The following is a 57244-nucleotide window of genomic DNA, read 5'->3' on the forward strand; positions in this document are numbered from 1 at the left end:
CCAGCGTCTTCAGCACGCCGGAGCGCGGCGCGTGGATCTCGACCTGCATCGGCCGCTCGGCCGTGCCGAGCCGGGCCTCGTCCGCGCTCTCGGGGGTCGGCGGCTGCAATTCCTTGCCGATCTCCTCGGCCATGTCGAAGAAGCCGGAGAAGGTATCCGACAGCCCGCCGCGCTCGGCGGTTGCCGTGCGCAAGGCGGTGATCTTGTCGCGCAGGGTGATGGAGTAGCGCGGCAGGTCGGTGGCGAGCTGGGCCGCCTCGCGGGCGATCAGCCCGCCGACCGCGGCCAGGATGCCGAAGGCCAGCAGAACCACGACCAGCACGGCCGCCGCCCGCGGCACCCGGAGGCGCCGCAGGGCCCGCACCGCCGGCAGCAGAACGAAGCTGAGCAGGATGGCGAGCGCCACCGGCACGAGGATGTCGCGGCCGAGATAGAGGGAGCCGGCCAGCGTCACGACGAGGAGCAGCGAGGCGAGCGCCGTCACCACCGGCAGCGCCCGCCGCATCAGGCGCGCCGTGACCGGATCCTCGCTCATGACCGATGCCTCCCGGGCCCTGCGCCCGCGCTCAGGACGTCGCCCCGATCGCCGCGCCGATCTGGCTCAGCAGCTTGGGGAAATCGATCGGTTTCGGATGATAATCGTCGCAGCCGGCCTGGATCGCCTTGTCGCGGTCGCCCGACATGGCGTGCGCGGTGAGCGCGATGATCGGGATCGCGCGGGTGTCGCCACCGGCCTTCAGGGCACGGGCAGTCGACCAGCCGTCGAGCACCGGCAGGTTCATGTCGAGCAGGATCACGTCGGGCTGGGCCGCGCGGGCCTGCTGCACGCCGGCCTCGCCGTCATGGGCCAGCACCACCTCGTAGCCGCGGCGCTTGAGGCGCCGGGACAGGAAGTCCCAGATCTCCTCGTGGTCCTCGACCAGCAGAATCTTGCCCGACACGCCCGCCCATCCCCTCTCGCGCCGCCACGGCGCCCCGCATCAACGCACGGAACGCCCGCCGGGTCGCACAATCGCCGCGGTGCAAGCGTCTCGCCATCCGCCCCCGCCTGCCTGTATCGCTCAGGTCGGCGGTGCGAGGGGGGATATGGTGCGGGACGCGGCGGTGCAACATGGCGGGACGGAGGACGATCCGCGCGTCGCCGCCCTGCTGGCGCAGCTCGGCGCCGGGGCGGCGGTCCTCGACGGAGCGGGCCGGGGCGGGCTCGCCGGAATGCGCCTGGGGCGCGCCGCCCTCGCCCCGCGCATCGAGGCGAACGCCGCGCCCCGGTGGTGGACCGCCGAGACCGGCGGGCTCGATCTCGGCGGGGCCGACCTCGCGCAAGCAGACCTCGAAGAGACCGACCTGTCGGGCGCCAACCTCCGGCGGGCGCGGCTGCCCGGCGTGCTCGCCCGCTCGGCCGGCTTCGAGGGCGCCTGCCTGGAGGAGGCGGACTTTTCCGGCGCCGACCTCTCGGGCGCGCGCTTTCGCGGCGTCGCGGGGGGCCAAGCGGTCTTCGGCGAGGCGATGCTGGAGGATGCCGACTTCTCCGACGCCGTGATGCGCTTCGCGACATTCGGGAAAGCGCTGCTCGACGGCGCGCGCTTTCCCGGCGCCGACCTGTGGGGCACCGACTTCACCGGGGCCGATGCCGACGATTCCGTGTTCCGCGCCGCCCGGCTCGACGAGGCGAACCTGTCCGACTGCAACCTGACGGGGGCGGATTTCGAGGGGGCCAGCCTGAAGAAGGCGCGGCTCGTCGGCTCGCGCCTGCGGGGCGCCAACCTCGCCGGCTGCCGCCTCGACGGGGCCGACCTGTCGGAGGCGGATTTCTCGCGCACCAGCCTGGTGCGGCTCGATCTGACGACCTGCAAGCTCCACCATGCGCGCTTTGCGGGCGCGTGGCTGGAGGGCGTGCGGCTCTCGCACGAGCAACTCGGCGGCGCGGTCGGGGAGGAGGCCGCGGGCGAATACGAGGCGGCGCAGGCGAGCTACCTGACGCTGGAGCGCAACCTCCAGAGCATCGGCAGCCATGCCGGGGCGAGCTGGGCCTACAAGCGCGGGCGCCGGATGGGCCGCCGCCATGCCGGCCAGCAGGCCCGCAAGGCTTTGGCCCGGCGCGATCTGCGGGGAAGCCTCGCCCACGGCTATCGCTGGGTCGCCGACCGCTTCGTCGAGTGGCTGTGCGATTACGGCGAAAGCCTCTCGCGCATCGCCCGCGCCTTCGCCATCGGCATCGTCCTGTTCGCGGGCGCCTACGGGGCGACCGGAGGGCTGTCGCGGGAGGGCACGGGCGTGCCCACCTACAATCCCCTCGACCTCGTGAGCTACAGCGCCCTCAACATGCTCACCGCCAACCCGCCGGAGATCGGGGTGAAGCCGGAGGGGCGCATCACCAACCTGCTCGTCGGCGTGCAGGGCGCCGTCGGCATCGTGCTGATGGGCCTGTTCGGCTTCGTGCTCGGCAACCGGCTGCGGCGCTGAAGGGGACGGACGATGGAGGACCACACCATGAGCGCTCAGGACGCGAAGCCCTCCCCGCCGAGCGCGGCCGATTTCCGCAACCTCGCCGACGCGCTGCCCCAGCTCGCCTGGATCGCCGACGGGGCGGGCAACCTGTTCTGGTACAATCGCCGCTGGCACGACTATACCGGCACGACGCCCGCCGAAATGGCCGATCACGGCTGGCGCAAGCTGCACCACCCGGACCATCTGGAGCGGGCCGCCGCGCGCTTCTCCGCCTGCATCGCGGCGGGCGAATCCTGGCAGGACACCTTCCCCTTACGCGGGAAGGACGGGCGATACCGCTGGTTCCTGTCGCTCGCCGAGCCGGTGCGGGGGCCCGACGGCACGGTCGAGCGCTGGTACGGCACCAACACCGACGTGACCGAGACGCGCGAGGCGCAAGAGGCGCTGCGCCTCTCGGAAGAACGCTTCCGCGCGCTGATCGACGCCTCCGCGGCGGTGATCTGGAACACCAACGCGGAGGGCGAGCTCCTGCCGCCCCAGCCGCGCTGGGCCGCCTATACCGGCCAGAGCGAGGAGGCCTATCAGGGCTGGGGCTGGGTCGATGCGGTCCATCCCGAGGATCGGGCGCGGGCGGCGGAGGTCTGGGCCGAATGCGTCGAGCAGGTCCGCCCCTACGAGGTCGAGTATCGCCTGCGCCGCCACGACGGCGCATGGCGCGACACGGAGGTGCGCGGCGTGCCGGTGCTAGCCGAGGACGGCACGATCCGCGAATGGGTCGGGCTCAACATCGACATCACCGTGCGCAAGGAGGCCGAGGCCGAGGTCGAGCGCGCCCGCGCTTCCGCCGAGGCCGCCAACCTCGCCAAAAGCCAGTTCCTGGCCAACATGAGCCACGAGCTGCGTACGCCGCTCTCGGCGGTGATCGGCTATTCCGAGATGCTCGGCGAGGAACTGGAGGATCTGGGCCAGGCCGAGCTGCTGCCCGACCTGCGCAAGATCGAGTCCTCGGCCCGCCACCTGCTGGGGCTGATCAACGACGTGCTCGACATCTCGAAGATCGAGGCCGGGCGCATGACGCTCGCCGCCGAGACCTTCGAGGTCGCGAGCCTGATCGACGACGTGTCGGCGGCGACCCAAAGCCTGATCGCCAAGAAGCGCAACCGCTTCCGCCTCGACCTCGCCCCCGATCTCGGCGCGATGCATCAGGACCAGCTGAAGCTGCGCCAATCGCTGATCAACCTGATCGGCAACGCCGCCAAGTTCTCCGAGGATGGCGACATCGCCCTGAGCGTCCGCCGCAGCCGCGCGGACGGCGCCGACTGGCTGACGTTCGCCGTCTCCGACACCGGCATCGGGCTCACCGAGGAGCAGATGGGGCGGCTGTTCGAGCGGTTCTCCCAGGCCGACGAATCGACCACGCGCCAGTTCGGCGGAACGGGCCTCGGCCTCGCCATCACCCGCGCCTTCTGCGAGCGGATGGGCGGCGCGATCGAGGTCGCCAGCACCTACGGAAAGGGCGCGACCTTCACGATCCGGCTGCCCGCCGAACTGGCTTTGCACGAGGAGGAGGAGGCGGCCGAGAGCGTGGCGGCCCGCATCCACGAGATCACCGAGGGCGAGGCGCATCTGCACGACGTGGTGCTGCTCGTCGACGACGACCCCGCCGCCCGCGACCTGCTCCAGCGCTTCCTCGAGCGCGAGGGGTTCCGCGTGCGCACCGCCAATGACGGCCGGGCCGGGCTGACGCTGGCGCGCGCCCTGAAACCGCGGGCGATCCTGCTCGACATCGAGATGCCGCGCATGGACGGCTGGGCGGTGCTGCACGCGATCCGCACCGACCCGGACATCGCCGAGACCCCGGTGATCATCACCAGCGTCGTCAACGAGTTCAGCCTCGCCCACGTGCTCGGCGCCACCGACTACCTCGTCAAGCCGGTCGATTGGAGCGCCCTCAAGGAGGCGATGGAGCGCTATCGCCCGGCCGGGTGCGAGGGCAGCGTGCTCGTCATCGACGACGATGCCGATGCCCGCGAGCGGGTGCGCCGCACGCTCCAGCGCGACGGCTGGCAGGTGCGCGAGGCCGAGAACGGCGCCCAAGCGCTGGAGAGCCTGGATGCGGCGCGGCCGAGCCTGATCCTGCTCGACCTGATGATGCCGGTGATGGACGGCTTCGCCTTCCTCAGGGCGCTGCGCGGGCGGCCCGACGGCAACGTGCCGGTGGTGGTGCTGACCGCCAAGGAGATCACGCCCTCCGAGAAGGAGAGCCTCGGGCGACAGGCCGACCGGCTGATCGTGAAGGGCTCGATGAGTCTCGCCGAGATCGGCCGCCAGCTGCGCGACCTCTACGACCGCCACGACCGCGTGCCGCTGCCGGGCGAGATCCAGGGACTGATCGAGCGGCTGCCGTCGTGACGCCGGGAACGCGAGGAAGCCGGCTCAGGCCGCCGCCCGCGCCGCGACCCGCTCGGCCAGCAGGCACAGGATCTCGAACAGGAGGCCGGCGCCCGCCAGCGCCGTGACGCCGCCGGCGTCGAGCGGGGGCGCGACCTCGACGAGGTCGGCGCCGACGAGATCGAGTCCGCGCAACGCCCTGAGCAGGTGCAGCGCCTCCCGCGTGGTGAAGCCGCCGATCTCCGGCGTGCCGGTGCCGGGGGCGAAGGCGGGATCGAGGGCGTCGATGTCGAAGCTGAGATAGGCCGGCGCGTCACCCACCACGGCGCGGGCCTCGGCCGCCACCTCCGGCAGGCCGCGGGCGCAGACCTCCTCCATCTCGACGATGCGGATGCCCCGATCCTTGGCCCAGTCGCGCTCGTCCGCCGCATCCATGCTGCCGCGGATGCCGATCTGCACGCAGCGCCGGGGGTCGAGCACGCCCGCCTCCACGGCGCGGCGGAACGGGGTGCCGTGGGTCAGCCGCGAGCCGCCGTACTGGCTGTCGTCGGTGTCGCTGTGGGCGTCGATATGGATCAGCCCGAGCGGCCGCCCCGCCCCCAGCGCCCGCAGGATGGGAAAGCTGACGAAGTGGTCGCCGCCGACCGAGAGCGGCACGAGGCCGGCCTCGGCGAGGGGGCGGTAGAACGCCTCGATGCGCCGGTCGGTCTCGGCGGCGTCCACGGGATTGACCGGAACGTCGCCGAGATCGGCGCAGGCGGCCAGCGCGTAGGGCGCGATGCCGGTGGCGTGGTTGAGCGCCCGCGTGCCGGTGGAGGCCTCGCGCACCGCCCGCGGGCCGAGCCGGGCGCCGGGCCGGTTGGTGGTGGTACCGTCGAACGGGATGCCGATCAGCCCGATCTCGACCGCGCCCGGCGCCGCCTCGGGCGCCAGCACCGGCAGCCGCATGAAGCTGGCGAGGCCGGAGAAGCGCGGCGTCTCCATGCCCGAAGCCGGCCGGAACCGGGCCAGTCGCTCCCGTCGTGCGTCGTCCGCGTTCGCCGTCATGCCGCCTCTCCGGAAGGGTTTCGTCCGCACCGCCGAGGATACCCGCAAAGGCCGCCCCGCGCCGAGGGCGGCGCCTCCCTTTCGGCCATCACCGAATTGTGCTCTACGAAACCGCACGGAGCGCCGGCCTCGCTGCAGCAAATTGATCTACCAAAAAATTGGCGACGATCATGCTCAAGATAGCATCGTTGGGAACGTGCCTTTCCAGCCTACCGGCAGCATTGATGACAGAACTTGGCTGCACGCGACTTAATCACGTCAACGTCATTCGCAGCGACCACTTTCTTGAATATTTTATCGAGCAGCGAAGCAAGCTTCCGAACATCGAGGCTCTGAAGGAATTTTTTGCGTATCAGGATCATCCGAAAGCCGATTGGCTCCATGGCGAACTTGCGGAAAACTATAGGGAGTTATGCGGCCGGAATAACATGCCGCCGGAGACGAAACCCTTCCTGCACAATCTGATGCACGAGGAGTTCGACCTCCTGCTGATGGACAATCTGGGAGACGTCGGGCGCAAGCTGGTGCACTGCGTCAATCCCGAGCTGGGCACGTTCAAGGTGAACTCCGCCGTGGGGGAAAGTCCGAGACGCCAAGCGTTCTGGCCGCTGTGTCGCTACACTCCGCTCATCGAGACGGCGCAGTCGGTCGAATGCTGGAAAAAGATTATCGGTTATCTGAAAAAGCTGCAGCCCCGGGCACGGATTGTCTTCTTCTGCACGCATTACCACAATGCGGCGGACGATCCGGTGCGGCAGGAACGTGCGCGGGCGTTCTATCCTCTGTTCGCCGAGCGGATGGCCGGGTCCGGCGTCGCCGTGATTCCGCCGATCGAGCTGCCGTCCCTTCTCTACAAGCTGCCCGACAAGGACCATTTCGAGGGTCAGGTCTACCGGGCTCTGGCGGGGCACCTCTACCTCACCACCGTGGCGAAGTTCGATGGATTGCCGGCGAACCCGATCGGCTCCGTTCAGGCTCCGGCCTCGCCGGCCCCTCGCGAGGCGGACGGCATCTCCGTTCGCCCCGAGCCCTTGCCGCCGCCTCCGCAGGAGACGGTCGCGCGGGCTGCGGCCGAGCCCCCCGAGGCGAACACGATCCCGATGGGAATCCGCAGCTATGGGCGCGGCCCGGCCGCGGCCACGGTTCGAACCGTCGCGATCTCGCTGTCCGAGGCGGTCGCGGATTACCTCAAGGTCGCGCCGACGGTCGTCGACGAGGCGTCGGGCACGGATACCGTCGATGGCTGGGACAGTTTGAGCCAGCTCAACATCATGACGCATCTGGAAAAGGTATTCGGCATCCAGTTCGCCTTCGACGACATAACGGACGCCAAGACCGTCCAGACCATTCGCGAGGCGCTGCGCCATCTCGGCATCGTCGCGTCGGACGAACCTGACGGGGCGTCGATCACGGCCGCGATCACGCAGGATCCGCCGTCGGGGCCGGACGTCGCGCTCGAATCCCGAACGAAGCTTCCTCCGGCCGACCTGTTCCAGGTCCGCCTCCCCGACACCAACCTGTTCGCCGATTTCGTCGCTCGGGCCCTGCGGACGCCCGACACGCGCTTCGCGCTCTTCGTGAGCCGGGGCACCGAGCGGCCCCTGGATTGCGGCGGGATGCTCCGCCATGCGCTGGGCGCCGCCCGTCGCCTCGAACATCTGCCGCGCGGCTCGATCGTCGGCATCATGCTCCCGCATTGCGAGCACATCTACGGCACGTTCATCGGCTGCGTTCTGGCAGGGCTCATCCCGACGATCCTGCCGCCGCTCACGTCGAAGCAGGATCCGGAGGTGTTTCGGCGTTCGATGGACGTCCTGCTCCAGCGCGTCCGCCCGGGCGCCCTCTTCACGACGCGGGCACTGGAGGCCACCCTGCCGAGCTGGGTGCCCGTCCAGAGGATCGAGGACATCGAGCCGGTCTCCGCCGAGACGCTGGTGGCGGACGTGAACGCCCTGCCCGCGACCGATCCGGCCGCGACGGCCTTCCTTCAGCACAGCTCGGGCACGACGGGCCACAAGAAGGGGGTGATGCTGAGCCACGCGACCGTGCGGCGGCATGTGACGGCCTACGCCGCCAGCATCGGCTTGCGGCCGCGCGACGGGATCGCCTCCTGGCTGCCCCTCTCTCACGACATGGGCCTCATCACGAGCTTCCTGATGCCGACGATCATGGGCAACCCGATCGTCAGCCTGGATGCCATGGAATGGGTCGCGAACCCGACCCTGCTGCTTCACCACATCGAGCGGCAGCGCACGGCCTTCGTCTGGCTGCCGAACTTCGCGTTCCACCACATCGTCCGGGCGGATGACGGCGCACGGACGTTCGACCTGACCTCGCTGCGGGGGGTGATCAGCTGCTCGGAGCCGGCCCGCAGCGCGAGCTTCGATGCCTTCGCCGGGCGCTACGCCGCGATGGGCTGCGGCCCGGACAAGCTCGGCGTCAGCTATGCCATGGCGGAGAACGTCTTCGCCGTCACCCAGACCGGCCTCGGGGTGCCGACGGCGCGCGATCCCGCCTCGCCCTATCTCTCGTCCGGCACGCCGCTGCCCGGCGTCGAGATCGAGATCCGTGGAGAGGACGGAAAGCCCGCGGCGGAGGGCGAGGTCGGCGCGATCCATCTACGCGGCCCGTTCCTGTTCGAAGGCTATCACGCCCAGCCCGAGCTCACGGCCGAGCGTCTCCACGACGGCTGGTACGACACCCGCGACATCGGCCGGGTCAAGGACGGGCAGCTCACCGTCTACGGCCGCAACGACGACATGCTGATCGTCAACGGCCGCAACATCATCGCCCACGAGGTCGAGGACGAGGTCTCCCGCCTGCCCGGCGTCGCGCCCGGCCGCGTCCTGCTCTGCGCGCCCCACGATCAGGCGGTGGGCTCGGACCGGCTGTCGCTGCTGGCCGAGCCGAGCGACAATGCGGACGAGGCCGCCCTCAAGGCCAGCCTGCGCGACGCCGTCCTGGCGATCTGCGGCATCGCCCCGACCTACATCGCGGTGCTGCCGCGCGGCTTCCTGATCAAGTCGACGAGCGGGAAGATCGCGCGGGAGGAGAGCAAGCGGAAGTGGCTGGACAGCTCGTGGAAGCCCGACATGGCGGCCTGATCGCGAGCACCACCCCGGTTTCGGTTTCCGGGGCGATGCTCCGACGCCTGCCCGCGTCAGCCGCCCTGCTTGCGCAGGCCGCTCTCGTCCCCCGAGCCGTCCGTCATCCGGCCCGGCGCGCCGCTCGTGTTCGCTTCTTCCGCATCCGCGTCTCCTTGCCGGGCGCCGACATGGTCGTGGTACTGCTCGGTCTGGACGTTGCGGCTGTCGAGGCCGCGCTCGTCCGAGTGGCGGGACTTGTCGCGATTGCTCAGCACCGCGTTCTCGCCGAGCATGCCCTCGGGCAGCTCGGTCATGGCGCCGGTGCCGTCGCCCTTGCCCTGCGCGCCGGGCCCCATGCTGTGCCGGTCGGCCTTGGCCATGGTCTCGCTCCTGTTCGCTCACGGTATCGTGAGCGGGCGGAGGTGGGGGCCGGGCCGGCGGCCGCAAGGCCCCGGCGTCAGATTGCCCCGCCGAATCAGCCCCCTCATACCAAATCCGGTTGATCCCTTCGGGATGGCGGATTTGGGCTTCGCTCAAGGGCCGCGCGGGCTGCCGATACGGTCCCCGCTTGAATCAAGCGGGGACCGTATCAGGCGATCAGGCGCGGGGCCGGAGGGGCCTCGACCGCGCCCGCTTCGATCTCGTCGAGGCGCTGCAGCAGGGCGGTCATCCGCATGGGCCGGCCGATCAGGTAGCCCTGGACCGAGCGGCAGCCGAGGCGGCGCAGGATCGCGAGCTGGCCCTCGGTCTCGACGCCCTCGACGATGCAGGGCAGGTCCAGATTCCGGCAGAAATCCAGGATGGTGGCGACGATGCGCTCGCCGCGGGGCGCGTGCAGGTCGGCCATGAAGCTGCGGTCGATCTTCACCTTGTCCAGCGGCAGGCGGTGGACGTAGCTGAGGCTCGAATAGCCCGTTCCGAAATCGTCGAGCGCGATCTGGATGCCGAGCGCCCGCAGCAGGGTGATGGCGTCGCAGGCGCGCTCGAAGTCGCGCATCAGCGCCGTCTCGGTCAGTTCCAGGGTGAGGCGGCGCGGATCGAATCCGCTCGCCCGCACGATCTCCATGATCGAGATGACCGTCTCGGGGGAGGCGAGGTCGTGCGAGGAGAGGTTGAACGACAGGCCGATGCCCGGCGGCAGGCGGGCGGCGTCGGCAAGCGCCTTGCGCAGCAGCGTCGTCGTCAGCCGGTGGATCGCACCGCAGCGCTCGGCGGCCGCGATGAAGCGGTCGGGCGCGATCCGGCCCAGCGTCGGATGGGTCCAGCGCGCCAGCCCCTCGACCATGACGACGCGGTTCGTCCGCAGGTCGAGGATCGGCTGGACCTGCACCTCGATCTCCCGGACGAGGTCGGGGCTGTGGAGCGCCGCCTCGATGGCGCGCTCGGTGCGGATGGCGTTCTCGTGCTCCTGCGAGAACATCGTGGTGTGGCCGCGCTGGTTGAGCTTGGAATGGTACAGGGCATAGTCGGCCCGGTCGAACAGCGCCGCCGCATCGCGGCCGGCCGCGGGATAGAGGGCGAGGCCGGCCGAGCAGCCCGCCGTCACCCACGTCTCCCCGAGCCGGATCGGCGCCCGCAGCGCCTCGCAGATGCGGGCGCAGACCGCTGCCCCGTCGTCGCCCTCGGACGAGGGGCGGATGAGCGCGCCGAACTCGTCGCCGCCGAGCCGCGCCACGCTCACCCCACTCCCGGCGAAGCCGGCGAGGCGTCGTCCGGTCTCCTGCAGCACCCGGTCGCCGGCCTTGTGGCCGTAGGTGTCGTTGATCGGCTTGAAGCGGTCGAGGTCGAAGATCGCGAGCGCGAACGGGGGCTCGCCTTCGGTCAGGACTTCGAGTTCGCTGAAGAAGGCGCGGCGGTTGGGCAGGCCGGTCAGGCTGTCGCTGAGGGCGAGGCGCGCATTCTCCTCGGCGAGGCGCTGCGCCTCGAACTGCGCGCGCATGAGGGTAATGAAGGCCCGGAAGTTGTTGGCCAGGATGCGCACCATCACGACCGTCACGAAGGTCGTGTTGAGGGCGATGGCGATGAAGACGCCGTTGCGGCTCGTCAGGCAATGGATCAGGAACGCCACCGTCACGATCACCGTCACCCCGAAGGCGGCGAGCGGCAGGTGGGTCAGACAGAAGATGCAGCCGATCACCGTGATGGCGATGAAGATCGCCACGTGCCCCTGCTCGTAGGGGCCGCCATGGACGCCGAGCGCGATCGCCCAGCCGACGAAGGAGACCGCGAAGACGAGGGCCAGGGCGGTCGTCAGGCGCAGGTGCCGCTCGGCCTGCGCCTCGGAGAAGGTCGCGGGCCGCATCCGCCACCATTGCAGGGCGCGGGCCGCGCAGATGCTCACGAACACGGCCGGACAGACGAGGGTGAGCCAAGCCGGCGCGAGGCCGAAATGGGTGAAGGCCAGGGCGCAGGCATTCACCGAGAGCAGGGCGTAGAGCGAGATGACCTGGGTCCGCAACTCGACCAGTTGCCGGACGGCGACGGGGCCGGAGGAGCGGGCGAACATCTCCTCGCCCAAGAAACGATGGACCTGTGCGCGAACCCGCTCGAAGGACGACATTTTTTCGCGTTCTCGCTCGATCGTCGAGATGTGAGCGGATCGCCTTAAGAATTGATGACTTGAAGATTCGCGGGCGCAAAGCCGATCGGACGGCGAATCTTGGAAAGATCACCGTCCGGGACGAGCGCTTTCGGGGATCGCGCCCCGTCCTTGCCGGGCCGGCCCCTGGTCTTGCGACCCCGGGAGATCGGCCCGACGAAGCGAGCACCGGATCTCGAAAAATCCGATGTGGCAAAAGATCTTGGAGGCTCATCCCGAACCCGGGACTTGAGACGGATTTCTAGCCCGGTCGGGCCGCCAACCATTCCGAAAACCGCGCCACCAGCCGGCGCCCGACCTCCTCCTTGCCGAGCTTCGGCCAGGTCTCGACGCCGCCGTCGCGGGCGACGAGGTGGACCGTGTTGTCGAGCCCGCCCATCACGCCGCCCTCCGCCGAGACGTCGTTGGCCACGATCAGGTCGCAGCCCTTCCGCGCGATCTTCTTGCGGGCATTGTCGAGCACTTGGTCGGTCTCGGCGGCAAAGCCCACCACCAGCGGCGGGCGCCCTTCCGTGCGGGCGGAGATCGTGGCGAGGATGTCGGGATTCTCGACGAGCGTCAGCGGGGCGGGCGTGTGGCCGTCCTTCTTGATCTTGGCGCCGCGCGTCTCGGCCGGGCGCCAGTCGCCGACCGCGGCGGCGAAGATCGCGAGATCGGCCGGCAGCGCCGCCTCGACCGCGGCCAGCATCTCGCGGGCGCTCTCGACCCGCACCACGGTGACGCCCGCCGGATCGGGGAGCGCCACCGGCCCCGAGACCAGGGTGACGCGGGCGCCGGCTTCCGCGGCGGCGGCGGCGACCGCGTGGCCCTGGCGGCCCGAGGAGCGGTTGGCGAGGTAGCGCACCGGATCGATCGCCTCGTGGGTCGGCCCGGAGGTGACGAGCACGTGCCGCCCGGCGAGTCTTTTCGGGGTTTCGCGGCCTGCCAGGAAGCCGAAACCGCCGGCCTGCGCGCGTTGCGCCAGCATCGCCTCCAGCGCGTCGGCGATCTCGTGCGGCTCGGCGAGGCGGCCGGGGCCGAACTCGGCCTCGGCCATCGCCCCTTCGTTGGGGCCGACCACCGTGACCCCGTCGGCCTTCAGGGTCGCGAGGTTTCGTTGCGTGGCCGGATGCAGCCACATCCGCACGTTCATGGCCGGGGCGATCAGGATCGGCAGGGTGGTGGCGAGCAGCACCGTCGCGGCCAGATCCGGCGCGTGGCCGGTCGCCATCCGGGCCATCATGTTGGCGGTGGCCGGTGCCACCACGATGGCGTCGGCGTCGCGGGCCAGCCGGATATGGCCGATCTCGGCCTCGCTCTCCCGGTCGAACAGGTCGGTATGGGTCCGTTCCCCCGCCAGCGCCGCGGCGGCGAGCGGCGTGATGAATTCCTGCGCCGACTCGGTCAGCAGCGGGCGCACCGCCGCCCCCCGATCGCGCAGGCGCCGGATCAGGTCGAGCGCCTTGTAGGCGGCGATGCCGCCGCCGACGACGAGGAGGACGCGGCGGCCGCTGAGCGGGCCGGAGGCGGAGGAAGGGCTACGGGACATGGCCGCAGCACGAAATTCTTTCGGGCTGCGCGTCAAGGGGAGCGACCCGCCTCAATCCGGCACCTTCAGCCCCGCGAGCCCCTCCCGCGCCGGCGGAAAGCGCGGGTCCATCGCCTCCAGGGTGTCGGCGATGGTGCGGGCCACCATCAGGTTGCGGGCCCATTTGCGGTTGGCCGGCACCACGTGCCAGGGGGCGTAGGGGGTCGAGCAGCGCGACAGCGCGTCGTCGAAGGCGGTGCGGTAGGCGTCCCAGCTTTTCCGCTCGGTGAGGTCGGCCGGGTCGAACTTCCAGTGCTTGTCCGGATCCTCCAGCCGGGCCTCCAGGCGCTCCTTCTGCTCGTCCTTGGAGATGTGGAGGAAGAACTTCAGGATCGTGGTGCCCGACAGCGTCAGCAGCCGCTCGAAATCGTTGATGAGGCCGTAGCGCTCGCGCCACGTCTCCTCCGGCACGAGCCCCTTCACCCGCACCACCAGCACGTCCTCGTAATGGCTGCGGTTGAACACGCCGATCAGGCCGCGGCCCGGGGCGCGGGCGTGGTAGCGCCACAGGAAGTCCTGATCGAGCTCCTCCGCGCTCGGCACCTTGAACGACCACACCCGGCACCCTTGCGGGTTCACGCCCTCCAGCACGGAGCGGATGGTGCCGTCCTTTCCGCCGGTGTCGATCGCCTGGAACACCACGAGGAGCGAGCGGGCGTGCTCGGCATAGAGCTTCTCCTGCAACGCCTTGATCCGCTCGCGCTCGTCGGCCAGCGCCGCCTTGGCCTCGGCCTTGTCGAGGCCCCCGGTCGCGTCCGCGTCGACCGAGGCGAGGGCGAAGCGGGTGCCGGGCTCCACCGTGACGATGCCGGGCGCCGCCCGCGCCAGGCGCGGATGCCGATGCGGCGACAGGCTCGGCGCGGTGCCCATCCCGGCATCCGCCGCCCGCGCCCAGGCGGCGGAGGAGGGCGGATGGTCGTCGAGCCGCCTCGTCCGTGCCTCCTGCTTGGCGGCTTTCTTGGCGCTCCGCTTGGCCTTCTTCTCGGCCTTCTTCTCGGTTTCCTTGCCCTTCGTCCTGTGTCCGGCGTCACCCTGCGACGCTGTTTCCCGGATTTTTCCCGGCTCCGGGCCGTCCGCATCCTTGCCGTTCGTCTTGCTCATACCGAAGATCACTCGCTCGTGAGCCGATCGCGGGACCGTGCCCGCGGGGAGGGGAAGCGTTGAGCCCCAAACAGATGCGCCGCCCCCGCCGTTCCCGTGGCCGGGCCGCGGGGCCGATCGCCGGGAAGCCGGCCGCGTGAGCGAGACGCCGACGATCTGGTTCCTGCGCCATGGCCAGACCGACTGGAACGCGCAAGGGCGCCTGCAGGGCCATCGCGACATCGATCTCAACGCCCACGGCCTCGCCCAGGCCGGGGAGGCGGCCGACCGGCTGCGCCGCATCGCCGGGGCGGACCTGCCCACCGCCGACTACGTCGCGAGCCCGCTCCTGCGCACCCGCCGGACCATGGAGACGGTGCGGGCCCGCATCGGCCTGCCGCCGACGGGCTACCGCGCCGAGCCGCGGCTGCGCGAGATCGGCTTCGGCCATTGGGAGGGTCATACCTGGGCCGAGATTCGTCGCCGCGACCCCACGGGCGCCCGCGACCGCGACCGGGACCGCTGGGGCTACCGCCCGCGCGGCGACAACGGCGAGAGCTACGCCATGGTCGAGGCCCGGGTCGAGGAGGTGGTGGCCGAGCTGCGCCGCCCCACCGTGATGGTCTCCCATGGCGGCGTCGCCCGCGCCCTCCTCGTCATCCTCGGCCATCTCGACATCCACGCCGCGGTCCGCATGGGCATCCGCCAGGGCAGCGTCCTCGTGCTCGACGGCAAGGGCTGGCGCTGGACCTGAGCTCTTCGACCGCCCGCCCGCGGAAGCCCCCCGGTTCCTTCGCCGTTCATCGGGTGTATGGGACGCCCCTGACGGGGTGGGGCCGCAACGGCGGCGCGATCCCGTCGCAAAAGCGCCCCGTGCGCCGCGCTACTGGGGCGCCGACGCCGGGGGGCGGACGGACAATCGATCGGCCGAGGGGCCGGCACGGAGCAGCGGATGGACGGTCTCGCCGAGATGAGCCCGACCCGGCAGGACGGCGAGGGGGCGCCCCCGCCGACGGGCCGGGCGGTCCTGCGCGGGCCGGCGCGGCCCGACCTGATCCGCCGGGAGACCCTGGCCGCGATCTTCCGCGATTCCGCGCGGGCGCGCCCCGACGCCGCCTGCCTGATCGACGCCGCCGGGAGCGGCCCCGACGGGCGCCCGCCGGTCCTGACCTATCGAGAGGTCGATGCCCGCTCGGACCGGCTCGCCGCCGCGCTCGGCGCCCGCGGGATCGGGCCGGGCGACGTGGTCGGCCTGTGGATGGCCCGCGGCACCGAATTGCTGATCGCCCAGATCGCCATCGCCAAGTCGGGCGCGGCGTGGCTCCCGTTCGACGCCGAGGCCCCCGCCGACCGGGTCGCGGTCTGCCTCTCGGACGCCGCGGCGAAAGCCCTGTTCGTCTCGCACAATCTGCGCCCGCAGGCGCCGGAAGGCGTGCCGCCCGTCACCACCGCCGCGTTGTCGGGCGAAGTCGCCGACGACGCATCCGCCCCCGATCTCGACGCCGCCGGGCTCACCCCCGAGCACCCGGCCTACCTGATCTACACCTCGGGCTCGACCGGCGTGCCGAAAGGCATCGTCATCAGCCACGCCAACATCTGCCACTTCCTGCGCTCGGGCAACGCCGTCTACGGCATGAGCCCGGACGACGTGGTGTTCCAGGGCGCCTCCGTCGCCTTCGATCTCTCGATGGAGGAGATCTGGGTCCCCTATCTCGTCGGCGCCTGCCTCTACGTGGCGAGCCCGGCCATGATGGGCGACGTCGAGGCGCTGCCCGGCCTGATCGAGCGGGCCGGCGTCACCGTGCTCGATACGGTGCCGACGCTGCTCGCCATGATCCCCGGCGACCTGCCCACCGTCCGCCTCGTCCTGCTCGGCGGCGAGGCCCTGCCCGAGCCGCTGGTGGCGCGCTGGGCGACGCCGACGCGGCGCCTGTTCAACACCTACGGCCCGACCGAGGCGACGGTGGTGGCGACCGCCGCCGAGATGCGGCCGGGCGTGCCCGTCACCATCGGCGGCCCGATCCCGAATTACTCCGTCTACGTCGCCGACGAGGCGCTGAACCTCCTGAAACCCGGCGAACAAGGCGAGCTGCTGATCGGCGGCCCCGGCGTGGCCAAGGGCTATCTCAAGCGCCCCGAGCTGACGGCGGAGAAGTTCGTCGCCAACCCCTACGCCTCCGACGGCACCGACCCGGTGCTCTACCGCTCGGGCGATGCCGTCTCGATGACGGCGGACGGCGACATCCTCTTCCACGGCCGCATCGACGATCAGGTCAAGATCCGCGGCTTCCGGGTCGAGCTCGGCGAGATCGAGGCCCGCATCCGGGGTGAGGAGGGCGTCAACCAAGCCGCGGTGGTGCTGCGCCGCGACGACGAGGTCGACCGCCTCGTCGCCTTCCTGGTGCCCGAGCGCGGCGTCGAGATCGACCGAGGCAAACTGCGAAAGGATCTGGCGGCGCAGATGCCGCCCTACATGGTGCCGGGCCATTTCGAGACGGTCGAGACCCTGCCGCGGCTGACCTCCGGCAAGGTCGATCGCAAGGCCCTCAAGCTCGCGCCCCTCACCGTCGCGGCGAGCGACGGCGAGCAGGAAGAACCCGACAACGAGACCGAGGCCGCCCTCCTGGCGGCTGCGAAAAAAATCTTCGGCGAGCAGCCGATCGGGCTCGAGGCCGACTTCTTCTCCGAACTCGGCGGCCACTCGCTGCTCGCCGCCCGCTTCGTCGGCGCGGTGCGCGAGACCCCCGCGCTCGCCGGCATCACCCTGCAGGACGTCTATGCCGGGCGCACGCTCCGGGTGATGGCCGCGAACCTGATCGAGCGCAGCGGCGGCGTCGGCGCCGAGACCGCCGTGCGCGATTTGAGCTTCGATCCGCCCCCGCTGCTGCGGCGCGCGCTCTGCGGACTGGCTCAGGCCGTCGCGCTCCCCTTCGTGATCGCGCTGGCCACCTCGCAGTGGCTCGGCATCTTCGTCACCTACCTGCTGCTCACCGGCGGCGGGCTCGGCTTCTGGGGCGAACTCGCCGTCCTCTTGCTGGTCTATATCGGCATCAACGCGGTCACCGCGACCGTGGCCATCGCGGCCAAGTGGCTGATCCTCGGGCGGACCAAGCCCGGCCGCTACCCGCTCTGGGGCGCCTATTACTACCGCTGGTGGCTGGCGCAGCGCCTCGCCCCGCTGGTCCACATCAAGTGGCTCCAGGGCTCGCCCGCCCTCGCCACCTATCTGCGGCTGCTCGGCGCGAAGATCGGCGACGACGTGCTGATCTCCGACCTCGATGTCGGCGCGCCCGATCTCCTCACCATCGGCCGCGGCGCCTCGCTCGGCGGGCGGCTCGTCATCGCCAATGCCGAGGTGGTCGGCAACGAACTCGTCATCGGCCCCGTGACCATCGGCGACGACGTCGCCGTCGGCACCTCCTGCGTCATCGGCCACAACACGGTGATCGAGGACCATGCCGAGATCGCCGACCTCACCACCGTGCCGGCCGGCACGACCGTCGGCACCGCCGAATCCTGGGACGGCTCCCCGGGCCGGCGGGTCGGCACCGTCGATTTCGCCGACCTGCCCGAACCCGCCACCGCCTCGCCCGCGCGGCGCGCCGCCTTCGGCGCGGTCTACGCCTTCCTGCTCGCGGCGGTGCCGGCCGTCGGCCTGCTGCCAATCTTCCCGGCCTTCTACATCTTCGACCAGATCTCGGACCGGCTCTCCGAGATCACCGACGTCGATTACCACACCTATCTGCCGCTTCTGACCTGGCCCACCGCCATGCTGATGACGGCGGGCACGGTGCTGCTGATCTCCGGCATCCGCTGGGCGGTGCTGCCGCGGGCGACGTCCGGCACCTACTCGATCTGGTCGGGCTTCTACCTGCGCAAGTGGCTGGTCGCGCTGGCGGCCGAAGTGACCTTGGAGACGCTCTCCTCGCTCTTCGCCACCGTCTACATGCGGGCGTGGTACCGGCTGATGGGCGCCCGCATGGGCAAGGGCGCCGAGATCTCGACCAATCTCGGCTCGCGCCACGACCTCGTCTCGGTCGGCGCCAACAACTTCGTCGCCGACGAGGTGGTGGTGGGCGAGGAGGAAATCCGCCGCGGCTGGATGCACCTCCATACGGTCGAGACCGGCGCCCGCGTCTTCGTCGGCAACGACGGCGTGCTGCCGCCCGGCGCAAAAATCCCCGACGACGTGCTGATCGGCATCAAGTCGAAGCCGCCGAAGAACGACGCCATGCATCCGGGCGAGACGTGGTTCGGCTCGCCGCCGATCCGCCTGCCGGTGCGCCAGAAGGTCGATCTCGGCTCGTCGGCCCAGACCTTCCAGCCGAGCGTGTGGGCCAAGCTCCGGCGCGGCCTGTTCGAGGCCTTCGCGACCTCGTTCTCGCCGATGCTCTACCTCTCGCTCGCCATCTGCGCGATCGACTGGGTGTTCTATCCGGCGATCCTGGAGGGCGACTGGCTCGGGCTGGCGGTCTCGTTCGTGACGGCGAGCGTCGTCATCGCGCTGATCCAGACCTCCACCGTCATCGCCCTCAAGTGGCTGCTGATGGGCCGCTACCGGCCCGGCATGCGGCCGATGTGGTCGTGGTGGGCGATGCGCACCGAGGCCATCGCGGTGGCCTATTGGGGCCTGGCCGGCAAGGTGCTGCTGGAGCACCTGATGGGCACGCCGTTCCTGCCCTGGGTGCTACGCCTGTTCGGCGTGAAGGTCGGCAAGGGCGCCTGCCTTCTGATGACCGACATCACCGAGTTCGACTGCGTCTCGATCGGCGATTACGCGGCGATCAACCGCTCGGCGGCGCTCCAGACCCACCTCTACGAGGACCGCATCATGAAGGTCGGCCGCGTCGAAGTGGGCGACGGCGTCTCGGTCGGCGCCTTCTCGACGGTGCTCTACGACAGCCATGTCGGCGCGTTTGCCCGCCTGCGCCCGCTCACCATCGTGATGAAGGGCGAGTCGATCCCCGCCCATTCGCAGTGGGAGGGCGCGCCCGCGGTGCCGGTGGTGCACGGCGCTTGACCCTGCCACGATGGGAAGGTGCAGACCGTTCCGGCCCGCATAGGCGGGTCCGGATGAGGGAGACAGCTTCGTGAAGACCTGCGTTGCGGCTGCGGCCGCCCTGCTGCTGATGGGCGCGAGCCCGGTCCTGGCGATGAGCTGCTGCGGCGGCTCCAAGGGCAAGGCGGCGATGTGCGCCAAGGGCGGCATGAAAGCCGGGATGTCGATGAGCCGTGCCGAGAAGGGCAAGGGCTGCTGCTGCGAGGGCATGTCCTCGGGTCGGATGAGCCGCCGCGGCTGATGTGATCGGGCGGCGCCGGGACATCGCCCCGGCCCGCCCTAGTTCGGGGCGGAAATGTCAACCCGAGCAGGCCCGATGAGCGAGCAGAACCCGGATCGCCCCTATACCGTCTGTCACATGACCACCTCGGTCGATGGACGCATCAAGGTGCGGCGCTGGAAGACGGTCGATGCCGACGCCCATTACGAGGAGGTCCACGGGCAGCTCGGGGGCGATGCCTGGATGTGCGGGCGCATCACCATGCAGGGCTACGCCGACAGCGCGAAGCCGCTCACCGAGGCGCCCTCCGACGAGCCGGTCTCCCGCGAGGAGCACGTCGCGAAGTCCGACGCCTCCGGCTACGCCGTGGCGCTCGATGCCCGCGGCGCGATGGATTGGGGCGCGCGCAACGACATCACCGGCGACCACGTCGTCGTGGTGACGACGGGGCAGGTCTCCGACGACCGCCTGCGCCGCCTCAGGGCCGGCGGCCAGTCCTACATCGTCGCGGGCGAGCGCGAGGTCGATTTCGCGCTGGCCCTGCGCAAGCTGAAACAGCTGTTCGGCATCGAGCGGCTGCTGATCGAGGGCGGCGGGCGCATCAACGGCTCGCTCCTGAAGGCCGGGCTGATCGACGAACTGAGCCTGCTGCTCGCGCCCGCCGTCGACGGCGTGTTCGGCACGCCGGCCCTGTTCGACTTCGACGGCGAGGAGGCCGACTCGATGGGGTCGCGCCTGCGCCTCACCCGCACGGCCTGCGAGCCCTTCGACGACGGCACCGTCTGGCTCCGCTACCGCGTCGAGCCGGCCTAAATCCGGGGATCCAAGGGCCTCAGGCCCTTGGCGGGGTTTGGGGCGGAGCCCCATGGATGGCTCCGCCGGCCAGGGCTCTGCCCTGGACCCGCGAAAGGACTTGTCCTTTCGAAACCGGGACTTGAGGTCAGCCCGGCTGCTTGGATTGGTTTATCGCCCAGGTGACCCCGAAGGGGTCGCGCAGCTGCCCGTAGACGTCGCCCCAGAACATCTCCTGGTACGGCATCACCACCGTGGCGCCGGCCGCCACCGCCCGGTCCCACCACGCGGCGATGTCGTCCACCGGCAGCATCAGGCTGAAGGATTGCGGCGGCTGGAGCGGGTGGCCGTATTCGGGAAACGCGTCCGAGAGCATCAGCGACGAGCCGTTGAGGTAGAGGTGGACATGCATGGTCCGCCCCTTCTCGTCCGGGGGGATCGCGGCGGCGACCTCGGCCCCGAAGGCCTTTTGATAGAACGCCGAGGCCCGCATCGCCCCGTCCACCGTGAGGTAGGCGACCACGCCGCCCCGTGTCGGAGGCAACGCGGGCGGCAGGCCGGTTTCCGTCTCGCTCATCGTCACGCCCTCCCGGTTCGCCCGAAGCTTACCGCCGCGCGCTCCACGGGCAAAGATGCCCCCTCATCCCGGTCGGATCGCCGCAGAGGCGGCGGGGCGCGGAACGATCGCAAACGCCTCCCGTTGGCCCGCGCATTTCCCATCACAAGCCCGTCGCGTCGGCGTCCGCCATAAAGGAACTCCCATGGATCTCGGTATCAGCGGCCGCGTCGCGGTGATCACCGGCGGCGATTCCGGCATGGGCTACACCAGCGCGGAATATCTTCTGCGGGAAGGTGTCCGGATCGTCCTGTCCGACCTGAAGGAGAAGGAGCTGCAGGAGGCGGCCCAGCGCCTCTCCGCGCTCGGCGAGGTGAAGGCCTGCCAAGCCGATCTCTCCTCCAACGAGGGCGCCCTGAAGCTGCGCGACTTCGCGAACGCCGCGTTCGATGCCAAGCCCACGATCCTCGTCAACGCCGCGGGCGTCACGGGAGCCACCGGCGACTTCCTCGACATCGACGACGACGGCTGGCTCTCGACCCTCCAGGCCGACCTGATGGCGGCGGTGCGCACGGCCCGCGCCTTCATCCCCGGCATGCGTGAGGCGGGTTGGGGGCGGATCGTGTTCTTCACCTCCGAGGATGCGGTCCAGCCCTATGTCGAGGAACTGCCCTACTGCGCCGCCAAGGCCGGATTGATGAACCTCACCAAGGGCCTGTCCAAGGCCTACGGGCCGGACGGCGTGCTGGTGAACTCGGTGGCGCCGGCCTTCGTCGCCACGCCGATGACCGACGCCATGATGGAGAAGCGGGCCGAGGAACTCGGCGTCTCGTTCGACGAGGCGATCGAGAGCTTCCTGGAGGAGAAGCGCCCCGGCATCGTCGCCAAGCGCCGGGGGCGGGTGGAGGAGGTCGCCGCCGCGGTCGCCTTCCTCTGCTCCGAGCAGGCGAGCTTCATCACCGGCGAGAACCTGCGGGTCGATGGCGGCGCCGTCCTGACCATGGCGGCCTGAGCGGATGCGCGAGATCGACTGCGACGTGGCGGTGATCGGCGCCGGCACCGCCGGGATCGCCGCCCACCGCGCCGCCCTGGCGGACGGCGCTCGCTCGGTGCTGATCGAGCAGGGCCCGGGCGGCACCACCTGCGCCCGGGTCGGCTGCATGCCCTCCAAGCTCCTGATCCACGCGGCCGAGGTGGCGCACACGGCGCGGAACGCCGACGCGTTCGGCCTGCGCGTCGCCGATGTACGGGTCGACGGGCCGGCGGTGCTGAAGCGGCTGCGGCGCCTGCGCGACGATTTCGTGGCCTCCGTCTTCGAGGGGCTCGACGACCTGCCCGCGGAATCGCGCCTCATGGGGCGGGCCGTGTTCGAAGGGCCGGAGACGCTGCGCATCGACGACCACACCCGCCTGCGCTTCAAGGCGGCGGTGATCGCCACCGGATCGAGCCCGAGCGTGCCGGAACCCTTGCGCGGCTTGGGTGAGCGCGTGCTCACCACCGACACCGTGTTCGAGATCGAGGATCTGCCGGATTCGCTCGCCGTCCTCGGGGCCGGCCCGGTCGGGCTCGAACTCGCCCAGGCCATGGCCCGGCTCGGCGTGCGGGTCAGCGTGTTCGATCCCGGCGACAGCCTCGGCGGCTTGCGCGATCCCGACCTGACCGGCGCCGCCCGCGAAATCTTTTCGAGCGCCTTCGATCTGCATCTCGGCACGGAGATCGAGGCCGGCGAGCCGGACGGCGAGGGCGTGCGCCTGTCGTGGAAGGGCGGCTCGGGGCCCTTCGACCGCGTGCTCTCCGCCGCGGGCCGCCCGCCGAACGTCCACGGCCTCGGCCTGGAGGCGACCGGCGCGACGCTCGACGAGCGCGGCAGCCCCGCCTTCGATTCCCGCTCCCAGCGCTGCGAGGACACCCGCCTGTTCATCGCGGGCGACGCCAACGCCGACCGGCCGATCCTGCACGAGGCGAGCCGCCAGGGCCGGATCGCGGGCCGCAACGCCGCCCGCCTCGCCGCGGGCGAGGGCGTCGAGCGGCCGGAGCGCTGGGTCATGCTCGCGATGGTGTTCAGCCAACCGCAGATCGCCTCGGTCGGCGGCGGGTTCGATCCGGAGGCCGGCTACCGGGTCGGGCGGGCGGATTTCTGCGACCAGGGCCGGGCCCGGGTGATGGACCGGGCGCAGGGCGGCCTGCGCCTCTACGCCGAGCCGGGCGGACGCCTCGTCGGCGCCGAGATGATCGGCCCGGAGGTCGAGCACCTCGCCCACCTCGTCGCCCACGCGGTTCAGGACGGGCTCGACGCCAAGACCTTCCGCGACCGCCCGTTCTATCATCCGACCCTGGAGGAGGCGTTGGACACCGCGCTCGCCGACCTGATCGAGCGGGACGGCTGATACCGGCCCCTGCTCGGTCCGTTCTGCCTCTCCGCCATTGCGAGGCGGCGTGAGGCAGCATCCGGCCCGACAACCGGAGGCGATCCGAACGCATCGCCCGCCCGCGCCGATGAACGATCCGCTCCGCTCAATCGTTAAGGTTTCGATGGCTCCTTCGCCCGACCGGTTCGGCGGGGGCCTGACGAGAGCCGCAGGAGGCGGGTCGGTTCGACATGCGCGTTCTGTGTGGTTTCAGACAAAACGCCGAGAGCACAAGAGCTTGGCCGTTCCCGGACGCCGAATCCCACCCGCCGGAGCATTGCGCAAAGGGCGCGCCGCGGGCATATCGGACGGCATAATGGTCGATCCGTCGCAGATGCACACCAGGGGGCTGGACCATGCCCTGATCGACCCGTCCGTCGATCTCGACGCCCTGACGGCGGGCGAGCGCGACGCGGTCGAAGCGGGGCTCCTCGCCCTCGACGCCGTCGGCACCGTGCTCGCCTGCAATCGCGCCGCGGCGGTGCTCTGCGGTTTCGCGCCCGAAGCGATGATCGGGCGCGACTTCTTCCGCGAGCTCGTGCCGAGCGCCCGCGTGCCGGGCTTCTACGGCCGTTTCCTCGCGACCCGGCGCGGCGGCCTCGACGCGCAGAACTTCGAGTTCATGTTCGGGCGCCTGCCCGCTCCGTTGCGGGCGCGCATCGCCCTGCGGCCCGGCGCGGGCGGGCGCGTCTGGCTCGTCGTCAGCCCCCTGGCGCAGATCGCCGCCGGTCCCTCGCGCGAGGCGGTGCTCGCGGCGATCTCTCGCCGCAGCCGGGCCGAGCCGGTCGATCCCGGCCTGTGCGAGCGCGAGCCGATCCACATCCCCGGCTCGATCCAGCCCAACGCCGTGATGCTCGCCGCCGATGCGGGCTCGTTCGAGATCCTGGCCTTCAGCGCCAATGCCGCGGACGTGCTGCCGCCGGCCCTGTTCCCGCCGAGCGGGCACCGCCTGGACGCGGTGCTGCCGGCGGGGATCGTCTCCGCGATCCGTGACGGAATCGCCGCCCACAGCCTCACCGACGGGCGGGCCCTGCGCCGCACCGTCACCCTGCCGCTCAGTAGGAACGATGCTGGGCAAGGGGTCGGAGACGGGGCCGAGAAGGGGGCCGGGGACCCGACTCACGGCGAACGCTTCCACCTCGTCGCCCATGTCCATCTCGGCCGGGTCATCGTCGAACTCGAACTCGCGCCCGAGCGGGCGGAGGACTTTTCCGCCGCGAGTCCCCTCGACACCGAACTCGCCATGGCGCGCCTGCGCGCCGCCGAGACCCTGACCGAGGCGGCCCAGATCGCCGCACTCGAGATCCGCGCCGTCACCGGCTTCGAATCGGTGCTGGTCTACCGCTTCGACGCGGACTGGAACGGCGAGGCCATCGCCGAGGACATGGTGCCGGACTGGCAGCGCCCGCTGATCGGCCTGCGTTTTCCCGCCTCCGACATCCCGGCCCAGGCGCGGGCCCTCTACACCAAGGCCAAGAGCCGCTTCGTGATCGACCGCGACTGCGTGCCGGTGCCGCTGGTGGCCGACCGGGCGGCCGGCAACGCACCGATCGACCTCACCTTCGCCCAGAACCGCACGCTCTCGCCGATCCATCTCGAGTATCAGCGCAATCTCGGCGTCGACGGCTCGATGTCGATCTCGATCATGGTCGAGAACCGGCTCTGGGGCCTGATGATCGGCCATCACCGCCGCCCGCACTACGTCGCCCCCGAGACCCGCGCGGCGGCCACCGTGCTCACCGACGCCTTCGCCATGCGGGTGCAGGAGATCGAGGGCAAGGCGCTCTGGAGCGAGCGCCAGCACCATCTCGACATCCAGGGCCGCCTGGTGCGGCGCCTGACCCGCACCGAGGATTTCGCCCACAGCCTGATGCAGGGCGAGCCGGCCCTGATCGACCTGTTCGGCGCCACCGGCGTCGCGATCGTCTCCGACGCCGCCGTCCGGCAGGCCGGCGCGACGCCGGGCAGAGCCGAGATCGGGGCGCTCGCCGCTTGGCTGCGCACCAGCGTCCCCGCGGAGGCCCGCAGCTTCGTCACCGACACGCTGGTGCTGCACCATGCGCCGGCCGCCGCCTACACCGAAACCGCGAGCGGTCTGCTCGCCGTCTTCGTCGGCGCCGAGCGGCGCCACCTGCTCCTGTGGTTCAAGCCCGAGATGCCCAGCACGGTCACCTGGGGCGGCGATCCGAGGAAACCCGTCCTGCCCGGCAGCGGGCCGGTGGCGGTGCTGCCGCGGCGCTCGTTCGAGCGCTGGGTCGAGGAGCGGCACGGCCATTCGAGCCCCTGGGCGGCCTGGAAGGTCGATCTCGCCGAGCAACTCGCGGAGGCGGTCGACGGCGTGGTCCTGCGCCAGCGCCGCAAGATCGCCGAGCTGACCGGCCTCCTCGCCGAGAAGGAGCGCCTGCTGGAGCAGAAGGACCTCTTGACCCGCGAGATCGACCACCGGGTCAAGAACTCGCTCCAGATCGTCACCGCCTTCCTGCACATGCAGCGCCGCCAGATCGCCGATCCGGCCGCCCGCCAGGCCTTCTCCGAGACCTCGGCGCGGGTGATGAGCGTGGCCCGCGTCCACGACAGCCTGTACCAGGGCGACAGCCTGGAGGAGGTCGATCTCGGCCAGACCATCCAGGCTCTGTGCGACGACCTCGCCGGCATGGCCGGCGACGCGCACAGCGTCGAGATGACCGCCGAGACCGGCCTGATGGTGCCCTATCGCCACGCGGTGGCGCTCTCGCTCATCACCACCGAACTCGTCACCAACGCGTTCAAATATGCCGGCCGCCCCGACAAGGGCGCCCACATCACCGTGACGGTGAAGGGCGAGCGCAAGGACGGCTCGCTGCCGGCGGCCGGCGAGGCGGGCGAGGCCGTGCGGCTCACCGTCTGCGACGACGGCGACGGCATGCCGCCGGACTGGGAGAGCGGCAAGGCCCAGGGCACCGGCCTCGGGATGAAGCTGGTGCGGGCCATGCTGGAGCAGATCGGCGCCCGCCTGGAGGCGCAGAATGCGGGCGGCGCCTGCTTCACCGTCCACGCCTGAGCCGGAGTTTCCTTGACACAGCCCGAGACTCTGCACGCCCGCCTGCGCGCGGCCACGGCGGACGCACACGAGGCGCTGGAGCGCGATCTCGACTGGCAGGGGAGGGTGGCGACGTTGCCCGGCTACCGCGCGCTGCTGGCGCGCCTGCGCGGCTTCCACGCGGCCTACGAGCCCGTCATCGCTCTGGGGCTTTCCGACGAAGCCTTCTTCGCCCCGCGCCGCCGTCTCGCCGCCCTCGACGCGGACCTTTCCGCCCTCGGCCTCGATGATGCCACCCGCGCCGCCCTGCCGGTCCCGCTCGCCCCCCGGCTCGCGGGGGAGGGGGCCGCCTTCGGCGCGCTCTACGTGCTGGAGGGCTCGACGCTGGGCGGCCTCGTCATCGGCCGCCATGTCGGCGGCCTGCACGGGGAGGGGACGCCGCTGGCCTACTATTCCGGCCGCGGCCGCGAGGCCGGGCCGCTGTGGCGGACCTTTCGCGAGCGGCTGGACGGCTTGGCCGCAGATCAGGAGGCGGCGGCGTTCGCGTCCGGCGTCGCCACGTTCGAGGCGATGCGGGTTTGGCTGACGACGGGGCCGGCCATTTGATCCGGGTTTTGTGATCGCTTCGATGCCCGCGCCATCCCCTCGCCCCGCACGCGGGGAAAGGGGGGCTCGGCGGCACTCGACGCGTCACCCGAAAACCATCCGACATTGCCCATGCTGTCCCACCGGCCCACCCTGTGCTAGCCCGCTGTCCATGTCGAGCGATGCGCCGCGGGGCGTCTTCATCACCTTCGAGGGCGGGGAGGGGGCGGGCAAGTCCACCCAGATCGCGCGCTTGGCCGCCACCCTGCGGGCCCAGGGCGGACGCGAGGTCGTGACGACGCGCGAGCCCGGCGGCACGAAGCGGGCGGAAGGGTTTCGCGAGGCGCTGCTGCGGGGCGTGGCCAAGCCGTTCGGGCCCTTCGCCGAGGCGCTGATGTTCGCCGCCGCCCGCATCGACCACGTCGACGGTCTGATCCGCCCGGCGCTGGCCCGCGGCGCCATCGTGCTGTGCGACCGCTTCGCCGATTCCACCCGCGCCTACCAGGGCGCGGCGGGCGGCCTCGATCCGGCGCTGATCGCCAGCCTGGAGCGGGTGACGCTGGAAGGCCTTCGCCCGGACCTCACCCTGATCCTCGATCTGCCGGCGGAAGGGGGCCTCGCCCGCGCCCGGCGCAGGGGCGGGGAGGGGCAAGAGGAAGGACCGGACCGGTTCGAGGCGGAAGCGTTGAGTTTCCACGAGCGCCTGCGCGCGGCCTTTCTGGCCATCGCCGAGGCCGAGCCGGCGCGCTGCCGGGTGATCGACGCGCAGCCCGGCCCCGACGCCGTCGAGGCGGCGATCCGTACGGCCGTGGCGGCCCATCGCCCCGATCTCCTGCCGGGCGAACCGGCCTCCGGGGACCGCGATCATGCCGCCTGAGGGAGGCCGCGCCCGCAAGGAGGCGCCCGCCGTCTCGGAGGCCGAGGCCGGCGACCTCGCCCAGGTGCCGCGCCCGCGCGAGCAGAGCCGCCTCGTCGGCCACGAGGCGGCGCAGGCGGCGTTTGCGGAAGCGCTGGCCACGGGACGCCTGCACCATGCGTGGCTGATCGGCGGCCCCGTCGGCATCGGCAAGGCGACGTTGGCCTACCGGGTCGCCCGGCGGCTGGTGGCCGATCCCCGCACGCTGCCCGTTTCCGAAAAGCTCGACCTGCCGGACGATCACCCGGCGGCCCGCCAGGTCGCGGCGCTGTCGCACCCGAACCTGATCGCGCTGCGCCGGGTCCAGGCGCCGGGCGCCAAGACCCTGCCGACCCGCATCTCGGTCGATGCCGCCCGGGAGGCGCTCGCCCTGTTCGCCACCACCGCGGGCGGGGAGGGTGGCTGGCGCGTCTGCATCGTCGACAGCGCCGAGGACCTGAACGCCAACAGTGCCAACGCCCTCCTCAAGATGATCGAGGAGCCGCCCCCGCGGGCCATTTTCCTGATCGTGTCCCACGCGCCCGGGCGGCTGCTGCCGACGATCCGTTCCCGCTGCCGCGCGCTCACCCTGCGCCCGCTGGCCGGGGAACAGGTGCGTGCGGTGATCGAGGGGTTTCCGGCTCCCTTCCCCCGGCCCGAACCGGCGGCGCTGGCCCGCGCCGCCGCGCTCAGCGAGGGCTCGGTCGCCCGCGCGGTGGCCCTGCTCGATCCTTCCACGCAGGCGATCGAGGCGGAGGTGTCGAGCCTGCTCGCCGCCCTGCCCGATCCGGATTGGCGGCGCGTGCTCAAGCTCGGCGAGAGTCTGGCCGCCCGCGACGCCGAGCCCCTGCTGACGGCGGTGCTCGACGCGATCCAGCGCCACGTCGCCGCCGAGATCGACCGCCGCCAGGGCGAGGGGCCGGCCCGGCTCCTCGCCCTGGTCGAGGCCGCCGCGCGCATCGGAGCGGTCGCCCGCGAGGCCGCGATCTACAACCTCGACCGCCGCCCGCTGGTGCTCGCCGCCTTCGAGACGCTGGCGGCGGCTGGGCGCTGAGGCCCCGCGGCCCGGTGCGTCAGCGGCCCGCCGTACCGGGCAGCACCGCCATGCGCCCGTCCTCGTCGACGGCGACGGCGAGGGGGACGGCGCCCGCCGGGCAGGCCGCGAGGGGCAAGCGCATCCGGTAGCCGGTCCGGCGCCGGGCGATGCCGTCCAGGCCGGGCCGGGCGGCGAGGTCCTTGCGGGTGCGGCGCGGGCGGTCGAGCCCGGCGAGCCGCCCGTTGCAGAACAGGGCGAGCATCGCCTCGCGCTTCGGTCGCGCGGGATCGAAAACGAAGGCGCTCACCACGATGTCCGTCGGCGAGAGCGCCTCGATCGCCTCCAGCTCCCCGCGCAAAGAGGCCGGCAGAGCGAGACCGCGGCCGGAGAGGGCGGATTCGGCGAGATCCCGGCTCGCCCAGGTCTCGGGCGGCAGGGCGGCCAGCGCCGCGCGGGCCCGGCTCTCCTGCCGGTCGTTCCGGGCGGTCTCGGCGCTGCCCCAGGCGGCGCAGCCGAAGAAGATCGCGAGGTACAGGGTCAGACCACGGCGCAGGGCGCGCGGGGAGGCCGCGTCGATGCGGCGGCGCAGGCGCCGGTAGAGGGCGACGTCGAGGGGGCCGAGCAGGGCCGCGACCCCCAGCGCCGCAGCGATGCCCGTCACCCCGTAGGCGAGGCCGGACCAATCCGCGGGCAGCACCGATGCGGTGAGCCACAGCACCGGCACGTGGACGAGATAGAGCACGTAGCTCCAATCCCCGAGCCTGAGCGCCACCCGCGACAGGGGATGGCTCCCCCCCATCTGGGGGCCCGAGGCGGCGGCGCCGACGAGCAGCACCGCCGCGATCCCGCCGAGCCAGCGCGCCGCCTCGGTCTCGACCAGCAGGCAGGCCGCCCCGAGCGGCAGCGCCAGCAGGCCCAGGAACGGCCTCAGCCGGCCGCCCGCGATCAGGCGGGGCAGAAGCAGGCCGCCCGCGAACGGGATGCAGGCGCCGGACAGCGCCAGCGCGTAGAGCGGCGGCGCGGTGAGGTCGATCGAGCCGCGCGGCAGCAGCAGGGCGGCGGCGGCGATGAGACCGAGCCAGCCGAGCGCCAGCGGCACGATCCGGTGGGCGAGCCCGGCCAGCGCGACGACGAACAGGCCGACATAGAAGCTCGTCTCGAAGACAAGGGTCCACTCGACGTTGAGCGGGTAGCTGCGCGCCCCGGCCGGGGCGAGCGAGAGGGCCAGCGGCTTGAGACCGCCCAACGTCAGGCCGAGCGCGGCGAACAGACCGGCGAACAGGGCCACCACCGCGAGATAGGTCGGGAAGATCCGCACGATCCGGTGGGCCAGGAAGGCGAACGGCCGGTCGCGCACGACGAGCCCGGCCATCAGGAAGCCGGAGATCGCGAAGAACACCGCCACGCCCCACAGCCCCATCATGGCGTCGAGGCCGGCGAGGGGCCGGTCGGCACCGCGCAGGAACTGGCCGTAGAAGGTCGCGTGATGGACGAGCACGGTCACGGCGGCGAGCCCGCGCAGGACCTGGATGTTGGGCAAGCCCGCCGCGGCGCGCGCCGGCGACGCGGCGGGCGCGTCGGCAGGCGCGAGGCCGGGGACGAGCCCGGCCGGCAGGGAAGGAGGCAGCCCTCGGACGAGGCGGGCGATCATGGTGTGCATCCCGGCAGACCGGCGGGTTCGTGCGCAGCCATACCGGGAAACATGGCCGCAATCGTGCGGCCCCGACCTTTTCCGGCGCTCCGTGCCCGCCGCCCCTCGGATTCCGGCAACACCCCGGGGCCTCGCGGCTTCGGTTGCGCTGCGGGACGATGCGCGCCACAAGGCATGTCGAGCCGAAACCCGTGCCGCGCGATCACGAGCGGCCCGCCCCGTCGGGCAGGCCCCCGCGCGCCACTCCAGACCATCCGGGACCATCGACACGTGAGCGAGACGCCGGAAAAACCCTTCCTCATCACCACGGCGATCTCCTACCCCAACGGCGTGCCGCATATCGGCCACGCCTACGAGGTGATCGCCACCGACGCGATCGCGCGGTTCCAGCGCCTCGACGGGCGCGACGTGCTGTTCTCCACCGGCACCGACGAGCACGGCCTCAAGATCCAGCAGACCGCGGCCAGGGCCGGGATCAGCCCGCGCGCCTTCGTCGACGACATGGCCGGGCGCTTCAAGGCGATGGCCGACCGGCTGAACTGCGCCTACGACCGCTTCATCCGCACCACGGAGGCCGACCATTACGCCGCCGCCCAGGCGCTGTGGCGGCGCATGGAGGCCAACGGCGACATCTATCTGGCGAAGTATGCCGGCTGGTACTCGGTGCGCGACGAGGCCTATTACGACGAGGCCGAGACGGTCGTCGGCCCCGACGGCCAGCGGCGCTCGATCAAGACCGACACGCCGGTCGAGTGGATGGAGGAGGAGAACTTCCTCTTCCGCCTGTCGAAGTATCAAGACAAGCTGCTCGCGCTCTATGCCGAGCGGCCCGATTTCCTCAGCCCCGAGACGCGCCTCAACGAGGTCGCGAGCTTCGTGCGCTCCGGCCTCAAGGACCTCTCGATCAGCCGCACCACCTTCGACTGGGGCGTGCCGGTGCCGGGGCATCCGGGCCACGTCATGTATGTCTGGGTCGATGCCCTGACGAACTACCTCACGGTCTGCGGCTTCCCCGACGAGACCGACCCGCGCTTCCGCTCCTGGCCGGCCGACGTGCACGTGATCGGCAAGGACATCGTCCGCTTCCACGCGGTCTACTGGCCGGCCTTCCTGATGTCGGCGGGGCTCCCCGTTCCGGACCGCGTCTTCGGCCACGGCTTCCTGCTGTCGCGCGGGGAGAAGATGTCGAAGTCGCTCGGCAACGTCGTCGATCCGATGGATCTGGCCGAGACCTACGGCGTCGATGCCCTGCGCTACTTCGTGCTGCGCGAGGTGCCGTTCGGCGGCGACGGCAATTACAGCCACGAGGCGATCATCAACCGCATCAACGCGGACCTCGCCAACGATCTGGGCAACCTCGCTCAGCGCTCGCTGTCGATGATCGCCAAGAATCTCGACGGGGCCGTGCCGGAGCCGGGCACCTTCTCGGACGCCGACACGCGCCTGCTGGCCGCCGCAGCGGCGCTGCCGGAGAAGGCGAGGGGGCTGATGCGCGATCTCGCGCTGCACACGATCCTGTCCGAGATCTGGACCGTGGTGGCCGACGCCAACCGCTACTTCGCGGGCGAGGAGCCGTGGAAGTTGCGAAAGTCCGACCCCGCCCGGATGGCGACCGTGCTCTACGTCACCGTCGAGACCCTGCGCCGGGTCGGCCTGATGGTGCAGCCCTTCGTGCCGACGGCGGGCGCGGCTCTGCTCGATCTCCTTGCCGTGCCGGCGGACGCTCGCAGCTTCGCCTTTGCCGACGAGGCCCACCGTCTGCAGCCGGGCACCGCGCTGCCGGCACCGACCCCGATCTTCCCGCGTTTCGAGAAGCCGGAGGCCGCGGCCTGACGGCCCCGACCTCCCTGCCCCTCCCCGATCAAAAGAATCCATGCTGGTCGACAGCCACTGCCATCTCGACTTCCCCGACTTCGCCGAGGACATCCCGGGCGTGATCGCCCGCGCGGCGTCCGCCGGGGTGACGCGGCTCGTCACCATCTCGACGCGGGTCGCCAAGGCCGACACCTACCGGGCGATCAGTGAGGCCAACCCCGCCGTCTGGTACACGGTCGGCACCCATCCGCACGGCGCCGCCGAGGAGCCGGACGTTTCCGCCGACACCATCGCTGAGTTGGCGAAAGCCCCGCGCTGCGTCGGCATCGGCGAGGCCGGGCTCGACTACCATTACGAGGATGCCGCGCCGGAGGCGGTGCAGGAGCGGGTGCTGCGCGCGCATATCGAGGCGGCGCGCCTGTCCGACCTGCCGCTGGTGATCCATTCCCGCGACGCCGATGCGCATATGGAGACGGTGCTGACCGACGAGATGGCCCGCGCCCCGTTCAAGGCGGTGCTGCATTGCTTCTCGTCGGGCGCGCGGCTCGCGCAGGCCGGGGCCGAACTCGGGCTCTACGTCTCGTTCTCCGGCATCGTCACCTTCCGCCGCTCGGACGCGCTCCGCGATATCGCCCGCTCGGTCCCGCGTGAAAGAATCCTGGTGGAGACCGACGCGCCGTTCCTGGCGCCGGAGCCGCATCGGGGCAAGCGCTGCGAGCCCGCCTACACCGCCGACACCGCCCGCGTGCTGGCGCGTGCCCTCGACCTGCCGTTCGAGGAATTTGCCGCGCTCACCACGGCCAACTTCTACCGGCTGTTTTCAAAGGCCGCCGCGCTCGACGGTGTGTCCGCATGACGCCGGGCCACGCGATGGCGGGCCGGGAGGGCGCATGGCCAGCCTGAGCTTGCGCATCCTCGGCTGCGGCTCATCCGGCGGCGTGCCGCGGGTCGGCTCCGGCTGGGGCGCCTGCGACCCCACCGACCCGCGCAACCGCCGCCGCCGCTGCTCGCTGCTGGTGGAGCGGCGCGAGCGAGGGGAGGGGGCGCCGACCACGGTGCTGATCGACACCTCGCCGGATCTGCGCGAGCAGCTGATCGACGCGGGCGTCAGCAGCCTCGATGCCCTGCTCTACACCCATGCGCATGCCGACCACACCCACGGCATCGACGACGTGCGCCCCCTGGTGATCCAGATGCGCCGCCGCATCCCGGTCCATGCCGACCCCCTCACCCGCGCGCTGCTGACGGCCCGGTTCGGCTACGCCTTCGAGACCCCGCCGGGCAGCGCCTATCCGCCGATCCTCGACCTGCACGAGTTGCACGCGGGCGAGCCGGTGCGGATCGACGGCGCGGGCGGCACCCTGGAGGCGGTCGCCTTCGCGATGGAGCACGGCAACGAGGCCGCCCACGGCTTCCGCTTCGGCCCCGCCGCCTACGCCCCCGACGTGAGCCGAATGCCGGAGCCCGCCAAGGCGATGCTGCGCGGCCTCGATCTCCTCATCATCGATGCGCTGCGCGAGACCCCTCACCCGTCGCATTACTCGGTCTCGGACGCGCTCGCCCTGATCGAGGAGGTCGCGCCGCGCCGCGCGATCCTGACCAACCTCCACACCGATCTCGACTACGCGACGCTGGCCAAAAAGCTGCCGCCGGGGGTGGTGCCGGCCCATGATGGGTTGAGCGTGGCGGTGGATCTTTAGGCCCGCACGCCCGCGAGATCGGGCCGGAAGAACAAGCCGGCCTTGAGGCTGTCACCGATCCGGTGCGCCCGCCCGACGATTTCTTCGGCCAGCTCCGGAGAAAAGAACTCCGCCGCCGTTTCCTCGAACAGGCCGAGCCAGCGGGCGAAATGGTCCGGGGCGAGACCACCGATTCCAAGATGGCGGCCGAACGGGTTGCCCTTGTAGCGGCCGGTCCTGAGCAGCACCGAGGACCAGAAATCGGTCACCCGCACCATGTGGTGCGGCCACTCGGCATCCGCGATCTTGCCGGCGAACACGGGCCCGATCAGCGGATCGCGGCGAACTTTGCCGTAGAACGCGTCGAGGAAGGCGGCGAGCATCGCCTCGGTCAGTTCGGTGTGGGGCATGATGGGCGGGGAGGGGGCTTCCACGGGTCGGGAACGGCGCCCTCCTCCGGCTCGGAGTGCTCATGAAACGCGCCTCGGGCGCGTTTCATGAGAGACACTCAGTTCCGGGCGAGCGAGGGCTGGATCAGGCCGGCGCCGACGAGGATCTGAGCGGCCGCCGCCTTGGCGAGCTGGCGGTAGCCGGCATCCGTCATGTGCAGGCCGTCGGGGCCGATCATCTGCGCGGGCGTCATCAGGCCGTGGGTGACCCAGGACTGCATCAGGGCGCGGCGGCGGATCACCGGCACGTTCAGCTCGGCGGCGAGCGCGTGCAGGGCCTCGCCGTAGCGCTCGGCGCCCTCGACGCCGGAGAGCTTGCGGCACCATTGCTGGTCCATCAGCACCACGTCGGCCCCGGTGGCCCGGATCGCCTGGATCCCCGCGCGGGTCAGTTCGACGAAGCGCTCCACCGGCACGCCGCGCAGGGGGTCGTTGCTGCCGGTCTGCCAGACCACGAGGTCGGGCCGCTCGGCCAGCACGTCGCGCTCCAGGCGGGCGGCCATCTCCTCGGAAGTGTCGCCGCCCTTGCCGCGGTTGATCACGGTGATGGAGCGCCGGCTCGAGGCGCCGATCTGCAGCCGCTCCTCGAGGTCGCGCTCCAGCAGGGCAGGGTAGGCCATGGCCGGCGAGGATGCGCCCGCCCCTTCCGTCGAGGACGAGCCGAAGGCCACGATCCGCACGTCGCCGTCATGCCCGAGCAGCGAGGCGAGCCGGGCGAGCTTGGTCGGCACCCGCTCGGGTGCACGTTCCTGCGAAACCGCGGCGGCGACCGGCGGCGCGTCGGGCTGGGCGAGCGCCGGGCCAGCGAGGGCGGCACACGCAGCGACCGACATCAGTCCGGAGAGCAGGCGGAGCGGCATGGGGACCGGCATGACGGGGACCGATATGGCGAAGCGCTTGAGCGGGTTCATCGATTCGGCCGTGTTGCCCGGGAAATGTGACGATTGCGAGGGTCGCGCCGTCATCACCGACCGGATTGGATACGTTATGCACGATTTTGCCGGCAGAGGGATCGGGGTGCAATTTCATGCCGGATCGTCGAGCGATCCGTATGGGCATCATCCGGCCGAACCGATCCGATTCCCTGGCGGAATTCGATAAAATGCGATGGGGTTATGGTTAATAGAATTAACCATAAGAGGGCGTGTGCGGGCTGGAGGCAGTCTATAGTTCCATAATATATCTTATGCGAACGGTTCTGGTGCGGGTTGGGACAGACTTTTCTCATCGTCGCGAGCGGAGCCGAAGCGATCCAGGGCGTCATGTCACGGAGGAAAGCGAAGGGGCTCGAGCCGTCGGCTTCAAGGGCGCGACAGCATTCGGTGAATGCGGAGCCCTGGATCGCTGCGGCTCCGCCTCGCGATGGCGGCGTCAGCTGGCCTGCTCGACCTCCCGTCCTCCGGGGTAGGGCGCCCGCCCACATCCCCAAAGCCACCCCCTCCCCGGCCGATCCTGATGCGAGCCTCATCCCCCTCCCCTCAGAGCGCGCGGAGCGAGTTGCTCGCCACCGTCATTGAGGAATCGGAGCGGCTCAACACGTGGCCGACGCCTGCGCACGACGCTCGCGCCCCTCGGCCGCGAGCAGGAGGCGCTGCCTTGATTCGATCCGCGATGCCCGGAGCATCATCCCGAAAGCCAGCTTCCGGCTTTCGGGCAAGGTCGATGCGATACGAGAGCTGAGAGCATCACCGATCGCCCCCCGCGGCGGCGGGGCGGCGGCGCCCTTCTCAAACCGCCGCGCGGAGGGCGGGGAACACTAGGCGCACCACCGTGCCGCCCTCGTTGGCGTAGGTGAGCGTGCCGTCGAGCTGGGCGGCCAGCCCCTGGACGATGCGGAAGCCGAGGCTGCGGCTCGCCGCCGGGTCGAAGCCCGCCGGGATGCCGGGTCCGTCGTCGGCGATGGTCAGCGCCGCCATGGCTCCTTCCATCGGCTGAAGGCGGATCGTGATGGTGCCGCGCCCGGCCTCGGTGAAGGCGTGCTTGAGGGCGTTGGTGACCACCTCGACCACGAGGAGCGACAGGGTCGTCAGCCGGGCGAGGTCGAGATTCAACGGCGGCACGTCCACGAGGCAGACGATGTTGCGCGCCCCCGTGGCGTCCAAGAGGTCGGCGCAGAGCTCCTGCAGGTAGAGGCCGACCGGCTGGTCGATCCGGCTCGGATCGTAGAGGCGGCGGTGGATGCGGGCGATGGTCTCCAGCCGGGCCTGCGCCTCGTCGAAGGCTTGCGCCGCCGCCTTCGGGTCGTCGGCGATCTTGCGCTTCTGCAGGGCGAGCAGGGCGGCCACGAACTGCATGTTGTTGGCGACGCGGTGCTGCAGCTCCTGGAACATGGTGCGCTGCTGCTCGTAGAGGTCGGCCGTCACCGCCCGCTCGGCGGAGAGCCGGGCGCCGGCCACCCGCATCAGGTGGATCAGGGCGATGTCGACGGTGACGATGAAGACGTAGAAGGCGAGCGTCAGCGCCGTCGGCCCGTTCAGCAGGAACGTATTGGCCGGACTGATGAAGCAGTACCACGCCGCCAGCCCCGACAGCACCGCGCAGACGATGCCCGGCCGCAGGCCGAGGAAGAACGTCGTCAGGATGACGGCCGGGAAGAAGGTGAGGAACGGGAAGCCCGGCGGCAGCACCGGATCGAGCAGCAAGCGCAGGGCCGTCGCGAGCGCGGCCGCCGCCACGGCCACGAGTTCGCCCGCCCAGGACGGCAGGCGCGGGGCCGGGACGACCGGGGCGCCGGCCCGCGGCGGGGGGGCGGGAAGCTGGGACATGGGTGGGGAGCGGTCCCGGGGCGGTGATTCGCCATCGTCCTTAGCGCATCGACGGGCCGAACCTGTGGCCGCAGCGCCGCGATGGTTGCTTTTTGTTGTCTATCGCGCCGCAGCGGTCACCGCAGTCCTGCGCCCGGCGGTCTCGGCGATCAGGATGCCGCCGAGCACCAGGGCGAGCGCCAGCCCGTCGAAGACGTCGAACGGCTCGCCCGCCAGCAGCACGGCGAGCCCCGCCCCGAACACCGGCACGAGGTTGACGAACAGCCCGGCCCGGTTCGGCCCGATCAGCTCGACGCCGCGAATGTAGGAGAGCTGCGCCAGCAGAGACGGCCCCAGCGCCACGAAGGCGACGAGCGGCCATCCGACAGGGAGCGAGGGCCAGATCGACCGCCCGGCCGCCCACTCCACGGCGAGCGGCGGCAGCGAGGAGAGGAAGGCGGCGAGCGCCAGCCCGGTGAAGAAGGCGAGCCCCGACACCTTCGGCCGCGACGGCAGCGCCACGGTGTAGCCGGCATAGACGAGGCAGGCGGCCAGCATCAGCCCGTCGCCGCGGTTGAAGGTGAGGCTGAGCAGGGCGCCGAGATCGCCGTGGGAGGAGGCCACCGCCACGCCCGCGAGCGTCACCGCGGCACCCACCGCCTGCCCTCCCCTGACGCCGGCGCCGCGGACGAGGAAGTTGAGCAGCATGACGAAGATCGGCACCGCCCCCTGGATCAGGGCGACGTTGAGCGCGGTGGTGTGGGCGCCCGCCGCGTAGAACAGGCTGGCGAACACCGTGTAGCCGCTGGCGCCCATGAGCAGCACGTAGCGCCAGCGCGCCCTGAGCCGGGGCCAATCCGCCGCCACCTGCCGCCGGGCGATGACGGCGAGCAGCGCGAGGGCGAAGGCCCAGCGGAGCGTGGTGAGGACCTGCGGCGACACCTCGCCCACCGCCCATTTCCCCGCCACCGCATTGCCGGCCCAGAGCAGGGCGGTCAGCGTCAGGATCGCGTAGGCGGTGGCCGTGGAGCCGCGCCGCCGGCTGGAATCTGCCTGCACTGTCGTGATGTCCGAATGTGGTGAGCGGGCCGGGCGGCGAACGTCCCTTCAGGGACTCAACCGAAGGGCGGATCCCATTCAATGGCCCGGTCGATGTAGGGCGGTCCAGGGCAGGGGCACGTCCGGCGCGACGGGCGAGCCGCCCGCTCCGGCCGCCCTCCCCCTTGTCATCGCCTTGACGAAAGCGGGCTTTCGCCCGACCTCACCCTCTGCCGCGCCGGAGCCCCTGCCCTGTCCGTATCCCCCTCCCCTCATCGCGGCCCCGCGCAGGCTCGACAGGCTTCGTGATGGCGGCCCGCTTCGTCTTTTCGGGCCGCACCGCCCTTGTCACCGGGGCGGCCAGCGGCATCGGCGCGGCGCTGAGCCTCGCCCTGGCCGACCGCGGCTGCGCCCTGGCTTTGGCCGACCGCGACGGCGCGGGGCTGGCCTTCGTGGCGGCGAGCGCCCGCGGCCGGGGCGTGGCGGTGAGCGAGCACGTCATCGACCTCACCGACGCCGCCGCTATCGCGGCCTTGCCCGCCGCGGTGCAAGCCCGCCACGGCGGGCTCCAGCTGCTGATCAACAATGCCGGGGTGGCGCTCGCCGGGCGGTTCGAGGAAACCGACCTCGACGACGTGGCGTGGCTGATGGACGTGAACCTGCACGCGGTGATGCGCCTCACCCACGCCTGCCTGCCGCTGCTGCGGGCGGAGCCCCAGGCGCAGATCGTCAACCTGTCGAGCGTGTTCGGCATCGTCGCGCCGGCGGGGCAGGCGGCCTATGCGGCGAGCAAGTTCGCGGTGCGCGGCTTTTCGGAGGCTCTGGCCCACGAAGTCGCGGGCACCGGGCTCGGCGTCACGCTGGTTCATCCGGGCGGGGTCGCGACCCGCATCGCGAAAAGCGCCCGCATCCCCCGCGGCCTCGATCCGGACGAGGCGGCCCGTGGGCTGGCCGCCTTCGAGCGCCTGCTGACGATGGACCCGCAAACCGTCGCCGCCGCGATCCTGCGCGGCGTCGAGGCCCGTGCGCCCCGCCTCGTGATCGGCAAGGACGCGCGGCGCGCCCTCATGATCCAGCGCCTGATGCCGGTGCGTTACTGGTCCCTGATCCGCCGCACTGTCGGAGAGACGTGAAGAGCATGGCGAGCCTGCGCGCGCATTTCTACGACATCGCCGTGCGGGTGGCCGTGAAGGCGCGCGTCGGCCGGCAATCCGACATCGGGGCGATCCGCCGGGCCTTCGACCGCGAGACCTTTCCCTCGCCCTTGGGCATCGCCTTCACGCCCGGCGAACTCGGCGGCGTCCCGGGCGAGTGGGCGCAATCCGAGGGCGGGCCGCAGGACGGAGCGGAGGGGCGCCCTGCCCTGCTCTATCTCCATGGCGGCGGCTTCATCGCCTGCTCGGCCCGGATGTACCGGCCGATCACCGGCCATTTCGCGCGTGCCGGCTTCCGGGTGTTCGCCCCCGATTACCGGCTGGCCCCCGAAGACCCGTTTCCGGCGGGCGTCGAGGATTGCGCGGCGGCCTGGCGGGCGCTCTCGGCGCGGGGGCCGGCCGTCATCGCCGGGGATTCCGCGGGCGGAAACCTCTCGCTCGCCACCCTGGTCGAGGCGCGCCGCCTCGGCCTGCCGCTGCCAACTGCGGCCGCCCTGTTCTCGCCCGCCACCGACCTCGTCGGCCGCAGCCCGTCCTTCCGCACGAATGCCCGGCGCGACGCGATGTTTCGCCCCGAGGCGCTGACCCGGCTGGTGCCGGCCTATCTCGACGGGGCGGACCCGGCCGATCCCCGCGCCTCGCCGATCGAGGCCGACCTGTCGGGGTTTCCGCCGTTGCTGATTCATGTCGGCGCCCGCGAGATCCTGCGCGACGATTCCCTGCGGCTGGCGGACAAGGCCCGCGCCGCGGGCGTGCCGGTCTCGCTCAGGGTGTTTCCGGTGGTGCCCCATGCCTGGCAGCTCGCCGAGAGCTTCTTGCCGGAGGCCCAGGCCTCGCTCACCGAGGCGGCCGTCTTCCTGCGCCGCGCGCTCGACGCGGTGCCGGCCCCGGAGGCGGTGGCGTGAGCGGGGGGCCGCTCGATCTGGTCATCGTCGGCGCCGGATTCTCCGGCCTCGCCATGGCGATCCGGGCGGACCGGGCCGGGTTCTCGCGGTTTCGGATCCTGGAGAAGGCCGACCGGATCGGCGGCACGTGGCGGGACAACACCTATCCGGGGGCGGCGAGCGACGTGCCGGCCCATCTCTACTCCCTGTCCTTCGCCCCCCGCTCAGACTGGTCGCGGCTGTTTCCCCGCCAGGGGGAGATCCAGGCCTATCTGCGAGACCTCGTCGCCGAGCACGGCTTGGCGGATCGTCTGCGCCTCGGCACCACCGTTCTCGGCGCCGCCTACGACGAAGCGGCCTGCCTGTGGCGGGTCGAGACCGACCGGGGCGTGGTCGAAGCCCGCATCCTCGTCGGCGCGGTCGGCGCCCTGCACGCGCCGGCCCGGCCGGCCCTGCCCGGCCTCGATGGCTTCGCCGGCCCCTGCTTCCACACCGCCGCGTGGGACCACGGCTGCGACCTTGCGGGGAAACGCGTCGGCGTCATCGGAACGGGGGCGAGCGCGGTGCAGATCGTGCCGGAAATCGCCGGTCGCACCGCCCATCTCACCCTGTTCCAGCGCAGCCCGCCCTGGATCCTGCCCCGCCACGACCGGCCCTACGGCGCCCTGGCGAAGGCGCTTCTCGGAATCGCCCCCCTGCGCCGGCTCTACCGGGCGAGCCTGTTCTGGCGGCGGGAACTCACGGCTCTGTTCGGCTTCACCCGGGTCTCGCGGCTGACCGCGGGGGCGGAAGCCCTCGCCCGCGCGCACCTGAAGCGCGCGATCCCCGATCCCGATCTGCGGCGGCGGCTGACGCCGTCCTACCGGCTCGGCTGCAAGCGGGTGCTCCTGTCGGACGATTATTACCCCGCCCTCGCCCGGCCCGATGTCAGCCTCGTCACCGAGGCGATCCGGGCCGTGACGCCCCACGGCATCGTCACGGCGGACGGGGCCGAACACGCCCTCGACGTGCTGATCCTCGCCACCGGCTTCTCCCCGTCGGGCAGCTTCGACCGCCTCGCCCTCACCGGCCGCGACGGGCGGAGCCTGGCGCAGGCGTGGCGCGACGGGGCGGACGCGTTCCACGGCCTCGCGATGAGCGGCTTTCCGAACCTGTTCCTGTTGCTCGGGCCGAATACCGGCCTCGGCCACAACTCGGTGCTCGCCATGGTCGAGGCGCAGGTCGCCCACGTGCTCGAGGCGTTGCGGTGGCTGAAAAGCAATCCGGGGCGGGCTCTGGAGGTGCGCGCGGAGGCGCAACGGCGCTTCCGCGACGCGGTCGATGCCCGGCTCGCCGACAGCATCTGGGCGCGCGGCGGCTGCGGCAGCTGGTATCTCGACGGGAAGGGCCGCAACCGCACCCTCTGGCCCGGCACCGCCACGGCCTATCGCCGCGCCGCGCGGCGGCTGCGGCGGCGGGACTACGCGCTGGTCGGGCCGTCTCAGCGCTCGGAGGCGGCGGCGACCGGCCCGTAGCCCTGATAGATCACCCGCACCGAGCGCCGCTCGCCGGGCAGGTCCGAGAGCGGGATCGCCTTCACGCCCCGCAGCACCGGAACGAGCGCCGGCGCGGGCTCCGGACTTCGCACCGGCCGCAACGTCCAGCGCTCGGCGCCCGAGGCGGGCCGGTCCGAGGCCAGAGCCGAGGCGGCGAGGAGCCCGCCCAGCGCAGCGAGCGGGAGGAAGGCGAATCTCGAAAACCCGATGACGGAAAAGTTCATGGCGGCAGGCCCGGGGAATGGGGCCATTTCGCGCCTTCAAGCGTTGCAGGAATCCGATACGCGCCGCGCCTCGTGGGCCGTTGCGAACAAGAGTCCGGATTCACGGTAAACGGGGGCCCAATGACGAGCCGCGTGGAAGGTCAGGCCGGCGCGCAGGCGCCCGAGCGGGTGGCGGCCGGAACCGTCATCGAGACCGACATCTCCGCCCGGCTCGACCGGTTGCCGTTCGGCCGCTTCCACACCCTCGTCATCGTCGCGCTCGGCATCACCTGGGTGCTCGACGGGCTGGAGGTGACGCTCGCCGGCGCGCTGGTCGGCGCGCTGCGCAAGGAGCCGATGTCCTTCAGCGAGTTCGACGTGGGGCTGGCGGCCAGTTCCTACCTGATCGGCGCGGTGACCGGCGCCGTCGGCTTCGGCTGGCTCACCGACCGGATCGGCCGGAAGAAACTGTTCTTCATCACGCTGGCCCTCTACCTGATGGCGACGGCGGCCACGGGTCTCTCCTGGAATATCTACAGCTTCTGCCTGTTCCGCTTCCTCACGGGGGCCGGCATCGGCGGCGAGTACACCGCGATCAACTCGACCATCCAGGAGCTGATTCCGGCCCGCGTGCGCGGCTGGACCGACCTCGTCATCAACGGCTCGTTCTGGATCGGCGCGGCTTTGGGCTCGTTCCTGTCGATCGCGCTGCTGCGCCCGGAAGTCATCGATCCGGCCTGGGGCTGGCGCATCGCCTTCTTCGTCGGCGGCGGCATCGGCCTCGTGATCCTGCTGCTGCGCACCTGGATCCCCGAGAGCCCGCGCTGGCTCGTCACCCACGGCTACGCCGCGGAGGCCGACCGGGTGGTGTCGGGCATCGAGAAGCGCTTCACGGATGAGGGCATCACCCTGCCCCCGCCCGACGAGAAGCGCCGCCTGAAGCTCAAGGTCCGCAGCCACACCCCGCTCTCCGAGGTGGCCGGCGCGATGTTCGTGACGAACCGCCGCCAGACGCTGGTGGGGCTCGCGCTGATGATCGCCCAGGCCTTCTTCTACAACGCCCTGTTTTTCACCTACGCGCTGGTGCTGGAGCGGTTCTACGACGTGCCCGGCGGCGATGTCGGCTGGTACCTGCTGCCCTTCGCGCTCGGCTCCTTCCTCGGCCCGGTGCTGCTGGGACGTCTGTTCGACACGGTCGGCCGGCGCCCGATGATCGCGGCGACCTACGGCATCTCGGCGGTGCTTCTGGCCGGTGTCGGCTACCTGTTTCAGCTCGGTGTCCTCGGCCCCGTGGGCCAGACCGCGGCCTGGATGGTGGTGTTCTTCTTCGCGTCCGCCGCGGCGAGTTCCGCCTACCTCACGGTGGCCGAGACCTTCCCGCTGGAAATCCGGGCGCTGGCGATCGCCGCCTTCTACGCCATCGGCACCGGCATCGGCGGCGTGTCGGGCCCGCTCCTGTTCGGCACGCTGGTCGAGACCGGCTCGCGGGACTGGGTGCTGGTCGGCTACCTCATCGGCGCCGCCTTGATGGCGGTCGCGGCGGTGGTCGGCGGGATCTACGCCACCGCGGCCGAGGGCAAGTCGCTGGAGGACGTGTCGAAGCCGCTGGCTTCGGCCTGACGGAAACCTCTTCGCTGCCTCGCGTTGTCGCCGGACATCGCGAGGCCGGAGAAGACAGGTGGATCGGACACGGAGATCGGGCGGACGCGGCCAAGCCTTGAAGGCCGCCGCCCTGCTGCCCCTGGCGGCGGCGGGCGCCTGGATCGCCTGGAGCCATCTCGGCCTCGCCCGCGGCGGCCCGCTGCCCCCGGCCCTGCCGGGGCGGCGCACGCGCCTGCGCACCCGCGCCGGCGAGGTCGGCCTCTACGCGGCGGATGCGCGGGCCGGGCGACCGCTGCTGCTGATCCATTCGATCAACGCCGCGGCCAACGCCTACGAGGTCCGGCCGCTCTACGAGCACTTTTACGAGTCGCGTCCGGTCTACGCCCTCGAACTGCCGGGCTTCGGCTCGTCCGAGCGAAAGAACCGCATCTACACGCCCCGCCTCATGGCCGACGCGATCCTCGACGCAGCGGCCGAGATTTCAGCCCGGCACGGCGGCGTTCCGGTCGATGCCATCGCCCTGTCCCTGTCCTGCGCGTACCTCGCGCGGGCCGCCCTCGACCGGCCGGCGCTGTTTGCCACCCTCGGCCTGATCAGCCCGACCGGGTTCGACGCCCGCCTCTCCGGCGACGGCCCGCTCGACCGCCATCGCGGCAAGGAATGGGCCCGGCAGCTCACCGCCTTCCCGCTCTGGGGCCGCCCGCTCTTCGACGCGCTGGTGAGCGCGCCCAGCATGCGCTTCTTCCTCGAAAAGACCTGGGGCAGCCGCGACATCGACGAGGGGCTGCTCGCCTACGATCAGCTCTCGGCCCACCAGCCCGGCGCCGAGCACGCGCCGTTCTCGTTCATTTCAGGCTACCTGTTCCCGGACGACACCACGCGGGTCTACGAGGCCTTGCGGCTCCCGGTCTTCATGGTCCACGGCGCGCGGGGCGACTTCGTCGATTACCGCCATGTCGGCGAGGTCGTGGGCCGCCCGAACTGGACGGTTCTCCGATTGCCGACCGGCGCCTTCCCGCATTTCGAGCGGCCCGGCGCGGTGACGACGGCCTACGCGGCGTTTCTGGAGCGTGCCGAGGCCGGTTGACGCGCGCGTCTCCCCCTCTGCGGCACGACCGCATCGGCGGGGAGGCGCGGCGATGACCGCGGATCGCCCGAAACGGGCTCAGGCGTCGAAATCCATGACGAGGCTCGTCGCCGTGCGGCTGCCGCTCGACGCGCCGGTCGCGCCGTATCCGCCGCCGGTGCCGAGGCTCGACTGAAGCTGACTCAGGAAGTCCGAGATCAGCTTGGAGGCCGCCGCGTTCCCATCGCTCGCGGCGCTGTCGCTGGTGTCGCCGCTGCCCGCCGCGCCGGACGGGGGCGGGCCGCCCGGACCACCCGGACCTCCGGGGCCGTCCGGTCCCCTCGCCTCGTCGCCGCCGCCCGAGAACAGGGCTTTCAGCGTGTCGGCCTGATCGCTGGTGAGCGTGCCGGCGCTGACCTGATCGGCGATGAGGCCGTCGATCCTGTCCTTCATCGCCGCCGGGTCGGGGCGGGCGGCGCGGGCCGACGAACCCGTGCTGCCGGTGCTGTCCGAGGACAGGCTGTCATCGATCGAATCGAGCGCCGAACTCAGCGCCGTCGCGTCGGTGGCGCTGATCGTCCCGGAGGAGACGCCCTGTTCGAGGCGGTCGTCGATCCGCTCGCGGCCGCCGTGCGGCGGGCGAACGATGTGCGCGGCGGTGCTTCCTGAAATCGCGGTCACGGCAGACTCTCCCGGTGCGGGCGGCGGGCGCATCCGGCGCGGGAGTTTTTCCCACGCCGGATGCCGCCAGGAGAGCCGCACGTGCTTAACGGAGCGTTGCCGCGCCGGGGCGAAATGGTTTCAGACTGTTTCCGACCGGCCCTCGGCCGGCCGGCTGGAGGCGGCGAGCGGCAATTCGATGCGGGCGCACAATCCGACGACCTTGCCGCCCTCCTCCCGGTTCTCCAGGGTCAGACGCCCGCCATGGCCCTCGACGATGGCGAGCACGATCGACAGGCCCAGCCCGAAGCCGGTGGCCGCGTTGAGATTGCGCGCGCGGTCGCCGCGCACGAAGGGCTGGAGCATCGCATCGCGCTCGGCCTCCGGGATGCCGGGGCCGTCGTCCAGCACCTCCACGGCGACGCCGGGCCGGCTCCCCTGCCCTGACGGCCCCATCAGGATGCGGGCACCGCCGCCATACTTCACGGCGTTGTCGACGAGGTTGGTGAGCGCCCGCTGCAGGTCGTCGGGCCGGCCGCGCACGAGGACGTGGCGGCTGCGCTCCAGGCTCACCGCCGCGCCGATGTCGGAGAAGCCGTCGCAGACGGTCTGGACCACGGAGGCGAGGTCGATCAGCGTCGGCTCGCCCTCGCTCGCCCCGCCCTGCCCGTCCCGGACGTAGGAGAGCGCAGATTCGACGAGGCCGTTCATCTGGTCGAGGTCGCGCAGGGTCATCTCGCGGGCGCGCTCGTCCTCGATGAACTCGGCGCGCAGGCGAAGCCGCGTGATCGGCGTGCGCAGGTCGTGGCTGATCGCCGCCAGCATCTGGGTACGGTCGTCGAGGAGGCGCAGCACGCGGGCGCGCATCCGGTCGAGCGCCCGAGCGAGCGCCAGCACCTCCTCCGGGCCGCGCCTGGGCAGGGGCGGCGCCTCCTCGGCGGTGCCGAAGGCCTCGGCCGCCGCGGCGAGACCGGCCAGCGGCGCGGTCAGCGCCCGGGTCGCCCAGAACAACAGCAGCAGCAGGCTGACGCCGAGGAAGACGAAGGTGAAGATCAGGGCGCCCTGCCCGATCGGCGGGCGCGGGTTGTCGTCGGGGAGCGTCGCCCGCAGCCGCGCGCCCGCGGGCGTGGCGAGGCCGAGTTGGAGGAAGCCGGATTCGTGCCCCTCGGGCGCGAGATCGGTCAGGACGAGGCCGCGTCCGAACCCGTCCACCAGCCGCTCGACCAGGGGATGGTGGGCGATGAGCTGCTCCTGTGCCGGCCCATTGGCCTGCCCATTGACCTGCCCTTTCGCCTCGGCCGGCGGCGGCTCCCCGTCCCAGGGGGCGATGCGAAGCGTCGGCAGGGTGCGGGCGCCCGCGCGCAGGATCGCCGCGCGCTCGGAGGGCGCGGCGGCATCCATCAAACGGGCCACGGTCGCGAGCCGGGTCGCGGCGACGCCGGGCCGTCCGTCCGCCCGCCAGGGCTCGCGCAGGGCGATCACCGCGACGGTGGCGAGGACGTGCGCGGCCAGCATCGCCGCCACGACGAGGAGCGCGATCTGACCCGCCGCGCTCTTCGGACGCGGCCAAGGCAACCGGCGCGGAAGCGATCGCCGCCGCCGCGGAGCGGTCTCCGCCGGAGGCACGGCGACGGCGGAACCGCGGGGGGCGCTCATGAGCGGGCGATCTCCGGGGCGAACAGGTAGCCGCCGGAGCGGATGGTGCGGATGATCTCGGGGTTGCGCGGATCGCGCTCGATCTTCTGGCGGATGCGCGAGACCAGCACGTCGATGCTGCGCTCGAACGGCCCCGCCGCCCGCCCCTGGGTGAGATCGAGAAGCTGGTCGCGCGACAGCACGCGGCCCGGCCGCAGGCACAGCGCGTGAAGCAAGTCGAACTCCGCGCCCGTGATCGAGAGGCGCGCCCCTTCCGGGCTCAGCACCTGGCGCAGGCCCGCATCCAGCGTCCAGCCGGCGAAGTGGAAGCGGCGCACCCCGTCGCCGTCCTGCGGCTCGGCCCCCTTCCGCCGCAGGATCGCGCGGATGCGCGCCAGGAGTTCGCGCGGGTTGAACGGCTTGCCGAGATAATCGTCGGCGCCGATCTCAAGCCCGACGATCCGGTCGATCTCTTCGGATTTCGCCGTGAGCATCAGGATCGGCACCTGGGAGGACGCCCGCAGGCGCCGGCACAGGCTGAGGCCGTCCTCGCCCGGCAGCATCAGGTCGAGGACGATCAGATCGACGCGGGCATCCGCCAGCACCCGGTCCATCTCGCGCCCGTCCCCGGCCACGCTGACGCGGCACTCGTTGGCCCGCAGGTAGCGGGCGACCAGCGCAGAGATCTCGCGATCGTCCTCGACGACGAGGATGTGGGGGGTGGGGGCGTTCGCGCTCATGGCGGGGAGAGTCTTAGGCCTGCTTGCGTCCGCGCCGGAAGCGGGGGTGCGAGGAGGATTGTAACTGTGCTTTTCGGCGGCGCCGAACAGACACATGCCGCAACGGAGCGAGGTCCTTCGATTGCCCCGCCGCCCGTGGATTCTTATGTCGGACGACGCGCCCGGACACCCTCGGGCCCGGGAGGAGAACCCCATGCAGAGCCCGAACCGCCTCTTCGACGACGTCGCCCGGCTGTTCACCGACGCCGCCGGGGCGGCCCAGGGGGTGCGCCGCGAGGCCGAGACCCTGATCAAGGGACAGGCCGAGCGCCTGATCCGCGACATGGACGTCGCCACTCGCGAGGAGGTCGACGTGCTGCGCGATCTCGTCGCGGCCCTGCGCAGCCAGAACGACGCACTGGCCGCCCGCGTCACCGCGCTCGAAGCCCGGCTCGGCGCGGAAGCCGGCACCGCGGGTAGCACCGAAGCGGTCTGATTTTTGGCGCCCGGCCGCCGCGGCAGAGGGAAACCGGGAGCCTTTTCCTCGATTCTCCCCCTGTCGCTTCGCCCCGATTCGCGTGTCGGCGCGCGGCAACACCGTCCGGATTCGAATTTTCTTTGCACAGGAAGCAGCGGTGGAAAGCGCTTGTTGCCCACCGCTGATGCCGAGGCGACGCTTTGAAGCCCGCCGGGGCTGCGGGCTATAACCAAGTCACAAGACGATTCGCCCCGTCGGGACAGACCGACCGGACCGCGGGGCGACCATGAAATCCGACCGAAACCCTCCGCAGGACGGAGCATGACGGAACTCGTCCGGGTTCCGCCACGGCCCTGCTTTGCCCGCCGGCCCGATCGGACTTGGTCCGACCGTGCCGACAACGTGGATCACCATGACCCAGCTCAGCCTCATCGAAGACAACGACCGGTCCGAGCACCCGATCGACGTGGTCGAGCGTCTCGCTTCCCTGCGTGACTGGATCTTCGACCGCATCGAGACCGACGAGATGTCGGTGTCGGTCTCGGGGCGCTGGGCCGAGTACCACGTCGCCTTCACGTGGATCGAGGAGGTCGAGGCCCTGCATGTCGCCGCCGCCTTCGACCTGAAGGTGCCGGAGCGCCGCCGCGCGGAGATGCTGCGCCTCGTCTCGCTGGTGAACGAGCAGCTCTGGATCGGCCATTTCGACCTGTGGTCGTCCGACAGCGTGGTGATGTTCCGCCACTCGCTCCTGCTCAACGACGGCCTCGCCCCGACGCAAGGCCAGTGCGCGGCCCTGATGAAGGCCTCCACCGACGCCTGCGAGCGCTACTACCAGGCGTTCCAGTTCGTGCTCTGGGCCGGCAAGTCCGCCCGCGAGGCCCTCGACGCGGTTCTGTTCGAGACAGAAGGCGAGGCTTGATCCTTTTCCGATCCGGTGGGATCGAGGGGGCATGACGGACACGCCCGCTCCCCTTTCCGGCTCTCTCGCCGCCCTGCCCACCCCGCTCGTCCTCGTCGGCGCCGGCAAGATGGGCGGCGCCCTGTTGCAGGGCTGGCTCGCGGGCGGGCTCGATCCCCACGCCACGGTCATCGTCGATCCGCTTCCCTCCCCCGAGATCGCCGAACTCTGCGCGACACGCGGCATCCGGCTCAACCCGGACCGGCCCGAGCCCGCCGGCACCCTGGTGCTGGGCTTCAAGCCGCAGGGGTTGGAGGCCGCCGCGCCCTCGCTCGCCCCCTGGATCGGCGAGGCCACGCTCGTCGTCTCGATCCTCGCCGGCAAGACCATCGCGGACCTCAAGCGCCGCCTGCCCGGCGCCCGCGCGGTGGTGCGCTCGATGCCCAATCTCCCGGCCAGCATCGGCCGGGGCGCCACCGGCGCGGTGGCGAGCCCCGAGGTCGATGCGGGCCAGCGCGCGGCCGCCGACGCCCTGCTCGCCCGTGCCGGCCTCGTCGCCTGGCTCGAGGACGAGGCGTTGATCGACGCGCTCACCGCCGTCTCGGGCTCAGGGCCGGCATACGTGTTCCTGCTGGCCGAAGCCCTGGCCGAAGCCGGGATCAAGGCGGGCCTGCCGGCCGACCTCGCCCAGAATCTCGCCCGCGCCACCGTGGCCGGCGCCGGCGCGCTGCTCGAGGCCGATCCGCGCTCCTCGGCGCAACTGCGCAAGGACGTGACCTCGCCGGGCGGCACCACCGCGGCGGCGCTCGCGGTGCTGATGCGGGACGGCGGCCTGCCCGATCTCATGGACGAGGCGGTCGAGGCCAACCGGCGCCGGGCGGGCGAATTGTCCGGGTGAGGCGGACAACGCTTCAAGCCCGCGGAGCGGCACCTACATGGAAGGCGAAGCAAGACACGGAGCCTGATCCCATGAAAGAGACCGGCGAGCCCCGATCCGGCGCCCCGAAATCCGGTGCCAAGGCTGGCGCCAAGACCGGTCAGGCGAAGCAGACCGCCGCGTCCGAGTCCCACGCCAAGCCGAACCCGCGGGAGGCCGCGGTCGAGGCGCTGATGCGGCTCGCCGCCGAACAGCCCTGGAACGACATCGAGATCGGCGACATCGCCCGCGAGGCCGATCTCTCGCTCGCCGAATTGCGCGAGCTGTTCCCGTCGAAGGGCGCGGTGCTCGGCGGCCTGTCGCGGCTCATCGACCGGGCGGTGCTGGAGGGCGATTCGAGCGATCTCGCCGACGAGCCGGCCCGCGAGCGCCTGTTCGACGTGCTGATGCGCCGCCTCGATGCGATGACCCCTTACAAGCCGGCCCTGCGGCGCATTTCGTTCGCCCTGCGCGGCGACCCGCTGTCGATGCTGGCGCTCAACGGCGTGGCCCTCAACTCGCACCGCTACATGCTGGCGGCGGCCGGGATCGACACTGAGGGGCCGCTGGGGCGGATCAAGATCCAGGGCACGGTGGTGGCCTTCGCCCGCACCGTCGAGGTCTGGCTCGACGACGACGATCCGGCGCTGGCCCGCACCATGGCCAAGCTCGACCGGGAAATCCGCCGCGGCGAGACCTTCATGGAGCGCGCCGAGGATGCCCGCCGCCTCACAGCCCCGTTGCGGGCCATCGGCCGCGCCCTGATGGAGCGCCGCCCGCGCCGCGAGCGCGCGGAGCGCAGCGCCGACGAGGATCCGGCGGCGGCGATCTGACGGCGCCCGTGAGGGGCCACCCTCCCCTCACCCGGCCAGCGCGAAGGCCGGATCGTCGGCAAAACTCCCGCCGGTGAGGATCGCCTGTTCGAGGCCGGAGGCGGCCGGCAGCAGGTTCTCGGCGAAGAAGCGGGCGAGCGCGATGCGGGCGGCATGCGCCGGATCGGTCTCGCCGGCTGTCAGGGCCGCGCTCGAGGCGAGCCCGGCTTGCGCGAGGCAGGCCGCGCCCTGCACGAGGCCGAACAGGCGCAGGTAGGGCGTGGCGCCGGGCAGCGCGTCCTGTGGCCGGTTCGAGCCCAGCGCCTTGAGCAGGAAGCCCGTGGCGCGGTCGAGGCTGGAAATCCCCTCGCGCAGGCGCGCCGCCGCGTGGCCGAAGCCGGGGTTGCCGTCCTTGAGGAGGCCTTCCGCCACCCGCCGGATCGCGGCGATCTGCGCGCCCACCGTGGTGCCGCCGTTCAGCGGCAGCTTGCGGGTGACGAGGTCGATCGCCTGGATGCCGTTGGTGCCCTCGTAGATGCCGAGGATGCGGGCGTCGCGCATGAGCTGGGCCGCGCCGGTCTCCTCGACGAAGCCCATGCCGCCGTGGACCTGCACACCGAGCGAGGTCACCTCGTTGGCGATGTCGGTGGCGAAGGCTTTCGCCACCGGCGTCAGCAGCGAGGCGCGGTCGTAGGCCGTTCTGCCCTCCGGACCGTGGGCCGCGTCGAGAGCCTGCGCCGTGAGGTAGCAGATCCCGCGCGAGGCCGCCGTGTAGGCCTTCATGGTCAGGAGCATGCGCTGCACGTCGGCATGCGCCGCGATGGCGCTGACGGGCTCCGCGGCGCCGGGCGCCCGGCCCTGGCGGCGCTCGCGGGCGTAGTCCAACGCCTTCTGGGTCGCGGCCTCGGCCACGCCGACGCCCTGCAGCCCGACATTGAGCCGGGCCGAGTTCATCATCGTGAACATGCAGGCCAGGCCCCGGTTCTCCTCGCCGATCAGCCAGCCGGTGGCGCCGCCGCCATCGCCGAAGGCCATGGAGCAGGTGGGCGAGGCGTGGATGCCGAGCTTGTGCTCGATTCCCGAACACCGCAGGTCGTTGCGCGCCCCGTCGGGGAGCACCTTCGGCACGAGGAACAGCGAGATGCCCCGCGTGCCCGCGGGCGCGTCCTTGAGGCGGGCCAGCACGAGGTGGCAGATGTTGTCGGCAAGATCGTGCTCGCCGTAGGTGATGTAGATCTTGGCGCCCGTGATCCGGTAGCTGCCGTCGCCGTTCGGCTCGGCGCGGGTGCGCAAGCCGGAGAGGTCCGAGCCGGCCTGCGGCTCGGTCAGGTTCATCGTGGCGGTCCACGCGCCCGAGACCAGCTTTTCGAGGTAGCGGCCCTTGAGGTCGTCGGAGCCGTGGGCGGCGAGCGCCTCGATGCCGCCCGCCGTCAGCAGCGGGCACAGGCCGAAGGCGAGGTTCGCCCCGTTCCACATCTCGGTGCAGGCCGCCGCGACGAGGTGCGGCAGGCCCTGGCCGCCATGCTCGGGGGAAGCCAGCACGCCGTTCCAGCCGCCCGCGACGAAGGCCCGGTAGGCCGCCGCCCAGCCCGGCGGGGTGGTGACGGCGCCCTCCGAGAACGGCGTGCCGTGCCGGTCGCCCGCGCGGTTGAGCGGCGCGATCACGCCGGCGGCGAACCGGCCCGCCTCCTCCAGGATCGCGATCGCGTCCTCGGGCGCGAGATCGCTCCCTCCCTCGGCCAGCACCGCATCGAGCCCGGCCACATGGCGGAGCGTGAAGACCATCTCCTCGACGGGGGCGCGATAGGTCATGGGGGCGTGAACCTGACTTGCACGGGTGTCTGGCACTGACGGACGGCGCGGACCGTTTGACGGCCCGCACCGGGGGAGGCTAGGGCCGCTGATCCCCTGGCACGAGATCGCGTTCCCCTCCGACATGGACGGATTCCCGTCAACAGCGACACGGCGCCTGACCGCCGACGAGGCCGGCCTCGCCGAGGCCGCCGCCCTCCTCGCGGCCGGGCGGCTCGTCGCGCTGCCGACCGAGACGGTCTACGGGCTCGGCGCCGACGCCACCGATCCGGCGGCGGTGGCGGCGATCTACGCCGCCAAGGAGCGCCCGAGCTTCAACCCGCTGATCGCGCATTTGCCGACGCGCGAGGCCGCGTTCGCTCAAGGCCTGTTCGATGAGGCGGCGCAGAAACTCGCAAAAGAATTCTGGCCGGGGCCGCTGACCCTGGTGGTGCCCGTGGCGCCCGGCGGCACGGTCTGCGATCTCGCCCGCGCCGGGCTCGACAGCGTCGCCCTGCGGGTGCCGGGCCACGGACTCGCCCGCGACCTCCTGGCGCGGGTCGGGCGGCCGGTGGCGGCGCCCTCGGCCAACCGCTCGGGGCGGGTGAGCCCGACCCGCGCCGACCACGTGCTGGCCGATCTCGATGGGCGCATCGCCGCCGTGCTCGACGGGGGCGATTGCCCGGTCGGCGTCGAATCGAGCGTGGTCGCCTGCCTCGGCGGCAAGCCGCGGCTGCTGCGGCCCGGAGGCGTCACCCGCGCGGCGCTGGCCGCCGTGCTGGGGTTTTCGCCGGAGACGGGGGGAGAAGCCGGGGCGAAGCCGGTCGGGCCGGGGCTGCTCGCCTCGCACTACGCCCCGCGGGCCGGCGTGCGGCTCGACGCCACCCGGATCGGGCCCGGCGAGGCGGCGCTTCTGTTCGGGGCGTTCCCGCCCGACGGGCTGGCGGAGGCCCGCGCGGTCGAGAACCTGAGCGAGGGCGGCGATCCGGCGGAAGCAGCCGCGCGGCTGTTCTCGGCCCTGCGCCGCCTCGACGCTTCGGGCGCGGGGGTGATCGCGGTCGCGCCGGTGCCGGAGACCGGCCTCGGCGAAGCCATCAACGATCGCCTGCGCCGGGCGGCCGCGCCGCGCTGAATCTTTTTCGCGGATTTCTCGGAACCGATCGGCGCCGAGGGCATTGTCCGTTCACGAAGGCCAGTTCAGCCCCCAATGGCCTTTTCCCTTCAAGGCTCGGAGCAATCCGAGCCTTTTTTCTTGCGCGCCGTGCAGGGCGATGCGGGACCGAGCGATGTCGCTCGATCCCCACAAAGCCAAAAGAATCAGCCGGCGAGCTTGGCGGCGATGCCGGCCACGTGCCGGCCCTGGAAGCGGGCGCCGTCGAGTTCGACCTCGCTCGGCTGGCGCGAGCCGTCGCCGTCGGCGATGGTGGTGGCGCCGTAGGGCGAGTTGCCCTTCACCTGCTCGACGCCGTTCTGGCCCGCGAAGCTGTAGGGCAGGCCGACCACCACCATGCCGTGGTGGAACAGGACCGTGTGGAAGCTCGTCAGCGTGGTCTCCTGGCCGCCGTGCTGCGAGGCGGTCGAGGTGAAGACCGAGCCGACCTTGCCGACCAGCGCGCCCTTGGCCCAGAGGCCGCCGGTCTGGTCGATGAACTGCTTCATCTGCGCCGCCATGTTGCCGTAGCGGGTCGGCGTGCCGAAGATGATGGCGTCGTAATCGGCCAGTTCCTCGACGGTCGCGATCGGCGCCTGCTGGTCGAGCTTGTAGTGGAACTGCTTGGCCACCTCCTCCGGCACCAGCTCGGGCACGCGCTTGACCGCGACCTCGGCCCCGGCCTCGCGGGCGCCCTCGGCCACGGCCTGCGCCATCCGCTCCACGTGGCCCCAGGACGAGTAGTAGAGAACCAGAACCTTCGCCATCGCGCGTCACTCCTCGCATGGGCCCGCGGATCTGCGGCCCCGTTCGAATACGGGCGGAGTATGGGGGTTCGGCCCGCTTGCAGAAATGCTCTCGCGTGCAAGATCATCCTTGCGTCGATGCAAGGAGGGGGAGCGGTGGCGGTCGCGTGGGACGAGTTCCGCCTCGTGCGGGCGATCGCCGAGCGGGGCGCCCTGGCGCCGGCCGCCGCGCAGCTCGGCATCAACCCGTCCACCGCCTTCCGGCGGCTCGCGGCGCTGGAAGCGGGACTCGGGGCGCGTCTGTTCGAGCGCCACCGCGCCGGCTACGTGCCGACGCCTGCGGGCGAGGCGATGGTCGCCGCCGCCGCCCGGATGGAGGAGGAGGCCGCCCGCTTCGACCGTGAGGTGGCGGACCGCGCCTCGGTGCCCTCCGGCGTGCTGCGCATCACCGCGCCGGCCGGGCTCGCCATCGATCTCCTGATGCCGATGCTCGCCCGCTTCCGCGGGCTCTACCCGCGGGTGCGGCTCGATCTCGTCGTGTCGGAGGAGGCGCTGAACCTGTCGCGGCGCGATGCCGACGTGGCGTTGCGCGCCACCCGCGAGCCGCCGGACAACCTCGTCGGGCGCCGCCTCTCGGGCGTGGCCTGGGCGGTCTACGGCCCGGCCGCGGGAAGCCCGGGGGCGGATCCGCTCTGGGTCAGCCCGGACGAGGGCGTGGCGGGCGGCCTGTTCGCCCGCTTCGTCGCGGCGCGGGCCGCGCCCGAGCGGGTGGCCCTGCGGCTCAACTCGGTGCAGGGCCTGTGCGAGGCGGTGGCGGCGGGCATCGGCATCGGCGCGCTGCCCTGCTACGTCGCCGATCGCCATCCGGCCCTGCGCCGCCTCTCGGGCCCGGAGCCGGACCTCGCGGTCGGCCTCTGGCTCCTGACCCATCCGGACCTGCGCCGCTCGGTGCGGGTGCGCGCCTTCCTGGAGCACGCCGCCGCCGAGATCGCGCCGCTGCGGGCGGCCCTGGAGGGGCGGAGGGCGGAAAGGTGTTTCGAGCACCCGGACGGCGCCACGGCGTGAGCGGCCCCACCAAAAGCGTGAGCCTTGCCGCAAGGACATCCAGAGGCCGCGCACGCGACCGCCGGTGCCCGAGGTCATCGAAGAGACATCTAATACAATTGCGCCAGGGGCGCTTCCGCCTGTATAAGCCTCCATCCCCTCATTCATCGCGACACGGGATCCTCCGGGCTTCGAAGCCGGAGGTCGCGGGAAGCCCGTTTCCGCTCCCCGGCGCGAGGCCCCGTTCGACACCCGATCCGTCTGGAGTTTGCCCGATGTCCCAAGGTCCGCTGATGCCCAAGGCGACCGCCGTGTGGCTCGTCGAGAACACCTCGCTGGCCTTCGAGCAGATCGCCGATTTCTGCAAGCTGCACCCGCTGGAGGTGAAGGGCATCGCCGACGGCGAGGTCGCCGCCGGCATCAAGGGGCTCGATCCGATCACCACCGGCCAGCTCACCCGCGACGAGATCGAGCGGGCGCAGCGCGCTCCGAACTACAAGCTCAAGGTGGCGGTCTCGAAGGTGAAGCTGCCGGAGGTGAAGCGCACCACCAAGGGCCCGCGCTACACCCCGCTGTCGCGCCGCCAGGACCGCCCGAACGCCATCCTCTGGCTGATCCGCAACCATCCGGAACTCAAGGACGCGCAGATCATCCGGTTGGTCGGCACCACCAAGTCGACGATCCAGCAGATCCGCGAGCGCACTCACTGGAATTCGAGCCAGCTCTCCCCGCTCGATCCCGTGACCCTGGGTCTCTGCTCGCAGATCGACCTCGACTTCGAGGTCCAGCGCGCCGCCAAGGACCGCCCGGCGGTGGTCCAGCCGGATGCCGGCGCCAAGCTCCTGCCGACCGAGGTCTCGACCGCGCCCGCCGCCGAGGCGGAGGCAGACGCCGAGGACGAGGATCTCAACGCCGACGCCGTCTTCGCCAAGCTCAAGGGCATGAGCCGCATCGACGAGGACGACGAGGATTGAGGGATTCCTGAATCGTCGGACCGAGACATCACCGGATGACGCAAAAGGCCCCCCGCTGCGAAGCGGGGGGCCTTTTGCGTCGAGCGGACTGCGGATTCCGGCTCCCTCCCCCTCAGAGGCGCGGCACCGGGGAGAATTTGGCAAGGGATTGCCGATAGACATTTCGCGAGAATCGGTGAGCCACCGCACACGGCGGGGCCTGCGGTTCCCAAGCAACGTTCCGAAAGGTGGTTTCGGCTTTCGGAAGACGGCGCTGCGGCACGCGCCGCAAGAGCATCGGCCGGAATCCGAGGTCCGGGACGCTTCCGGGACGAGCCGATCACGGGACCGGGGTTGACCATGATTGCCAGGCTGTCCGACGAATTGTGTCTGCTCTCGACCAAGGATTTCGTCGATTACGAGATCATCGACGGCGGCGACACCGTCGTGGTGAAGTTCGAGGGTGCCGATTGTCGGCGCGTCGGCGTCATGATGTCCCGCCGCGTGCTGCAGGCCATGGTCCGCGCATTGACCGATCTCGCCGCCGAGGCCGCGCCGCAGGATCGTCTCCGCCTGGAGACCTAAGGCCGCTTCCGCTCCCCTCCGCGCAGGCCGCGCCGAGGCGGAGCCTTCAGGAGCGGCGGATCACGCGCTGAGCCGCCGCGCCTCGGGCGTTTCCTCCGAGATGTCTGCGGTCTCGATCTCCGCGGTCTCGATCTCCGCGGCCTTGCGCGAGGCGACGCTGCAGCGGCCCTTGCCGAGGGACTTGGCGCGGTAGAGCGCGGAATCGGCCGCGCGCATCAGCGCGGCCAGACCGGTGCCGTGCTCGGGCGC

General features: G+C 71.6%; 49 protein-coding genes (2 of these 49 only partly in view). 29 read left to right on the top strand and 20 right to left on the bottom strand.

The annotated features are described in order from the left end of the window. Positions 1–535 carry the 5' end (the start) of an AI-2E family transporter gene (locus BM140_RS00800; RefSeq protein WP_091940998.1) on the bottom strand. It extends 1406 nt beyond the left edge of the window, so 535 of the gene's 1941 nt are visible here — the first part of the coding sequence; its start codon is at positions 533–535; the stop codon falls past the left edge of the window. 31 nt (positions 536–566) lie between these two features. Then, positions 567–941 (bottom strand): response regulator, encoded by a 375-nt coding sequence (locus BM140_RS00805; RefSeq protein ID WP_091941000.1) that lies wholly within the window; start codon positions 939–941, stop codon positions 567–569. 145 nt (positions 942–1086) lie between these two features. Here BM140_RS00805 and BM140_RS00810 point away from each other — a divergent pair, with 145 nt between their 5' ends. Together BM140_RS00810 and BM140_RS00815 are read left to right on the top strand one after the other, a co-directional pair. Continuing rightward, entirely contained in the window at positions 1087–2463 is a 1377-nt protein-coding gene (locus tag BM140_RS00810; RefSeq protein WP_425287030.1) for a pentapeptide repeat-containing protein, read from the top strand. 27 nt (positions 2464–2490) lie between these two features. Continuing rightward, positions 2491–4860, top strand: coding sequence for a hybrid sensor histidine kinase/response regulator (locus tag BM140_RS00815; RefSeq protein ID WP_091941696.1), 2370 nt, complete (start codon positions 2491–2493; stop codon positions 4858–4860). A gap of 24 nt (positions 4861–4884) precedes the next feature. Here BM140_RS00815 and speB read toward each other — a convergent pair whose 3' ends face one another. Beyond that, positions 4885–5886, bottom strand: coding sequence for an agmatinase (speB, locus tag BM140_RS00820; protein ID WP_091941002.1), 1002 nt, complete (start codon positions 5884–5886; stop codon positions 4885–4887). A 428-nt stretch (positions 5887–6314) separates the two neighbouring features. Here speB and BM140_RS00825 point away from each other — a divergent pair, with 428 nt between their 5' ends. Beyond that, positions 6315–8990: an AMP-binding protein gene (locus BM140_RS00825; RefSeq protein ID WP_091941004.1), complete on the top strand. Its 2676-nt coding sequence runs from the start codon at positions 6315–6317 to the stop codon at positions 8988–8990. Between the two features lie 56 nt (positions 8991–9046). Here BM140_RS00825 and BM140_RS00830 read toward each other — a convergent pair whose 3' ends face one another. The 4 genes from BM140_RS00830 to BM140_RS00845 form a co-directional block, all read right to left on the bottom strand. Then, positions 9047–9352, bottom strand: a complete 306-nt coding sequence (locus BM140_RS00830) for a hypothetical protein (RefSeq protein ID WP_091941006.1) — start codon at positions 9350–9352, stop codon at positions 9047–9049. Positions 9353–9561: 209 nt separating this feature from the next. After that, complete coding sequence (locus BM140_RS00835) at positions 9562–11478, bottom strand: putative bifunctional diguanylate cyclase/phosphodiesterase (protein WP_091941698.1); 1917 nt, start codon at positions 11476–11478, stop codon at positions 9562–9564. Between the two features lie 334 nt (positions 11479–11812). Then, the gene (gene coaBC, locus BM140_RS00840) at positions 11813–13099 is read right to left on the bottom strand and encodes a bifunctional phosphopantothenoylcysteine decarboxylase/phosphopantothenate--cysteine ligase CoaBC (protein WP_091941007.1); all 1287 of its coding nucleotides are present in this window, start codon (positions 13097–13099) and stop codon (positions 11813–11815) included. A 51-nt stretch (positions 13100–13150) separates the two neighbouring features. Then, a complete protein-coding gene (locus BM140_RS00845; RefSeq protein WP_244535228.1) occupies positions 13151–14239 on the bottom strand; it encodes a polyphosphate kinase 2 family protein in 1089 nt (362 codons plus the stop codon). A gap of 136 nt (positions 14240–14375) precedes the next feature. On the opposite strand from BM140_RS00845, the gene BM140_RS00850 reads away from it, so the two are divergent. From BM140_RS00850 to BM140_RS00865, 4 genes are all read left to right on the top strand, one after another. After that, on the top strand, positions 14376–14972 hold the full coding sequence (locus tag BM140_RS00850; RefSeq protein WP_091941009.1) for a histidine phosphatase family protein: 597 nt from the start codon (positions 14376–14378) through the stop codon (positions 14970–14972). A 198-nt stretch (positions 14973–15170) separates the two neighbouring features. Beyond that, positions 15171–19238 carry a Pls/PosA family non-ribosomal peptide synthetase gene (locus BM140_RS00855; protein WP_425287031.1) on the top strand — a complete coding sequence of 1356 codons (4068 nt, stop codon included), beginning with the start codon at positions 15171–15173 and terminating at the stop codon, positions 19236–19238. Between the two features lie 70 nt (positions 19239–19308). Further along, entirely contained in the window at positions 19309–19518 is a 210-nt protein-coding gene (locus BM140_RS00860; protein ID WP_091941011.1) for a hypothetical protein, read from the top strand. A gap of 75 nt (positions 19519–19593) precedes the next feature. Beyond that, positions 19594–20310, top strand: coding sequence for a RibD family protein (locus BM140_RS00865; protein ID WP_091941014.1), 717 nt, complete (start codon positions 19594–19596; stop codon positions 20308–20310). A gap of 127 nt (positions 20311–20437) precedes the next feature. Here the strand turns inward: BM140_RS00865 and BM140_RS00870 are convergent, their stop codons facing one another. After that, positions 20438–20866, bottom strand: coding sequence for a VOC family protein (locus BM140_RS00870; RefSeq protein ID WP_091941016.1), 429 nt, complete (start codon positions 20864–20866; stop codon positions 20438–20440). Positions 20867–21050: 184 nt separating this feature from the next. Between BM140_RS00870 and BM140_RS00875 the strand changes: the two genes are divergently transcribed. The 6 genes from BM140_RS00875 (at position 21051) to BM140_RS00900 (ending at position 28806) form a co-directional block, all read left to right on the top strand. Then, the gene (locus BM140_RS00875; RefSeq protein WP_091941018.1) at positions 21051–21857 is read left to right on the top strand and encodes an SDR family NAD(P)-dependent oxidoreductase; all 807 of its coding nucleotides are present in this window, start codon (positions 21051–21053) and stop codon (positions 21855–21857) included. 4 nt (positions 21858–21861) lie between these two features. Further along, on the top strand, positions 21862–23232 hold the full coding sequence (locus tag BM140_RS00880) for a dihydrolipoyl dehydrogenase (RefSeq protein WP_091941020.1): 1371 nt from the start codon (positions 21862–21864) through the stop codon (positions 23230–23232). Positions 23233–23569: 337 nt separating this feature from the next. Further along, positions 23570–26293, top strand: a complete 2724-nt coding sequence (locus BM140_RS00885; protein ID WP_091941021.1) for a histidine kinase dimerization/phosphoacceptor domain -containing protein — start codon at positions 23570–23572, stop codon at positions 26291–26293. Positions 26294–26305: 12 nt separating this feature from the next. Further along, on the top strand, positions 26306–26878 hold the full coding sequence (locus tag BM140_RS00890; protein ID WP_091941023.1) for a biliverdin-producing heme oxygenase: 573 nt from the start codon (positions 26306–26308) through the stop codon (positions 26876–26878). Positions 26879–27029: 151 nt separating this feature from the next. Then, positions 27030–27734, top strand: a complete 705-nt coding sequence (gene tmk, locus BM140_RS00895) for a dTMP kinase (RefSeq protein ID WP_091941025.1) — start codon at positions 27030–27032, stop codon at positions 27732–27734. Further along, positions 27724–28806: a DNA polymerase III subunit delta' gene (locus BM140_RS00900; RefSeq protein ID WP_091941027.1), complete on the top strand. Its 1083-nt coding sequence runs from the start codon at positions 27724–27726 to the stop codon at positions 28804–28806. Before tmk ends, BM140_RS00900 begins: the two co-directional genes overlap by 11 nt. A gap of 19 nt (positions 28807–28825) precedes the next feature. Here the strand turns inward: BM140_RS00900 and BM140_RS00905 are convergent, their stop codons facing one another. Continuing rightward, complete coding sequence (locus BM140_RS00905; RefSeq protein ID WP_244535229.1) at positions 28826–30439, bottom strand: acyltransferase family protein; 1614 nt, start codon at positions 30437–30439, stop codon at positions 28826–28828. 270 nt (positions 30440–30709) lie between these two features. Between BM140_RS00905 and metG the strand changes: the two genes are divergently transcribed. From metG to BM140_RS00920, 3 genes are read left to right on the top strand one after another with little or no spacing between them, the layout of a single operon-like run. Next, on the top strand, positions 30710–32272 hold the full coding sequence (gene metG, locus BM140_RS00910) for a methionine--tRNA ligase (protein ID WP_244535230.1): 1563 nt from the start codon (positions 30710–30712) through the stop codon (positions 32270–32272). A gap of 40 nt (positions 32273–32312) precedes the next feature. After that, entirely contained in the window at positions 32313–33110 is a 798-nt protein-coding gene (locus tag BM140_RS00915; protein ID WP_091941032.1) for a TatD family hydrolase, read from the top strand. A gap of 34 nt (positions 33111–33144) precedes the next feature. After that, entirely contained in the window at positions 33145–33954 is an 810-nt protein-coding gene (locus tag BM140_RS00920) for an MBL fold metallo-hydrolase (protein WP_091941034.1), read from the top strand. Here BM140_RS00920 and BM140_RS00925 read toward each other — a convergent pair. The 4 genes from BM140_RS00925 to BM140_RS00940 all read right to left on the bottom strand — a co-directional run bounded on the left by BM140_RS00925 (position 33951) and on the right by BM140_RS00940 (position 38185). Beyond that, entirely contained in the window at positions 33951–34343 is a 393-nt protein-coding gene (locus BM140_RS00925) for a group III truncated hemoglobin (RefSeq protein ID WP_091941036.1), read from the bottom strand. The genes BM140_RS00920 and BM140_RS00925 overlap by 4 nt on opposite strands. 98 nt (positions 34344–34441) lie before the next feature. Beyond that, the gene (locus BM140_RS00930) at positions 34442–35242 is read right to left on the bottom strand and encodes a GDSL-type esterase/lipase family protein (protein WP_091941703.1); all 801 of its coding nucleotides are present in this window, start codon (positions 35240–35242) and stop codon (positions 34442–34444) included. Positions 35243–36109: 867 nt separating this feature from the next. Next, positions 36110–37147, bottom strand: a complete 1038-nt coding sequence (locus tag BM140_RS00935) for a sensor histidine kinase (RefSeq protein ID WP_091941039.1) — start codon at positions 37145–37147, stop codon at positions 36110–36112. Positions 37148–37246: 99 nt separating this feature from the next. After that, positions 37247–38185, bottom strand: a complete 939-nt coding sequence (locus BM140_RS00940) for a DMT family transporter (RefSeq protein WP_091941041.1) — start codon at positions 38183–38185, stop codon at positions 37247–37249. 287 nt (positions 38186–38472) lie between these two features. Here BM140_RS00940 and BM140_RS00945 point away from each other — a divergent pair, with 287 nt between their 5' ends. The 3 genes from BM140_RS00945 to BM140_RS00955 are packed head-to-tail and all read left to right on the top strand — an operon-like array spanning position 38473 to position 41716. Next, positions 38473–39297 carry an SDR family NAD(P)-dependent oxidoreductase gene (locus BM140_RS00945; protein WP_091941043.1) on the top strand — a complete coding sequence of 275 codons (825 nt, stop codon included), beginning with the start codon at positions 38473–38475 and terminating at the stop codon, positions 39295–39297. Positions 39298–39302: 5 nt separating this feature from the next. Continuing rightward, positions 39303–40223 carry an alpha/beta hydrolase gene (locus BM140_RS00950; RefSeq protein ID WP_091941705.1) on the top strand — a complete coding sequence of 307 codons (921 nt, stop codon included), beginning with the start codon at positions 39303–39305 and terminating at the stop codon, positions 40221–40223. Then, positions 40220–41716: a flavin-containing monooxygenase gene (locus tag BM140_RS00955; RefSeq protein WP_091941045.1), complete on the top strand. Its 1497-nt coding sequence runs from the start codon at positions 40220–40222 to the stop codon at positions 41714–41716. Before BM140_RS00950 ends, BM140_RS00955 begins: the two co-directional genes overlap by 4 nt. On the opposite strand, the gene BM140_RS00960 is transcribed toward BM140_RS00955, so the two are convergent. Then, positions 41683–41988 (bottom strand): hypothetical protein, encoded by a 306-nt coding sequence (locus BM140_RS00960; protein WP_165616360.1) that lies wholly within the window; start codon positions 41986–41988, stop codon positions 41683–41685. The two genes, BM140_RS00955 and BM140_RS00960, sit on opposite strands and share 34 nt — an antisense overlap. 93 nt (positions 41989–42081) lie before the next feature. Here BM140_RS00960 and BM140_RS00965 point away from each other — a divergent pair, with 93 nt between their 5' ends. Then, entirely contained in the window at positions 42082–43560 is a 1479-nt protein-coding gene (locus BM140_RS00965; RefSeq protein ID WP_091941049.1) for an MFS transporter, read from the top strand. Between the two features lie 58 nt (positions 43561–43618). Further along, complete coding sequence (locus BM140_RS00970; RefSeq protein ID WP_165616361.1) at positions 43619–44629, top strand: alpha/beta hydrolase; 1011 nt, start codon at positions 43619–43621, stop codon at positions 44627–44629. 78 nt (positions 44630–44707) lie between these two features. On the opposite strand, the gene BM140_RS25660 is transcribed toward BM140_RS00970, so the two are convergent. The 3 genes from BM140_RS25660 to BM140_RS00985 all read right to left on the bottom strand — a co-directional run bounded on the left by BM140_RS25660 (position 44708) and on the right by BM140_RS00985 (position 47643). Further along, positions 44708–45289 carry a hypothetical protein gene (locus BM140_RS25660; protein ID WP_165616362.1) on the bottom strand — a complete coding sequence of 194 codons (582 nt, stop codon included), beginning with the start codon at positions 45287–45289 and terminating at the stop codon, positions 44708–44710. A gap of 120 nt (positions 45290–45409) precedes the next feature. Next, positions 45410–46924, bottom strand: coding sequence for an ATP-binding protein (locus BM140_RS00980; RefSeq protein WP_091941053.1), 1515 nt, complete (start codon positions 46922–46924; stop codon positions 45410–45412). Then, on the bottom strand, positions 46921–47643 hold the full coding sequence (locus BM140_RS00985; RefSeq protein WP_091941055.1) for a response regulator: 723 nt from the start codon (positions 47641–47643) through the stop codon (positions 46921–46923). The genes BM140_RS00980 and BM140_RS00985 overlap by 4 nt, the downstream gene beginning before the upstream one ends. A 193-nt stretch (positions 47644–47836) precedes the next feature. Here BM140_RS00985 and BM140_RS00990 point away from each other — a divergent pair, with 193 nt between their 5' ends. The 4 genes from BM140_RS00990 to BM140_RS01005 all read left to right on the top strand — a co-directional run bounded on the left by BM140_RS00990 (position 47837) and on the right by BM140_RS01005 (position 50747). Then, a complete protein-coding gene (locus BM140_RS00990; protein ID WP_091941056.1) occupies positions 47837–48118 on the top strand; it encodes an accessory factor UbiK family protein in 282 nt (93 codons plus the stop codon). Between the two features lie 394 nt (positions 48119–48512). Beyond that, positions 48513–49019, top strand: a complete 507-nt coding sequence (locus BM140_RS00995; protein ID WP_091941058.1) for a type III secretion system chaperone family protein — start codon at positions 48513–48515, stop codon at positions 49017–49019. A 31-nt stretch (positions 49020–49050) separates the two neighbouring features. Further along, positions 49051–49896, top strand: a complete 846-nt coding sequence (gene proC, locus BM140_RS01000) for a pyrroline-5-carboxylate reductase (RefSeq protein ID WP_091941060.1) — start codon at positions 49051–49053, stop codon at positions 49894–49896. Positions 49897–49967: 71 nt separating this feature from the next. Continuing rightward, the gene (locus BM140_RS01005) at positions 49968–50747 is read left to right on the top strand and encodes a TetR family transcriptional regulator (protein WP_091941062.1); all 780 of its coding nucleotides are present in this window, start codon (positions 49968–49970) and stop codon (positions 50745–50747) included. A gap of 27 nt (positions 50748–50774) precedes the next feature. Here BM140_RS01005 and BM140_RS01010 read toward each other — a convergent pair whose 3' ends face one another. Beyond that, positions 50775–52538, bottom strand: coding sequence for an acyl-CoA dehydrogenase (locus BM140_RS01010; RefSeq protein WP_091941064.1), 1764 nt, complete (start codon positions 52536–52538; stop codon positions 50775–50777). Between the two features lie 124 nt (positions 52539–52662). Here BM140_RS01010 and BM140_RS01015 point away from each other — a divergent pair, with 124 nt between their 5' ends. Continuing rightward, entirely contained in the window at positions 52663–53649 is a 987-nt protein-coding gene (locus BM140_RS01015; RefSeq protein ID WP_091941066.1) for an L-threonylcarbamoyladenylate synthase, read from the top strand. 185 nt (positions 53650–53834) lie between these two features. Here BM140_RS01015 and wrbA read toward each other — a convergent pair whose 3' ends face one another. Beyond that, positions 53835–54434 carry an NAD(P)H:quinone oxidoreductase gene (wrbA, locus tag BM140_RS01020; RefSeq protein ID WP_091941068.1) on the bottom strand — a complete coding sequence of 200 codons (600 nt, stop codon included), beginning with the start codon at positions 54432–54434 and terminating at the stop codon, positions 53835–53837. Positions 54435–54569: 135 nt separating this feature from the next. On the opposite strand from wrbA, the gene BM140_RS01025 reads away from it, so the two are divergent. The 3 genes from BM140_RS01025 to BM140_RS01035 all read left to right on the top strand — a co-directional run bounded on the left by BM140_RS01025 (position 54570) and on the right by BM140_RS01035 (position 56995). Beyond that, positions 54570–55478 (top strand): LysR family transcriptional regulator, encoded by a 909-nt coding sequence (locus BM140_RS01025; RefSeq protein WP_207549411.1) that lies wholly within the window; start codon positions 54570–54572, stop codon positions 55476–55478. A 254-nt stretch (positions 55479–55732) separates the two neighbouring features. After that, entirely contained in the window at positions 55733–56431 is a 699-nt protein-coding gene (locus BM140_RS01030) for a DUF1013 domain-containing protein (protein WP_091941072.1), read from the top strand. A 339-nt stretch (positions 56432–56770) separates the two neighbouring features. Continuing rightward, positions 56771–56995 (top strand): hypothetical protein, encoded by a 225-nt coding sequence (locus tag BM140_RS01035; RefSeq protein WP_091941074.1) that lies wholly within the window; start codon positions 56771–56773, stop codon positions 56993–56995. Positions 56996–57055: 60 nt separating this feature from the next. Here BM140_RS01035 and BM140_RS01040 read toward each other — a convergent pair whose 3' ends face one another. Further along, positions 57056–57244: the 3' portion of a GGDEF domain-containing protein gene (locus BM140_RS01040; protein ID WP_091941076.1), read on the bottom strand. It continues 1023 nt past the right edge of the window; only the last 189 of its 1212 coding nucleotides appear in the window; its start codon lies off the right edge, out of view; the stop codon is at positions 57056–57058.

The organism is Methylorubrum salsuginis (genome assembly GCF_900114375.1).
GTDB classification, from domain to species: domain Bacteria; phylum Pseudomonadota; class Alphaproteobacteria; order Rhizobiales; family Beijerinckiaceae; genus Methylobacterium; species Methylobacterium salsuginis.

Coding starts and splice junctions, on each gene's coding strand:
- BM140_RS00810 (WP_425287030.1), top strand. CDS start 1,087: ATGGTGCGGGACGCGGCGGTGCAACATGGCGGGACGGAGGACGATCCG.
- BM140_RS00815 (WP_091941696.1), top strand. CDS start 2,491: ATGAGCGCTCAGGACGCGAAGCCCTCCCCGCCGAGCGCGGCCGATTTC.
- speB (WP_091941002.1), bottom strand. CDS start 5,886: ATGACGGCGAACGCGGACGACGCACGACGGGAGCGACTGGCCCGGTTC.
- BM140_RS00825 (WP_091941004.1), top strand. CDS start 6,315: ATGCCGCCGGAGACGAAACCCTTCCTGCACAATCTGATGCACGAGGAG.
- BM140_RS00830 (WP_091941006.1), bottom strand. CDS start 9,352: ATGGCCAAGGCCGACCGGCACAGCATGGGGCCCGGCGCGCAGGGCAAG.
- BM140_RS00835 (WP_091941698.1), bottom strand. CDS start 11,478: ATGTTCGCCCGCTCCTCCGGCCCCGTCGCCGTCCGGCAACTGGTCGAG.
- coaBC (WP_091941007.1), bottom strand. CDS start 13,099: ATGTCCCGTAGCCCTTCCTCCGCCTCCGGCCCGCTCAGCGGCCGCCGC.
- BM140_RS00845 (WP_244535228.1), bottom strand. CDS start 14,239: ATGAGCAAGACGAACGGCAAGGATGCGGACGGCCCGGAGCCGGGAAAA.
- BM140_RS00855 (WP_425287031.1), top strand. CDS start 15,171: ATGGACGGTCTCGCCGAGATGAGCCCGACCCGGCAGGACGGCGAGGGG.
- BM140_RS00865 (WP_091941014.1), top strand. CDS start 19,594: ATGAGCGAGCAGAACCCGGATCGCCCCTATACCGTCTGTCACATGACC.
- BM140_RS00870 (WP_091941016.1), bottom strand. CDS start 20,866: ATGAGCGAGACGGAAACCGGCCTGCCGCCCGCGTTGCCTCCGACACGG.
- BM140_RS00875 (WP_091941018.1), top strand. CDS start 21,051: ATGGATCTCGGTATCAGCGGCCGCGTCGCGGTGATCACCGGCGGCGAT.
- BM140_RS00880 (WP_091941020.1), top strand. CDS start 21,862: ATGCGCGAGATCGACTGCGACGTGGCGGTGATCGGCGCCGGCACCGCC.
- BM140_RS00885 (WP_091941021.1), top strand. CDS start 23,570: ATGGTCGATCCGTCGCAGATGCACACCAGGGGGCTGGACCATGCCCTG.
- tmk (WP_091941025.1), top strand. CDS start 27,030: ATGTCGAGCGATGCGCCGCGGGGCGTCTTCATCACCTTCGAGGGCGGG.
- BM140_RS00900 (WP_091941027.1), top strand. CDS start 27,724: ATGCCGCCTGAGGGAGGCCGCGCCCGCAAGGAGGCGCCCGCCGTCTCG.
- BM140_RS00905 (WP_244535229.1), bottom strand. CDS start 30,439: ATGATCGCCCGCCTCGTCCGAGGGCTGCCTCCTTCCCTGCCGGCCGGG.
- BM140_RS00915 (WP_091941032.1), top strand. CDS start 32,313: ATGCTGGTCGACAGCCACTGCCATCTCGACTTCCCCGACTTCGCCGAG.
- BM140_RS00920 (WP_091941034.1), top strand. CDS start 33,145: ATGGCCAGCCTGAGCTTGCGCATCCTCGGCTGCGGCTCATCCGGCGGC.
- BM140_RS00925 (WP_091941036.1), bottom strand. CDS start 34,343: ATGCCCCACACCGAACTGACCGAGGCGATGCTCGCCGCCTTCCTCGAC.
- BM140_RS00930 (WP_091941703.1), bottom strand. CDS start 35,242: ATGCCGCTCCGCCTGCTCTCCGGACTGATGTCGGTCGCTGCGTGTGCC.
- BM140_RS00935 (WP_091941039.1), bottom strand. CDS start 37,147: ATGTCCCAGCTTCCCGCCCCCCCGCCGCGGGCCGGCGCCCCGGTCGTC.
- BM140_RS00945 (WP_091941043.1), top strand. CDS start 38,473: ATGGCGGCCCGCTTCGTCTTTTCGGGCCGCACCGCCCTTGTCACCGGG.
- BM140_RS00950 (WP_091941705.1), top strand. CDS start 39,303: ATGGCGAGCCTGCGCGCGCATTTCTACGACATCGCCGTGCGGGTGGCC.
- BM140_RS00960 (WP_165616360.1), bottom strand. CDS start 41,988: ATGGCCCCATTCCCCGGGCCTGCCGCCATGAACTTTTCCGTCATCGGG.
- BM140_RS00965 (WP_091941049.1), top strand. CDS start 42,082: ATGACGAGCCGCGTGGAAGGTCAGGCCGGCGCGCAGGCGCCCGAGCGG.
- BM140_RS00980 (WP_091941053.1), bottom strand. CDS start 46,924: ATGAGCGCCCCCCGCGGTTCCGCCGTCGCCGTGCCTCCGGCGGAGACC.
- BM140_RS00985 (WP_091941055.1), bottom strand. CDS start 47,643: ATGAGCGCGAACGCCCCCACCCCCCACATCCTCGTCGTCGAGGACGAT.
- BM140_RS00990 (WP_091941056.1), top strand. CDS start 47,837: ATGCAGAGCCCGAACCGCCTCTTCGACGACGTCGCCCGGCTGTTCACC.
- BM140_RS00995 (WP_091941058.1), top strand. CDS start 48,513: ATGACCCAGCTCAGCCTCATCGAAGACAACGACCGGTCCGAGCACCCG.
- proC (WP_091941060.1), top strand. CDS start 49,051: ATGACGGACACGCCCGCTCCCCTTTCCGGCTCTCTCGCCGCCCTGCCC.
- BM140_RS01005 (WP_091941062.1), top strand. CDS start 49,968: ATGAAAGAGACCGGCGAGCCCCGATCCGGCGCCCCGAAATCCGGTGCC.
- BM140_RS01010 (WP_091941064.1), bottom strand. CDS start 52,538: ATGACCTATCGCGCCCCCGTCGAGGAGATGGTCTTCACGCTCCGCCAT.
- BM140_RS01015 (WP_091941066.1), top strand. CDS start 52,663: ATGGACGGATTCCCGTCAACAGCGACACGGCGCCTGACCGCCGACGAG.
- wrbA (WP_091941068.1), bottom strand. CDS start 54,434: ATGGCGAAGGTTCTGGTTCTCTACTACTCGTCCTGGGGCCACGTGGAG.
- BM140_RS01030 (WP_091941072.1), top strand. CDS start 55,733: ATGTCCCAAGGTCCGCTGATGCCCAAGGCGACCGCCGTGTGGCTCGTC.
- BM140_RS01035 (WP_091941074.1), top strand. CDS start 56,771: ATGATTGCCAGGCTGTCCGACGAATTGTGTCTGCTCTCGACCAAGGAT.